General features: G+C 73.6%; 53 protein-coding genes and 1 pseudogene (2 of these 54 cut by a window edge). 25 read left to right on the top strand and 29 right to left on the bottom strand.

Translation table 11 applies throughout. The features are described 5' to 3' along the window. A protein-coding gene (locus tag CEB94_RS02415; protein WP_175430570.1) for an aldo/keto reductase crosses the window boundary here: on the bottom strand, nt 1-451 show its 5' portion. It extends 380 nt beyond the left edge of the window; 451 of the gene's 831 nt are visible here — the first part of the coding sequence; its start codon is at nt 449-451; its stop codon lies beyond the left edge, outside the window. 97 nt (nt 452-548) lie between these two features. On the opposite strand from CEB94_RS02415, the gene CEB94_RS02410 reads away from it, so the two are divergent. Then, nucleotides 549-1,613, top strand: coding sequence for a LacI family DNA-binding transcriptional regulator (locus CEB94_RS02410; RefSeq protein WP_175430569.1), 1,065 nt, complete (start codon nt 549-551; stop codon nt 1,611-1,613). On the opposite strand, the gene CEB94_RS02405 is transcribed toward CEB94_RS02410, so the two are convergent. The 4 genes from CEB94_RS02405 to CEB94_RS02390 are packed head-to-tail and all read right to left on the bottom strand — an operon-like array spanning nt 1,576 to nt 6,183. Further along, entirely contained in the window at nt 1,576-2,952 is a 1,377-nt protein-coding gene (locus CEB94_RS02405; RefSeq protein ID WP_175430568.1) for a glycoside hydrolase family 32 protein, read from the bottom strand. The two genes, CEB94_RS02410 and CEB94_RS02405, sit on opposite strands and share 38 nt — an antisense overlap. Further along, the gene (locus tag CEB94_RS02400) at nt 2,949-3,803 is read right to left on the bottom strand and encodes a carbohydrate ABC transporter permease (protein ID WP_175430567.1); all 855 of its coding nucleotides are present in this window, start codon (nt 3,801-3,803) and stop codon (nt 2,949-2,951) included. The genes CEB94_RS02405 and CEB94_RS02400 overlap by 4 nt, the downstream gene beginning before the upstream one ends. A gap of 17 nt (nt 3,804-3,820) precedes the next feature. Further along, nucleotides 3,821-4,777, bottom strand: a complete 957-nt coding sequence (locus CEB94_RS02395) for a carbohydrate ABC transporter permease (protein ID WP_175430566.1) — start codon at nt 4,775-4,777, stop codon at nt 3,821-3,823. Continuing rightward, nucleotides 4,774-6,183: an extracellular solute-binding protein gene (locus tag CEB94_RS02390; protein WP_175430565.1), complete on the bottom strand. Its 1,410-nt coding sequence runs from the start codon at nt 6,181-6,183 to the stop codon at nt 4,774-4,776. Before CEB94_RS02390 ends, CEB94_RS02395 begins: the two co-directional genes overlap by 4 nt. A gap of 327 nt (nt 6,184-6,510) precedes the next feature. Here CEB94_RS02390 and CEB94_RS02385 point away from each other — a divergent pair, with 327 nt between their 5' ends. Beyond that, nucleotides 6,511-7,485 (top strand): TauD/TfdA dioxygenase family protein, encoded by a 975-nt coding sequence (locus CEB94_RS02385; protein ID WP_175430564.1) that lies wholly within the window; start codon nt 6,511-6,513, stop codon nt 7,483-7,485. A 275-nt stretch (nt 7,486-7,760) separates the two neighbouring features. On the opposite strand, the gene CEB94_RS02380 is transcribed toward CEB94_RS02385, so the two are convergent. The 4 genes from CEB94_RS02380 to CEB94_RS02365 form a co-directional block, all read right to left on the bottom strand. Further along, entirely contained in the window at nt 7,761-9,266 is a 1,506-nt protein-coding gene (locus tag CEB94_RS02380; RefSeq protein ID WP_175430563.1) for a metallophosphoesterase family protein, read from the bottom strand. A gap of 48 nt (nt 9,267-9,314) precedes the next feature. After that, complete coding sequence (locus CEB94_RS02375) at nt 9,315-10,145, bottom strand: MHYT domain-containing protein (RefSeq protein ID WP_175430562.1); 831 nt, start codon at nt 10,143-10,145, stop codon at nt 9,315-9,317. Nucleotides 10,146-10,265: 120 nt separating this feature from the next. Next, nucleotides 10,266-11,021: a dienelactone hydrolase family protein gene (locus tag CEB94_RS02370; RefSeq protein ID WP_175430561.1), complete on the bottom strand. Its 756-nt coding sequence runs from the start codon at nt 11,019-11,021 to the stop codon at nt 10,266-10,268. Nucleotides 11,022-11,174: 153 nt separating this feature from the next. Beyond that, complete coding sequence (locus tag CEB94_RS02365; protein ID WP_175430560.1) at nt 11,175-11,795, bottom strand: L-threonylcarbamoyladenylate synthase; 621 nt, start codon at nt 11,793-11,795, stop codon at nt 11,175-11,177. 169 nt (nt 11,796-11,964) lie between these two features. Here CEB94_RS02365 and CEB94_RS02360 point away from each other — a divergent pair, with 169 nt between their 5' ends. Continuing rightward, nucleotides 11,965-13,458, top strand: a complete 1,494-nt coding sequence (locus CEB94_RS02360) for a helix-turn-helix domain-containing protein (RefSeq protein WP_175430559.1) — start codon at nt 11,965-11,967, stop codon at nt 13,456-13,458. Between the two features lie 231 nt (nt 13,459-13,689). On the opposite strand, the gene CEB94_RS02355 is transcribed toward CEB94_RS02360, so the two are convergent. The 6 genes from CEB94_RS02355 to CEB94_RS02330 are packed head-to-tail and all read right to left on the bottom strand — an operon-like array spanning nt 13,690 to nt 19,182. Beyond that, the gene (locus CEB94_RS02355; RefSeq protein ID WP_175430558.1) at nt 13,690-14,916 is read right to left on the bottom strand and encodes a cytochrome P450 family protein; all 1,227 of its coding nucleotides are present in this window, start codon (nt 14,914-14,916) and stop codon (nt 13,690-13,692) included. Continuing rightward, nucleotides 14,913-16,151, bottom strand: a complete 1,239-nt coding sequence (locus CEB94_RS02350; RefSeq protein ID WP_175430557.1) for a cytochrome P450 — start codon at nt 16,149-16,151, stop codon at nt 14,913-14,915. Before CEB94_RS02350 ends, CEB94_RS02355 begins: the two co-directional genes overlap by 4 nt. Further along, nucleotides 16,148-16,774, bottom strand: a complete 627-nt coding sequence (locus CEB94_RS02345) for a GTP-binding protein (protein WP_175430556.1) — start codon at nt 16,772-16,774, stop codon at nt 16,148-16,150. The genes CEB94_RS02350 and CEB94_RS02345 overlap by 4 nt, the downstream gene beginning before the upstream one ends. After that, nucleotides 16,746-17,108: a DUF742 domain-containing protein gene (locus tag CEB94_RS02340; protein ID WP_175430555.1), complete on the bottom strand. Its 363-nt coding sequence runs from the start codon at nt 17,106-17,108 to the stop codon at nt 16,746-16,748. Before CEB94_RS02340 ends, CEB94_RS02345 begins: the two co-directional genes overlap by 29 nt. Further along, nucleotides 17,105-17,527: a roadblock/LC7 domain-containing protein gene (locus tag CEB94_RS02335; protein ID WP_142166142.1), complete on the bottom strand. Its 423-nt coding sequence runs from the start codon at nt 17,525-17,527 to the stop codon at nt 17,105-17,107. The genes CEB94_RS02340 and CEB94_RS02335 overlap by 4 nt, the downstream gene beginning before the upstream one ends. After that, entirely contained in the window at nt 17,524-19,182 is a 1,659-nt protein-coding gene (locus CEB94_RS02330; protein WP_175430554.1) for a sensor histidine kinase, read from the bottom strand. The genes CEB94_RS02335 and CEB94_RS02330 overlap by 4 nt, the downstream gene beginning before the upstream one ends. A 331-nt stretch (nt 19,183-19,513) precedes the next feature. Between CEB94_RS02330 and CEB94_RS02325 the strand changes: the two genes are divergently transcribed. Further along, nucleotides 19,514-19,750, top strand: a complete 237-nt coding sequence (locus CEB94_RS02325; RefSeq protein WP_175430553.1) for a hypothetical protein — start codon at nt 19,514-19,516, stop codon at nt 19,748-19,750. Between the two features lie 56 nt (nt 19,751-19,806). Here the strand turns inward: CEB94_RS02325 and CEB94_RS02320 are convergent, their stop codons facing one another. Continuing rightward, entirely contained in the window at nt 19,807-20,421 is a 615-nt protein-coding gene (locus CEB94_RS02320) for a hypothetical protein (RefSeq protein WP_175430552.1), read from the bottom strand. 599 nt (nt 20,422-21,020) lie between these two features. Here CEB94_RS02320 and CEB94_RS02315 point away from each other — a divergent pair. Beyond that, nucleotides 21,021-22,679 (top strand): catalase, encoded by a 1,659-nt coding sequence (locus CEB94_RS02315; RefSeq protein WP_175430551.1) that lies wholly within the window; start codon nt 21,021-21,023, stop codon nt 22,677-22,679. A 4-nt stretch (nt 22,680-22,683) separates the two neighbouring features. On the opposite strand, the gene CEB94_RS02310 is transcribed toward CEB94_RS02315, so the two are convergent. Next, complete coding sequence (locus CEB94_RS02310; RefSeq protein WP_175430550.1) at nt 22,684-23,538, bottom strand: fructosamine kinase family protein; 855 nt, start codon at nt 23,536-23,538, stop codon at nt 22,684-22,686. A gap of 204 nt (nt 23,539-23,742) precedes the next feature. On the opposite strand from CEB94_RS02310, the gene CEB94_RS02305 reads away from it, so the two are divergent. After that, nucleotides 23,743-24,066, top strand: a complete 324-nt coding sequence (locus tag CEB94_RS02305) for a hypothetical protein (protein ID WP_175430549.1) — start codon at nt 23,743-23,745, stop codon at nt 24,064-24,066. A 15-nt stretch (nt 24,067-24,081) separates the two neighbouring features. Here the strand turns inward: CEB94_RS02305 and CEB94_RS02300 are convergent, their stop codons facing one another. After that, nucleotides 24,082-24,615, bottom strand: coding sequence for a hypothetical protein (locus CEB94_RS02300; protein ID WP_175430548.1), 534 nt, complete (start codon nt 24,613-24,615; stop codon nt 24,082-24,084). After that, nucleotides 24,612-25,304, bottom strand: a complete 693-nt coding sequence (locus CEB94_RS02295; protein ID WP_425472416.1) for a hypothetical protein — start codon at nt 25,302-25,304, stop codon at nt 24,612-24,614. Before CEB94_RS02295 ends, CEB94_RS02300 begins: the two co-directional genes overlap by 4 nt. 203 nt (nt 25,305-25,507) lie before the next feature. Between CEB94_RS02295 and CEB94_RS02290 the strand changes: the two genes are divergently transcribed. From CEB94_RS02290 to rfaE2, 10 genes are all read left to right on the top strand, one after another. Next, entirely contained in the window at nt 25,508-26,035 is a 528-nt protein-coding gene (locus tag CEB94_RS02290) for a hypothetical protein (RefSeq protein ID WP_175430547.1), read from the top strand. Between the two features lie 210 nt (nt 26,036-26,245). Then, nucleotides 26,246-27,220: an NAD-dependent epimerase/dehydratase family protein gene (locus CEB94_RS02285; protein WP_175430546.1), complete on the top strand. Its 975-nt coding sequence runs from the start codon at nt 26,246-26,248 to the stop codon at nt 27,218-27,220. A 64-nt stretch (nt 27,221-27,284) separates the two neighbouring features. Beyond that, the gene (locus tag CEB94_RS02280) at nt 27,285-28,961 is read left to right on the top strand and encodes a carbamoyltransferase family protein (protein WP_175430545.1); all 1,677 of its coding nucleotides are present in this window, start codon (nt 27,285-27,287) and stop codon (nt 28,959-28,961) included. Continuing rightward, a complete protein-coding gene (locus CEB94_RS02275) occupies nt 28,958-30,031 on the top strand; it encodes a glycosyltransferase family 2 protein (RefSeq protein ID WP_175430544.1) in 1,074 nt (357 codons plus the stop codon). The genes CEB94_RS02280 and CEB94_RS02275 overlap by 4 nt, the downstream gene beginning before the upstream one ends. Then, nucleotides 30,028-30,636: a D-glycero-alpha-D-manno-heptose-1,7-bisphosphate 7-phosphatase gene (locus CEB94_RS02270; RefSeq protein ID WP_175430543.1), complete on the top strand. Its 609-nt coding sequence runs from the start codon at nt 30,028-30,030 to the stop codon at nt 30,634-30,636. The genes CEB94_RS02275 and CEB94_RS02270 overlap by 4 nt, the downstream gene beginning before the upstream one ends. Continuing rightward, entirely contained in the window at nt 30,633-31,694 is a 1,062-nt protein-coding gene (locus tag CEB94_RS02265) for a glycosyltransferase family 9 protein (protein WP_175430542.1), read from the top strand. Before CEB94_RS02270 ends, CEB94_RS02265 begins: the two co-directional genes overlap by 4 nt. Then, nucleotides 31,691-32,656, top strand: a complete 966-nt coding sequence (locus CEB94_RS02260; protein ID WP_175430541.1) for a glycosyltransferase — start codon at nt 31,691-31,693, stop codon at nt 32,654-32,656. The genes CEB94_RS02265 and CEB94_RS02260 overlap by 4 nt, the downstream gene beginning before the upstream one ends. Continuing rightward, a complete protein-coding gene (locus CEB94_RS02255) occupies nt 32,653-33,930 on the top strand; it encodes a glycosyltransferase (RefSeq protein ID WP_175430540.1) in 1,278 nt (425 codons plus the stop codon). Before CEB94_RS02260 ends, CEB94_RS02255 begins: the two co-directional genes overlap by 4 nt. A gap of 93 nt (nt 33,931-34,023) precedes the next feature. Continuing rightward, nucleotides 34,024-34,659 (top strand): D-sedoheptulose-7-phosphate isomerase, encoded by a 636-nt coding sequence (locus tag CEB94_RS02250; RefSeq protein WP_175430539.1) that lies wholly within the window; start codon nt 34,024-34,026, stop codon nt 34,657-34,659. After that, complete coding sequence (gene rfaE2 / locus CEB94_RS02245; RefSeq protein WP_175430538.1) at nt 34,656-36,053, top strand: D-glycero-beta-D-manno-heptose 1-phosphate adenylyltransferase; 1,398 nt, start codon at nt 34,656-34,658, stop codon at nt 36,051-36,053. Before CEB94_RS02250 ends, rfaE2 begins: the two co-directional genes overlap by 4 nt. Nucleotides 36,054-36,117: 64 nt before the next feature. Here rfaE2 and CEB94_RS02240 read toward each other — a convergent pair whose 3' ends face one another. From CEB94_RS02240 to CEB94_RS02225, 4 genes are all read right to left on the bottom strand, one after another. Then, complete coding sequence (locus CEB94_RS02240; RefSeq protein WP_175430537.1) at nt 36,118-37,368, bottom strand: MFS transporter; 1,251 nt, start codon at nt 37,366-37,368, stop codon at nt 36,118-36,120. A 358-nt stretch (nt 37,369-37,726) separates the two neighbouring features. Beyond that, nucleotides 37,727-38,290 carry a hemerythrin domain-containing protein gene (locus tag CEB94_RS02235; protein ID WP_175430536.1) on the bottom strand — a complete coding sequence of 188 codons (564 nt, stop codon included), beginning with the start codon at nt 38,288-38,290 and terminating at the stop codon, nt 37,727-37,729. Nucleotides 38,291-38,365: 75 nt separating this feature from the next. Beyond that, complete coding sequence (locus tag CEB94_RS02230; protein ID WP_175430535.1) at nt 38,366-38,899, bottom strand: DoxX family protein; 534 nt, start codon at nt 38,897-38,899, stop codon at nt 38,366-38,368. Between the two features lie 64 nt (nt 38,900-38,963). Continuing rightward, the gene (locus tag CEB94_RS02225; RefSeq protein ID WP_246111687.1) at nt 38,964-40,142 is read right to left on the bottom strand and encodes an amidohydrolase; all 1,179 of its coding nucleotides are present in this window, start codon (nt 40,140-40,142) and stop codon (nt 38,964-38,966) included. Between the two features lie 483 nt (nt 40,143-40,625). Here CEB94_RS02225 and CEB94_RS02220 point away from each other — a divergent pair, with 483 nt between their 5' ends. From CEB94_RS02220 to CEB94_RS02195, 6 genes and pseudogenes are all read left to right on the top strand, one after another. Beyond that, complete coding sequence (locus CEB94_RS02220; RefSeq protein ID WP_175430533.1) at nt 40,626-42,089, top strand: aminotransferase class I/II-fold pyridoxal phosphate-dependent enzyme; 1,464 nt, start codon at nt 40,626-40,628, stop codon at nt 42,087-42,089. A 160-nt stretch (nt 42,090-42,249) separates the two neighbouring features. After that, on the top strand, nt 42,250-42,438 hold the full coding sequence (locus CEB94_RS02215) for a hypothetical protein (RefSeq protein ID WP_175430532.1): 189 nt from the start codon (nt 42,250-42,252) through the stop codon (nt 42,436-42,438). A 21-nt stretch (nt 42,439-42,459) separates the two neighbouring features. Then, on the top strand, nt 42,460-43,155 hold the full coding sequence (locus CEB94_RS02210) for a hypothetical protein (RefSeq protein ID WP_175430531.1): 696 nt from the start codon (nt 42,460-42,462) through the stop codon (nt 43,153-43,155). Beyond that, entirely contained in the window at nt 43,152-44,114 is a 963-nt protein-coding gene (locus CEB94_RS02205; protein WP_175430530.1) for a DUF6895 family protein, read from the top strand. Before CEB94_RS02210 ends, CEB94_RS02205 begins: the two co-directional genes overlap by 4 nt. Next, a pseudogene (locus CEB94_RS02200) lies at nt 44,111-45,027 on the top strand (DUF6895 family protein). The gene CEB94_RS02205 and the pseudogene CEB94_RS02200 overlap by 4 nt, the downstream one beginning before the upstream one ends. Then, nucleotides 45,024-46,295, top strand: a complete 1,272-nt coding sequence (locus CEB94_RS02195) for a serine hydrolase domain-containing protein (protein WP_246111686.1) — start codon at nt 45,024-45,026, stop codon at nt 46,293-46,295. Before CEB94_RS02200 ends, CEB94_RS02195 begins: the two are co-directional and overlap by 4 nt. Nucleotides 46,296-46,356: 61 nt before the next feature. On the opposite strand, the gene CEB94_RS02190 is transcribed toward CEB94_RS02195, so the two are convergent. From CEB94_RS02190 to CEB94_RS02165, 6 genes are all read right to left on the bottom strand, one after another. Further along, nucleotides 46,357-47,724, bottom strand: a complete 1,368-nt coding sequence (locus tag CEB94_RS02190; RefSeq protein WP_175430529.1) for a carbohydrate-binding protein — start codon at nt 47,722-47,724, stop codon at nt 46,357-46,359. Nucleotides 47,725-47,870: 146 nt separating this feature from the next. Continuing rightward, nucleotides 47,871-49,535, bottom strand: coding sequence for an alkaline phosphatase D family protein (locus CEB94_RS02185; protein ID WP_175430528.1), 1,665 nt, complete (start codon nt 49,533-49,535; stop codon nt 47,871-47,873). 226 nt (nt 49,536-49,761) lie between these two features. Further along, the gene (locus tag CEB94_RS02180; protein ID WP_175430527.1) at nt 49,762-50,526 is read right to left on the bottom strand and encodes a metallophosphoesterase family protein; all 765 of its coding nucleotides are present in this window, start codon (nt 50,524-50,526) and stop codon (nt 49,762-49,764) included. After that, nucleotides 50,523-50,810: a BON domain-containing protein gene (locus tag CEB94_RS02175; RefSeq protein WP_175430526.1), complete on the bottom strand. Its 288-nt coding sequence runs from the start codon at nt 50,808-50,810 to the stop codon at nt 50,523-50,525. Before CEB94_RS02175 ends, CEB94_RS02180 begins: the two co-directional genes overlap by 4 nt. A 10-nt stretch (nt 50,811-50,820) precedes the next feature. Then, on the bottom strand, nt 50,821-51,498 hold the full coding sequence (locus CEB94_RS02170; RefSeq protein ID WP_175430525.1) for a nucleotidyltransferase family protein: 678 nt from the start codon (nt 51,496-51,498) through the stop codon (nt 50,821-50,823). Nucleotides 51,499-51,739: 241 nt separating this feature from the next. Beyond that, complete coding sequence (locus tag CEB94_RS02165; protein WP_175430524.1) at nt 51,740-51,895, bottom strand: hypothetical protein; 156 nt, start codon at nt 51,893-51,895, stop codon at nt 51,740-51,742. A gap of 54 nt (nt 51,896-51,949) precedes the next feature. On the opposite strand from CEB94_RS02165, the gene CEB94_RS02160 reads away from it, so the two are divergent. The 3 genes from CEB94_RS02160 to CEB94_RS02150 form a co-directional block, all read left to right on the top strand. Next, nucleotides 51,950-52,159 carry a hypothetical protein gene (locus CEB94_RS02160; protein ID WP_175430523.1) on the top strand — a complete coding sequence of 70 codons (210 nt, stop codon included), beginning with the start codon at nt 51,950-51,952 and terminating at the stop codon, nt 52,157-52,159. Between the two features lie 86 nt (nt 52,160-52,245). After that, on the top strand, nt 52,246-52,848 hold the full coding sequence (locus CEB94_RS02155; RefSeq protein ID WP_246111685.1) for a hypothetical protein: 603 nt from the start codon (nt 52,246-52,248) through the stop codon (nt 52,846-52,848). Nucleotides 52,849-52,864: 16 nt separating this feature from the next. Continuing rightward, a protein-coding gene (locus CEB94_RS02150; RefSeq protein WP_175430522.1) for a cation-translocating P-type ATPase crosses the window boundary here: on the top strand, nt 52,865-55,695 show its 5' portion. 1,498 nt of this gene lie beyond the right edge of the window; only the first 2,831 of its 4,329 coding nucleotides appear in the window; its start codon is at nt 52,865-52,867; the stop codon falls past the right edge of the window.

The raw sequence follows: 55,695 nt of genomic DNA, 5'->3' as shown, positions 1-55,695 counted from the left end.
CCAGCCGCTCGATGTGCCCGGCCGTGAAGTTCGAGACGCCGATCGACCGGACGAGCCCCTCCTCCCGCAGCTTGATCATGGCCTTCCACGCGTCGACGTACCGGTCCACTCGCGGCAGCGGCCAGTGGATCAGGTACAGGTCGACGTACTCCAGACCGAGGCGGGCCCGGGACTCCTCGAAGGAGGCGAGGGTCTCCTCGTAGCCGTGGTGCCGGCCCGGGAGCTTCGTCGTCACGACGATCTCCTCGCGCTGCACCACGCCGGAGGCCACACCGCGGCCGACCCCCGTCTCGTTGCGGTAGTTCGTCGCCGTGTCGATCAGGCGGTAGCCCGCCTCCAGGGCCGAGAGCACCGCCTGCTGCGCCTCGTCGTCGCCGAGCGGCCAGGTGCCCAGGCCCAGGGCGGGGAGCGTCGTACCGTCGTTGAGTGTGTGCGTCGGGATGCTGATCACCGTCGGACCTTCCCGTTGACTGTGTCGTCCCTCCAGCGTCACGGATAGGGTGAGCAATGATCAACCGGACGGGTGGGGAATGAGGACGGCGGACGGCATGGGCAGCCCCGAGGAACGGCCGGTGACGGGATCGGGACGCCCCACCTCGCGGGACGTCGCCCGGCTCGCCGGCGTGTCGCACACCGCGGTGTCCTTCGTGTTCAACGGCCGTGCCGACGGCAACCTCTCGCCCGCCACGCAGGAACGCATCCGGCAGGCCGCCGCCCAGCTCGGCTACCGGCCCGACCCCGTCGCCCGCGGCCTGCGCAGCCGCCGTACGGCCGTGATCGGCCTGGTCACCGACGAGATCGCCTCCTCGCCCTTCGCGGGACGGCTGCTGCGCGGCGCCATGGACACCGCCTGGGCGGGCGAGCACCTGATCCTCACCGTCGACTCCGGGGGCGACCCGGCCAAGGAGGACGCGGCGGTCGCAGAGCTCCTGGACCGGCGCGTCGACGGCATCATCTACGCGGCCATGTCCCTGCGCAGCGTCCGCGTTCCCGAGGGACTGCACCGCACCCACTCCGTCCTGGCCAACTGCCTGCCGGCGGACGACTCGCTGCCCGCCGTCATCCCCGCCGAGCGCGCCGGCGGCCGTACGGCGGCCCGGCTGCTGCTGGAGCAGGGGCACCGGCGGGTCGCGCTCGTCGGGGGGCAGGACGACATCGCCTCGGTGGAGCGGCTGCGCGGCTTCCGTGACGCGCTGCGCGCCGAGGGCATCACCGTGCCGAGGGACTGGGTCGTACGGACCGGAGGGGAGATCTCCGGCGGCTACGAGGGCGCCACGCGCCTGCTCGAGGGCACGCCGCCCGAGGTCCGGCCCACCGGGCTCTTCGCCTACAACGACCGGGTCGCGGCGGGCATCCTGCACGCCGCGACCCGGCTCGGCATCGCCGTACCCGGCGACCTGTCGGTGGTGGGCTACGACGATCAGGAGCACATGGCCGCCCACCTCGCGCCGCCCCTCACCACCGTCGCCCTGCCCCACCGGGCAATGGGCGAGGCCGCCGCGCGGCTCCTCCTCGACTCCATCGCCACCGGCCGGACACCGCCCGCCACGGTGCGGCGCCTGGCCTGCCCGGTGATCAGCCGCGCGTCGGTGGGACCAGCGCCCATCCGGTGACGGACGCGCCGGACGTCACGCTCAACTCCCGCGTGTCGTCCTTGCGTTGGTAGACGCGCTCGGTGACCGTGGCCCGGTCGTTGACGAACAGTTCGTACAGCGAGCCATCGACGAGGATCCGCAGCGTGAGCTCCTCCTGCGGCGGCACAGGGACGACGACGGGCTCCGCCGCTTCCTTGCGGGGCCAGCCGCCCCGGTCCAGGGTCACGGTGCCTTCGCCCGGATCCAGACGGACCGTCAGCTCGGCGCCGGAAGCCGACCTCAGCAGGCTCACCGTGGTGTGGGCGCGGGCGCTGACCGTCAGGTCGTAGGCCGCCGGCAGCGTGACCCGGCCCGGGGCGGTCACGAACGGCTCGGCGGCCCGCAGCCGGTGCAGCTCGGGCGCCGGGGACACGCGCAGCGCCCCGTCCGGATGGACGTCGACGACACGGGGAGCGGTGAGGACACCGGCCCAGCCGGCTTCGCCCTGCTCACGGGCCTCCCACGACCAGCCCCACATCAGGGCGCGGTCCGGCTCCTGGAGCACGGCGGGGGCATAGAAATCGCGGCCGTGGTCCAGCAGACCGCCCGTGCGGACGGTGAAACGCAGGTCCGCGTCCAGACGGCCGGTGAGGTAGCCCGTGGTCCACGGGTGCCCGTCCCACAGCGACACCACCAGCACCCACTCGCCGCCCTGCGCGGCGTACAGCTGCGGGCACTCCCAGCCGGTCGCCCGGCCACCGAACGCGGCTCGGGCGGCCGGGTCATGGCCGTCCAGGAGCACACCCGCGAACCGCCAGTCGGCCAGGTCGTCGCAGTCGTAGAGGAGGACCGACGGGGTGCCGTCGGCGTGGCCCGCGCCGACCAGCGCCCAGCGGCGCCCGTCGTGCCGGAAGACGAACGGGTCGCGGAACATCACCACGTCCAGGCCCTCGGGCGGGCCCGTGACCACCGGCGTGCGCCACGGGGTCCACTCGGTCAGCTCCGGGTCGTCCGGGTCCACCGCCCGCGCCAGGCAGATCGAGCCGAGGCCGGTGTGGTCGCGGTCGACCCCGGTGTAGACGGCCGTCGGCACGCCCCCGTCGTCGACCACGCACCCCGACCAGCAGCCCGCCTCGTCCGGGCCGCCCGGGGTCGGGGTGAGCGCGATCGGATGGTGCTCCCACCGGACGAGGTCGGCGCTGGAGGCGTGGCCCCAGTGGACGTTGGAGTGCACCGGGGCGTTGGGGTTGTGCTGGTAGAAGAGGTGATGGCGGCCCCGCCAGAGGAAGGGACCGTTGGGGTCGTTCATCCAGTTGGCGGGCGGGCGGACCCTGAAGCGCGGGGCGTGCGGGTCCTGCGGGGGAGCGGCGAGGCTCAACGGTTGACTCCTGCGGACGTGATGCCCTCACGCAGAGGGCGCTGGCCGACGACGAACACGGCGACGGCGGGAATCATGGAGAGGACGACACCGGCGAGGACCACGGAGATGGAACCGGTGCCGAGGTTGCCCTGGAGGGAGACCAGACCCAGCGGCAACGTGTAGTTCTGGCCCGACGTCTCGAGGATCAGCGGCCGGAAGAACTCGTTCCAGTGGTAGTTGAAGGCCAGGACTCCGACGATCGCGAGGCCGGGCGCGGCCAGCGGGGCGTACACGGACCGGAAGGTCCGCCAGGGCCCGGCCCCGTCCAGCATGGCCGCCTCGCCGAGGTCCTTGGGCATGCCGAGGAAGTACTGGCGCATCAGGAACGTGCCGAACGCGGTGGGGAACGCGGGGATGATCAGCCCGAGCAGGGTGTCGGTCAGGCTCATCGACTTCAGCACCAGGAACACCGGCACGATGGTGACCTGCAGCGGCACCATCATCGTCGCCAGGACCAGGCCGAACAGCGGCTTCTTGAAGCGGAACTCCAGTCGGGCGAAGGCGTATCCGGCCAGGCCCGCCGTGATCATCTGGCCGACCGCGATCAGGCCCGTGACCAGGGTGGAGTTCAACGCGAGCAGCCAGACGTCGATCTGGTCGAAGACCCCGCGGTAGGCCTCGGTGGAGGGGTTCGCCGGGATGAGCTGCGGAGGCAGGTTGAACGCCTCGGCGGGGGTGCGCAGCGAGGTGGAGACCGTCCACACCACCGGGCCGAGTGTGAGAAGGGCGCACACGGTCAGCCCGGCGATCCGCGCCCAGGGTGCGAGGCCGTGCCGCACACGGCCGGAGGTCAGGGTTGCTTGGCTCATGGGAGGACTCACCCGGCTCACTGGTAGTGGACGAAACGCCGGCTGAGCCGGAACTGGAGGGCTGTGACCGCCATGATCAGCACGAACAGCAGCACACCCACCGCGGACGCCTCACCGAAGCGCAACTGCTCGAACGCCGTCTCGTAGATGACCATCACGACCGTGCGGGTGGAGTCGCCGGGGCCGCCGTTGGTGAGGACGTACGGCTGCTCGAAGACCTGGAGGGCGTTGATGATGCCGACCACCGAGGCGACCAGCAGCGTCGGCGACAGCAGCGGCAGGGTGACGGTCAGGTGCTTGCGCAGCCCCGTCGCACCGTCCAGCGCGGCGGCCTCGTGGATCTCCTTCGGGATGTTGTTCAGACCGCCGACGAACAGCAGGAACGAGAACCCGAACTGCTGCCACACATAGACCAGGATCACCGTCGCCATGGCCGCGTTCTCCGACGTCAGCCACGGCACCGGCGCGATCCCGACGAAGCCGAGCAGCCAGTTGATCACCCCGAAGTCCTGGTTGAACAGGTACTTCATCACCACCGAGATGGACGCGGCGGACAGGACGAGGGGGAAGAAGAACGCCGAGCGGAACACCGACCGCAGCCACCCCGGCATCCGTCCGTTCAACGTCAGCGCGAGGGCCAGCGCCACGAGCAGTTGCAGCGCCACCGCGAGAATCATGAACACCAGCGTGTTGCGGAACGAGACCAGCACGGTCTCGTCGCCGAACACCTCTCCGTAGTTGGAGAGCCCGGCGTAGCTCGGCGACTCGATGACGTTCCAGTGGAAGAGGCTGAGGATCACCGAGCCGACGATGGGCACGACCGTGAAGACGACGATGCCGACGATCGTCGGGGCCAGGAACAACGTGGCCAGCAGCCGGGTGCCGCGGTCACGGGCCGAGGGGCCCTTCGGTGCCGGAGCCGGCGGTGCCGCGGGGCGTTCGGCACGCGCGGGCGGGATCTGGGTGTTCGTCATACGTCACGCTCCATGGCCTTCTCCAGATCGCCCTGCATCCGGCGCAGCGCGGGACGCACCGAGCGCGAGGACGCCAGGGCCGTGCCGGTGTGCTTCAGCAGCACCTGCTCGACCTCGGCGACCTGCGGCGGCGCCGGGATCGGCCCCGTGTCGGGGAACCGGTCGAGGGTGTCGTAGAACACCGGCCAGCGGGCGGGGCCGGTCTTCTCGTAGCGGTCGGCGGTCAGCAGCGAGCGGCGCGCCGGGGTCGTCTGGTTGGTGGCGAACAGCCGCTCCAGGGTGTCCTTGCGGGCGGCGTACTTGATGAACTCCCACGCCTCGTCCTGCATCTTCGAGGTGCGCAGCAGCGCGTAGCCCGCCGCCCCGTACTGCATGCGCTGGGTGCGCCAGCGCGGGAAGTACTGCACGTCGAACCCGTCCCGCTCCATGCCCGCCAGGTGCAGACCGCCCGCCCAGAAGCCGCCCGCCGGGGTGACACCGACCCGGCCGGTGGAGAACACCCCGATGAGGTTCTGGCCGTTGCCGCCCTCGGGGCGGGTGCACAGGCCGTCCTGGATGAGGGAGGCGAGATAGTCGTAGACCTCCTCCACCCGGTCGTGGGTGGCCTGCGGTGTCGTCCAGCGGAAGCCTCCGCCGCGGCCCTTGCGCTGCGCGGCCGGGTAGAAGCCGTCCCACAGCCAGTCGCCGCCGGGCGCCTTGGACTCGGCGAGCAGGTTGGTGTCGTTGGCGAACAGCCAGGGCACCACACCGCCCCAGAGCCGGTTGGTCCAGAAGTACGGCGTGAAGCGGGAGCCGCTCGACTGCTTCATGTCCCGCAGCAGCGCCGTGAAGTCGTCGCGGGTCCAGTCGGCCGACGGGAACTGGGCGCCCGCCCGCCTGAGCACCTGCTGGTTGAAGTACATGTCGGCCGCGTTGAACTCGACCGGCAGCTGGTAGAGGCTGCCCTCGTACATCATCGACTCCACCAGCGAGGGGTGGACGTCGGCGAAGTACTCCTTCAGCTCGGCCGCGTCCCGCTTGACCCACTGGTCCAGGGCCACCCCGAGGCGCTGCGCGAACAGCTGCACGCCCTCGGTGGCGACGTAGACGAGGTCGGGGGCGGTGCCCGCGGCGACCTGCGTGAGGATCTTCGCGAAGAAGTCCGACCAGTCGACGGCCTGGACCGCGTTGATCCGGAGCTTGATGTCGGGGTGCAGCTCGGCGAAGCCCTCGCGGAGCGTGCGGATGGCCTCCGGCCCGTAGGCGGGGCCCAGCGTGGCGACGACGAGGGAGCCGTCGTCCCGGCCGGGGATGTCGGCTCCGGTGAGCCGGTCCCAGCTCGCGGCGGTGCCGGCCAGGGCGGCGGCCCCCGCGCCATAGGCGCCGTACCGCAGCAGGGTGCGGCGGGTGAGGTGCGAGTCGGTCATCTTGTGTGGGGCCTAACTCGTGTTAGCCGTGGGTTGATGCCCCAGATGATGTGAGCGCGGAACGGGCCTGTCAAGGCGTGCGACCGCTCGACCTTTAACGAGTTAGGTCGGAAGGGACTCCTCCGTCGCGCCGCCCCAGGCGTCGGTCGCTTCGGGGGAGGTGCGCACGGCGTCGATCAGCTCCTCGAAGCGCCGCGGTCTGCCCTCGCCGAGGTTCGCCCTGAGCCGGTCGGGCCTCGCTGTTCCTCGTAGGGGTGGTCGCCCTCGGCGGAGATCACTGTCACGATCTTCGGGAAGGCAGGCAGGCCCACGACCCGCGGAGCGCTCATGACGACGGACGACCGGACGACGGACGAGGCGGCGCGGGAGGCCGGGGTGGAGGTGCGGCCGGCCGCCGGGCATATCGGGGCCGAGATCAGCGGGGTCGATCTGGCGGCGGACCTGGATGACGTCGTGGTCGCCGCGATCCGGGCGGCGGTGCTGCGGTGGAAGGTGGTGTTCTTCCGGGGGCAGCGGCTGGACCACGCCGGGCACGTGGCGCTCGCGCGCCGGTTCGGTGAGATCGTGGTGCTGCCCCGGCGGGGCAAGGCCTCGCCCCCGGACTTCCCCGAGGTCGAGACGACCGCCGACCGGCTGGAGCTGGGCGGGCGGTTCGGGATGGAGCACGACGAGTGGCTGCGGCGACGCCGCCACACGCTGCTGCGCGGCTGGCACTGCGACCACGGCGCCCGCGTCGACCCGCCCGCCGCCACGATCCTGCGCGCCGAGACCGTACCGCCCTACGGCGGCGACACCACCTGGTCGAACCTGGCGGCGGCGTACTCCGGACTCTCCGTGCCGCTGCGGCAGTTCGTCGACGGACTGCGGGCCGAGCACCGGCTCGGCGTCGGCTACCAGCCACGTCCCGGCGACGACGCGTACGTCCGGCACCTGCTGGACCGGCAGGTCGCCTCGCTGCACCCCCTGGTGCGCGTCCACCCCGAGACGGGGGAGCGGATCCTCTACGTCAACGGCTATTACGTTGAGCAGATCGCCGGCCTCTCCCGGCCCGAGAGCGGCGCGATCCTGGAGATGCTGCTGGAGCAGGCGGTCCGGCCCGAGTACACGGTCCGGTTCCGCTGGGAGCCGGGCAGCGTGGCGTTCTGGGACAACCGCGCCACCATGCACCTGGCCCCGGGCGACACCGCCCACCTCGACCGTCCGCGGATCATGCACCGGGTGATGCTCGCGGGGGACGTGCCCGTCGGGGTGGACGGCAGGCCGTCGGAGCCGATCACCGGGACCGCACCCGGCCGCTGGTGACCAGCGCCGGGCCGGAACCGGGCCACGGGTGTGCCATCGCCGGGCGCCGCGGGCCGGGCCGGAACCGGGCCGCGGGTGTGCCATCGCCGGGCGCTGCGGGCCGGGGGCGGGGGCGGGGGCGGCCCCGTGGTCGCATCCCGCGGGATCGGCTGTGAACGGCCTGCCAGGGGGGCGCCGCGGGGCGGGCAGCAGACGGGCCGCCCTCTGTCCCCGTCGGCCTGGCCGAGTATCGGGCCGCCGTGGGGTGCCGGGGTCCGTCGTTCCCGTCCCGCCCGTCAGCGCAGCGGGATCGTCACCTCGTCCTCGACCGGCGGGGCGACCTCCTGGGCGCGGTTGCCGGTGGCCGCGTAGCAGCGCAGGCGGACCGACTCCGGGGAGACGTCCAGGCGCAGGAAGCACTTGAAGAACGGCGGGCTGTACGTCGCCGAGCTCGGTGAGAACAGCGACGTGTAGATCTTCCGCACGGGCAGCCGGAACCGCTTGGCCTTGTCGGGGCGGCGGCCGGTGCCGAGCAGCCCGGCGACCAGGCGGACGCGCCGGGTGACACGGGTCGAGGCGCCCGGGGTGCGCGTGGGTTCGATGCCGAGCCGCTCGGCGATCACGGCCGTCGCCTCGGCCTCGGTGAGCGTGAAGAAGCGGCGCATCCGCAACCGGCGGCCGTAGAGCCTGCTGTAGAAGGCGAGGGAGTCGCCGCGCAGCGGATAGCAGCGGAAGTCCTGCTCGGTGACGCCCGCGACGTTGACGCGGGGGATCGTGTGGGTGGCGTGCATGAACGCGCCGCCCCCGCCCGCGACGACGTACTGGAGCGTGCGGCCGTCGTCCAGCCGGACGGGGTAGCGCTGGTAGTTGTGGATGTCGCCGCCGATCGCCGCCACGTAGTGGTGGGCCGGGTCGCGGACGATGTCGTCGACGGTGCCGCCCCCTTCGATGGCGCACGGCTCGCGTCGGCCGTCCACATACAGGGGTGAGCCGGTGACCAGGATTTTCGGGCGGGAGTCCCGGGAGACCTCGCGCAGCCAGGCGCCCTGCTCGGCGTCGAGGGTGCCGAGCAGGCCCGTGTCGATGCCGATGATCCGCACCGGGCCGGCGTCGATCGCCCAGTACGGGCCCGGCTGGACGGCCTGTTGGGCGGCGCTGGAGCGCAACGTGCGTACCTCGGTGAGGCGTTGCCCCTCGTCCGGACGCGGCCGGTGCCACAGCAGCGTCCGCAGCCAGGCCCGGGTGAGGGGGCGCGGACGGGGCTCGGGCGGCAGGGGTGGGGCGTCGTCGCAGAAGACGCGCATGAAGCCGCCGAGGTCCTCGTACCAGTCGTGGTTGCCGGGTATCGCGTAGATCGGCGCCCCGTAGTCCCGGTAGGGGCGGAAGAACTTGGTGTCGTAGTCGTCCGCGCTGCCCACCGGGTAGATCACGTCACTGGCCAGCACGGCGAAGCGGGTGTCCTGACCGGTCTTCAGGAGGCCCGGCACGACGGCGTACTGGGGGTCGTCGCCCTCGCCGGTGTCGCCGATGACGAGGAACGAGAACCGGTCCGGGTCGTCGCGCCGGATCACCTTGTCGGCCGGTGCGCCGAAGGCGGCCCGCTGCGCCACCCACCGGCTGCGCCTCCTGCCGGTCGGGTCCCCGAACCAGGAGGCCAGCACGCCGTTGCGGGCGACCCACAGCATCCTGGGGTTCAGCCAGGAGATCTTCTCGACCTTCGGCGGCATCAACTGCCGGTACGCGCCCCGTTCGGTGGTACCCCAGCCGGCGCCTTCGGCGGTATCGCGTGAGGAGTCAGACACCGGTGCACCGTAACAATCGAGCCAGGCCCCGTCCGCAGGCGGGTTTCCTCACCGCTCGCGCGTGGGTGCGGCCGGCTCGCGCCACGAAGGGCGGGGCGACGCAACGGAGTTGGCTGCCGGGCCCGGCTGAGGTGCGGGCGACCGCTCGCCCAGCACCAGCAGCGGATCGAACATCACCACGACCCCGGCCAGCAGCAGGAAGACCACCGGCCCCAGCAGCATCGGCAGCAGCAGGGACGTGGGCGAGTCGCCCGCCCATGTCCCGCCGGTCGTGTCGTGCACGTGGACGCTGACGGCGGCCATGCCCGTGTAGTGCATCCCGGACACCGCCACGCCCATCACCAGGCTCGCCCCGAGGCTCGTCAGGAAGCCCCGGATGGTGACGGCCGACCACAGCGCGGCGGTCGCGGCGCCGATGGCGATCAGCACGGACAGCGCGACACCGACCGGGTCGTAGCCGACCTCGCCGTTCAGCCGCATCGCCGCCATGCCGAGGTAGTGCATGCCCGCCACGCCCAGTCCGGTGACCGCGCCCGCCACCGCCAGCGTGGCGCCGCTCGTGCCGCGGTGGCCGACGATGAACACGCCGACGCCCACCACGACGACGGCCACGACGAGACTGAGCACCGTCGTGGCCGCGTCGTACCGGACCCGGGTCTCCTCCACGTGGAAGCCGATCATGGCGATGAAGTGCATCGTCCAGATGCCGCATCCGATGGAGGCGGCGCCTAACGCAAGCCAACCCGTCTTCCAGGACCGCGCGTCGAGCAGCGAGCGCACGATGCACCGCAGCCCCAGGGCCCCTCCCAGACAGGCCATCAGATACGCCGCCACCGGGGTCACCGCACCGTAGCGGAACCCGTCGACCGTGCCGTCCATGCGCCAACTCCCCCCGAGTCATGGCTGGTGTTCAGCAAGGTCTACGCGCAGGGATCGCGGGAGAGCAAGCCCTTACCGTCGGTAGGCCGGCAACTCGCGTTCGGCAGGAACCGATTGGGGTCAGAATGTGCGCTTCAGCAGGTCCAGCAGCGCCGACCAGTGCCGCTCGTCGCCCTCCTGGTGGTACGAGGCGGTGTCGGCCTGCGTGAAACCGTGGGGCGCGCCCGTGTACACCTCGCAGCGGTGGCGCACGCCCGCCGCCGTCAGTGCCCCCTCCAGGCGCTCGATCTGCTCCTCGGGCAGGGAGGGGTCCTGGTCGGCGTGGCCGAAGTACAGCTCGGCGGTGACCTTGCCGGCCACCAGGTGGGGGCTGTCCGGGGTGTCCGTGGCCAGCCGCCCGCCGTGGAATCCGGCGGCGGCCGCGACCCGCTCCGGGTAGGTGCCGGCGGTGAGCAGCGAGAGGCGGGCGCCCATGCAGTAACCGGTCAGCGCGACCGGACCGTCGGCCACGGCCGGGGACCCGTCCAGCCAGCTCAGAAACGCACCGGCGTCCCGCATCGCCCGCTCGTTCGTCAGGCCCTGCATGACCGGCACGATGCGCTCGAAGAGCTCCGGACGCGCCCCCGGATCGATGAACTCGGGCAGGTCGAACAGCGGGGCGCGACCGTGCCGGTAGAACACGTTCGGCACCAGCACCGTGTAGCCCTCGGCGGCCAGCCGGTCGGCCATGGAGCGCAGCTGCGGTCGCAGACCGAAGGCGTCCATGAAGACCAGGACCGCCGGGTGGGCGGCCCCGTCGGCGGGGTGGGCCAGATACGCGTCGGCGGTGCCGTCCTCGGTGGCGATGTCGACGTCGGTTCCCTGTACGGCGGTCATGGCTGGGCTGCCTCTCTGCGGGGGTGGGGGCCAGGAACCCGTCCGCGTGACCGGGCGGATCACGGGCATCGTGGCACGCCCGTTCCCGGGGCATTTCGCCCACCCCCGGCACGTGGTTGAACCGTGAACGGCCCTTGGTCCCCGCTTTACCGTCTACTCGAACCGTGAGGTGTCGCCCGCGCCGTGCCGCACGATCTCGGCCTCCCCGCCGGAGAAGTCGATGACCGTCGTCGGTTCGGTACCGCAGTCGCCGGAGTCGACCACCCCGTCCAGCACGTGGTCGAGCAGGTCCTTGATCTCCCAGCCCTGCGTCATCGGCTCCTCCTCGCCGGGCAGCAGCAGGGTGCTGGACAGCAGCGGCTCACCGAGTTCCGCGAGCAGGGCCTGCGTGACGACGTGGTCGGGGATGCGCACACCGACCGTCTTCTTCTTGGGGTGCTGCAGCATGCGCGGCACCTCCTTCGTCGCGGGCAGGATGAACGTGTAGCTGCCGGGCGTCGACGCCTTGATCGCGCGGAACACGTCGTTGTCGATCTGCACGAACCGGCCGAGCTGCGCGAAGTCCTGGCACACGAGGGTGAAGTGGTGCCGGTCGTCGAGCTTGCGGATCGTACGGATCCGGTCGATGCCGTCACGGCTGCCGAGCCGGCAGCCCAGTGCGTAGCAGGAGTCCGTGGGGTAGGCGACAAGAGCGTCGGCGCGGATGCTGTCGGCGATCTGGCCGATGGTGCGGGGCTGGGGGTTGTCGGGGTGCACGTCGTAGTACTTCGCCATCCGCCGAGCTTATGCCGCCGGCGCGGGTCGGCGACGCAGGGAGGGGTACCGGGCCGGGGGCGAGGCCCCCGCCGTGCGGCGTTCGGGCCGGGAGGAGAGCCCTCCGACGTGAGGTAACGTCCCCGACCGGTGTGCCGGAGGCGGCACGAGGAGCGAGGGGAAGACCGAGGTGGCTGGCCGAGAGGACGGGAACCGGCAGCGGGAGACGCGGGCCGGCACGGATCCGGCGTGGGCGGAGGAACTGCTCGAGCACCTGCGCCCGGCCGGGCGCGATGTCCGCAGAGTCGTCGCCTGGCTCTCGGGCACCGTGGGCGCGACCGTGGCCCTGCAGGACGCCGCCGGGAACCTCGTCGCCGGAGACCGGCTCCCCCTGGACGAGGACCTGGTCGCGGACATCACCGCCGGCCGGATCGCCTCCGCGGCCTGGGAGAGCCGGGAGCGCCACCTGCGTCTGGTCAGGGTGGAGCACCCGTCCCACGCGTGCGTGCTGGCCGTCTCCCGGCAGGCCCCCTTCGACCGGCGGGCCTCCGACGTCGTCACGCACACCGCCCAGGTGCTCGAGCTGCTGCTGACGGCGGGCGAATCGACCGCGGCCGGGCACCGGCTGCGCCGGGCCACCGCCGACCTGCGCCTGGCGATCCTGCAACTGCTCATGGTCGAGGACACCGTCGCCGCCCGCCGCGTCGCCGCCGGACTGTGGCCCGGCCTGCTCGACGCCGAGACGGCGTGCGTGTACGTCGTCGAGTCCGACCCCGCCGTCCGCGACCGCGTCGCCGAGGAGTGCCTGGACAGGACCCGGGAGGACGCCCTGGTGGTGCGCTGCCCGGCCATGGACGGGCACGTGATCGTCGTCAGCCCCCGCGACACCACGGGCGACGCCCTGCGGTCCCTGGTCGGACGGCACCCGGATCTCTTCCTCGGCGGCAGCGTCCGGCAGAGCCTCGCCCGGACCGCCACCGCCTACGGGCAGGCCGTCAGCGCCCTCGCCGTCGCGCACTTCCGCCCCGACAAGACGGCCGTCTACGCCGAGCGCACCCACCCCGAACGCCTCATGGACCCGGTGGCGCTGCGCGGCTGGACGTCCCGGGTGCTGCGCCCGCTCGACACCCTGGCGCACCACACCCGCGCCGAACTCCTCGCCACCAGCCGTCTGGGCCTGGAGTTCACCGCCGTCAACGCCGCCAAGGTCCTCGGCGTCAGCCGCAACACCGTCCGCGCCCGCATGGAACGCGTCGAGACCCTGCTCGGCACCGACTTCGCCGATCTCACCGTCCGGGCGGTCGTCCACCTGGCGCTCAACACCCAGATCGGCCTGTCCGACGCCCGCGTCGCCGACGGCACCGGCGACCCCGGGCTACGGCTCGCCGACCTGCTGTCCGGGCCCGCCGTACGCACCTGGGCGCAGGACCTGCTGGGGCGGCTGGACGCCGACGCGCGCAACCCGCGCCGGACGCTGCGCACCTGGATCGCCGCCGGCGGCAACGCCGAACGGGCCGCGCAGGCCCTGGGCGTGCACGCCCAGACCGTGCGCGAACACGTCCGCAGCGCCGAACCCGTCCTGGAACGTCAGCTCCTCGCAGCGGGCACCGACCTGTACGAGGTCGTGCTGGCGCACCTGGCCGTGGGCGACCTCGATCTGCCGGATCTCCAGCGCCCGGCGTGAGCCGGTTTGCCTCCGGGGCAACCGGTCGGCCTGGTCCGGGCGGGACGAAACCGGGCCATCCGGACACGGCTGTGCACGGGTGAGCCCTGCCGGGCGTGCAGCGGGCATCGACACGGTTCACAAGGCCTCGGCCATGGACGTAAGTTCAACTAACCGCGGGGGCACGACCGGAACGGGGGACCGGTCGCGCTCCCGCGCGCTGCCCCGCACGGCGGCGTGTCTTCGGTGGCGTCAGCCCCGCAGCCGCACCGGGATCTCCTGCCAGCCGAACGCGATGAACGACGGCACCTGCCGCAGACCCTCGTCGCCTTCGGCCAGACGCAGGCCGGGGAACCGGTCGAACAGCGCAGGCAGCGCGGTCAGGGCCTCCAGCCGGGCCAGCGGCGCCCCGATGCAACGGTGGACGCCGATCCCGAACGCCAGATGGTCCTCGGCGCCGCGCGCGGCATCGAACCGGTCGGCGTCCGGCCCGTAGTGCTCGGGATCGAGCCCCGCGGCGGCGTACGTCGTGATGATGGCGTCGCCGGCCGGGACGGTCACCTCGCCGACGGTGAGGTCGGTGACGGCGAACCGCAGCGGCAGCGACGCGATCGACGGGTGCGCGCGCAGCGTCTCGTCGACGACCGCGTCCCAGCCGATCTCCCCGGACCGCACGGCCGCCAGCTGCTCGGGGCGGCGCAGCAGGGCGACCACCGCGTTGCCTATCAGGTTCACGGTCGTCTCGAAACCGGCGCCGATGACCAGCAGCAGCGTGTACAGCAGCTCCTCGTCGCTCAGCCGGTCACCGTCCTCGTCGCGGACCCGGATCAGCTCGGTCGTCATGTCGTCCCCGGGGTGCGCGGCCCGGTACGCGATCAGCGCGGGCAGCACCGTCCCGATCTGCCGCTGCACGGACGCGGCGTGCTCCGGGCTCGGGTCGGAGGTGTCCATGATGGCCGCGATGAGCCGGCCGGTGTCCTGCGCCAACGCGTCCGGCACGCCCATCAGTTCGCAGATCATCCGCATCGGCAGCGGATGGGCGAGCCCCTCCTTGACGTCCACGACCTCGCCGTCGGCGGCCTCCAGCGCGGCCAGCAGCTCCGCCGTGATCGCCTCCACCCGGGGCCGCATCGCCTCGGTGCGCCGGTGCGTGAAGCTGGGCGCGACCAGCTTGCGCAGCCGGGTGTGGTCCGGGCCGTAGGTGGAGAGCATGTTGACCACGCCGACCCAGCCCAGGATCCAGCCCCAGGACGGGTGTTCGCCGATCTCGGGCCACAGCCGCCAGTGCAGCCGCGGGTCCTTGCTGACCCGGGGGTCGAGGATGAGCTCCTTCAGCGTGTCGTAGCGCGTGGGCGCCCAGGCGGGGAGGCCGCCGGGCAGCTCCACGGGCACGATCGGGCCGAGGGCGCGCAGCCGGGCGCTCTCGGCGGCGATGTCGGCGCCGAACGGGTCGAGAGCGATGCGGTCGGTCACGGTCACGGTCGTCCTCCTGGCTGGTCGGGGGAGCGGGGGCTGAATCGGACGGGCAACGCCGTCAGCGAGCGGTGGAACGGGCCGGGCCGCCAGGTGAGGCGCTCACGGGGCAGCACGGGTTCGAGGTCGGGCAGCCACTGGGTGAGCCGTTCGATCGCCTCCGTGGCGATGAGCAGGGTGTGCTGCTTGACCGGACAGGCGTGCGGGCCCGCCGACCAGGACAGGTGCGAGGCGTCGGACGGGTGGCGGTCCGCGCCGCGCTCCCGCTCGGCGGCCTGGGCGAGCGCCCCGTAGGAGATCACCACCGGCACCGCGGCCCTGATCCACACCCCGTGGAAGGTGACCGGCGTACGGGCGTAGTGGATGCCGTAGTTGGCGAGGGGCGTCTCGTGGTGCAGGACCTCCAGCACCGCGTCCGTCACGGGGCGGGCGCCGCTGGTCAGCGTCGAGTAGTAGGCCGGGTTGCCGAGGATCCGGGACAGCGCGTTGGACACCAGGTTGGCCGTCGGCTCGTGCCCCGCGCCGAGGGTGAGAAACACCTGCCAGGTGACCTCCTCGGGGGTCAGCCCCGCCGGGTGGTCCAGCAGCCAGCTCGGCAGGTCGTCGCCGCGCCGCTCGGTCTTGGCGGCGATCAGCTCCAGCACGTACCCGCCGAACTCGGCCTCGCCCTGCGCGGCCTGGGCGCCGCCTTCGATCAGTTTGCCCAGCGCGGCGTTCAGCCGGTCGCTCGCGCTGTCCGGCAGCCCGAACAGGCTGTTGAACACCAGCGCCATCAGCGGCCGGGTGAACTCGCCCACCAGGTCCGCCTCACCGCGTGGCCCGATCCGGCTCACCAGCAGATGCACCGCCCGGTGCACCCGGGCCCGCAGATCGTGCGGCTCCACCAGGTCGAAGGCGTCGATCAGCGCGGTGCGGTAGCGCAGGTGGGCGCCGCCGTCGGCGAACAGGGTGTTGGGCCGCCAGCGCATCATGCCCAGCACCGGCGAGTCGTCGGGGACGGTCGCCTCCCACGGCCGGGGATCGTGCGAGAACGTCTGCGTGTCGTGCAGCAGGTCCAGCGCCGCCCGCCGGCCGGTGACGACGTATGCCGGGACGCCCGGGGCGAGTTCGGCCCAGCCGACCGGGCCGTGGGCACGCAGGGCGGCGTAGTAGGAGTGGGGGTCGCGGGCGAAGCCGTCCTCCCACAGGCGGACGGGCACCGCGAGGGAGAAGGCCTGCTCGGCGGGGGACGGGTGGGTCACCGGGGCTCCGGGGGGTGGTGGTCGATCAGGTGCTGCACCAGCGCGAGCAGGGCGTCGACCGAGGAGTTCGCCTCCCGCGCGTCGCAGGTCACCATCGGGGTCGCGGGCTCCAGGTCCAGGGCCGCGCGCAACTGCTCGGGCGTGTGGTGGCGGGGCGTGTCGGGGAAGGTGTTGAAGGCGACCGCGTACGGCAGTCCCGCCTCCTCCACCAGCTCCAGCACGTCGAACGAGGCGTCGATCCGGCGGGCGTCGACCAGGACGAGCGCGCCGAGCGCCCCGTAGGCGATGTCGTCCCACAGTGCCCGGAACCGCTCCTGGCCGGGCGTGCCGAACAGATACAGCACGATGCCGCCCGGCAGGCTGATCCGGCCGAAGTCGATGGCGACCGTGGTGGTCGACTTGTCCCGGACGCCGGCGAGATCGTCGACCTGGGCGGACGCCTCGGAGAGCTGCTCCTCCGTGTGCAGCGGGCGGATCTCGGACACCGAGCGGATCAGGGTGGTCTTGCCCACCCCGAACGGCCCGGTGATCAGGATCTTCACCAAGTCCTGGGCGGTGTCGGGGAGATGGATGTCCCTATCCCCGGGATCGGCGTCAACGGTGCTTGAGGTCGCGGAGGCCATCGGCCACTCTCTTCAGCAGGTCGGGGTCGAAGCGCCGGGCGGGCGGGATCGGCGCACGGGCCAGTACCAGGTCGCGGTCGAGGAGGTCGGCGGCCAGCACGAGCACCGCGGAGACGGGCAGTCGCAGCAGGGCCGCCGCCTCCACCACCGTCAGCGACCCGTGCTCCAGCTCCTCCAGCAGTGCCGCCTGGGCGGCGGGCAGTTCCGCGGGGACCGGCTCACCGCTGCCGGTGAGGACCGACAGCCGCTCCAGATGCGCACGGCTGGGCCGCGCCACCCCGCCGGTCGACAGGTACGCGGGAACCAGGGGACGGCCGCCTCGGCGGCCGGTCATGCCGGCGTGTCGCCGTCGGCACCTCGGGGCCCGGCGGCCATCGCCTTCTCGCCCAGCCGCGCGACCTGCGAGTGCACCCGGTGGGCGAGCAGGTCCAGTCGCACCTCGGGATCGCCGTACGCGGCGACGCAGGTGCCGTGGTCCGTCGGCACGATGAGCACATAGCCGTGGTCCGACTCGATGACGACCTGCCGGATGTCGGCCCGGTCGGTGTCGGCGAACGCCGCCGCCGCGGTACGGCAGGCGCCCTGCACGGTGCTGGTGATGGCCGCGACCCGCTCGGCCGACGGCCGCGACAGCGCGTCGGTGTAGCCGGTGACGAGTCCGTCCCGGGTGAGCAGGACGGCGGCCACGACGTGCGGCACCTCCAGGACCGGTTCGAGCACCCATGCCGTGTCCCCCGCTGCGCGGCTGGTCATCGAGCCGTTCCCCCTTCGTGGTCGTTGCTGTCGGCGTCCTCGGACGCCGCGTCGGCCGTGGTCGCGGCCGGGGCACCCTCAGGTACGGCTGGGACGGCGCCGGCGTTCGATGCGGCGGCCCTGCGCGCTGCCGCGGTGCCGGACTGGAGGGCACCGAGGGCCGCCGCGGACTCCTCGGGGCGGCGCGGGCGGCGTTGTGGCGCGGGTTCGGCCGCGGCGGGGCCGGTCGAGGTCGTGGCGCGTCCGCGGCGACGCCGCTGCGGGAGGCCGCCGCTCTCCCGCGGGCCGTGGTGGCCGGGGGCCGGGGCGTCGGCGTCCTGCTCCTTGCCATAACCGTGATCGTGGCTCGCGGTTGCGGGAAGCGGCTCGGGCCTCCGGGGTCCGACAGCAGGCCCGGAGCCGTCGGACGCGCCGACAGGGGCGGACTCCGGTTCGTGCGGCGGGGCGGCCGGGGCGGATTCGGGTTCGTGCGGCGGGGCGGCCGGAACGGGCCGGGGCGCGGGGTGCGGGCCGGACGGGCCAGTGCCCGAACCCTGGGACGCGCCGGAACCGCTGACCGCGACCGCGTCCCGCACCGTCGCCCTGCGGGTCGATCGCGGGGCGCCGGCCGCCGGAGGCAGTTCCTCGGGGTCGATCCGCGTCAGCAGATGACTGCCGACCCGCAGCACCGCCCGCACCCCGCCGTACGGCGACGGCGAGGACAGGTCCACGCTCAGATCAAACTGCCTGGTCAGCTGGCCGACGGCCGCGAGCCCCATGCGCGGCGGGTCGCCCAGCTCGGTCAGCAGGATCGGATCCGAACCGGCGACCATCCGCTGGGCCCGGGCCCGCTCGTCCTGCGTCATGCCCAGACCGGCGTCGTCCACGGTGACGCAGACACCGTGGTGGACCGCCTCGAGGTTGACCACGACGTCCGTGTCGGGCGCGGAGTGCCGCAGCGCGTTGTCCAGGAGCTCGGCGACGATGATGGCGACCGGCTCGACGGCGTGGGACACCAGGGCCGTACCGGCCTCCAGGTGGTTGCTGACCCGGACGCGCCGGTAGCCCGCGAGCCGGGCCTGACCGCCCGTCACCGCGTCCACGAGGTGGGACTCCTCCCGGGCGAGCCCCACCCAGGCCCCGCACACCACCGCGGCGATCTGCGCGCGCCGCAGCGACTGCTCGTTCTCGTGGTCCAGCTCGAACAGGGTCTGCGCCAGCTCGGGGTCGTCGTAGCGCTGTTGCAGTGCGCGCAGGGCGTCCTGCAGCCGGTACAGCGCCGCCTGGATCTCCCGGGTGGCCCCGCGCATCCCGGCCTGCGCGGCCGCGTCGATCCGGGTGCGCTGTGCGGCCAGCTCGGCGTGCAGCCCCTTCAGTACCTGTTCCAGGGCGGCGCCCAGCGGCGAACCGGCCAGCTGCGGGTTGAGCGGGCCGGGCACGGTGACATGGGAATGTGCGGCCTGCCGGGCCGCGGCGGGCACCCGCCGCGCCGCCAGATGCTCGACCTCGGAAGTGAACGCCCGGGAGGTGCCGTCCAGTTGCGCCCGCAGTGCGGCCGTCTTCGCACGCTGCGCGGCCAGTTGCCGCCGCGAGCGCAGCAGCCCGCCGCCGAGGGCGAACGCGGACAGTGTGCCGAGGGCCAGGGCGCCTACGGCCAGGTCCGGTACTTCGATCATCGCGTCGATTCCAGGAGGGAGTCGGGCAGGGCTGGGTCCGAGGTGCTCTGGCGAGCCACCCGCAGCACAGTACACACCGTCATCGACCGGTCTCGCACGGTGGAGCGTCACTTCGTTCCGAAAGTGATCGGTGTCTGTGGGCTTCCGGGGTAACTGTCTGGATTGCCGTACAGGAGGCGGGAGTTGGTGGTGCGTACGGGTCTGACCGGCCGGTGTCCGCGACGGTGACACGGCAGTCACCCGACGTGACCGACACGGGCTGTGTGCCCGACCGGAGGGCGGGTACCCGTCCGGCGCCTGAAGAGGTCCGCTCCGCGAGAAGGAGGCCCGCATGAGCAGTGGATCGGAGACCGGCGGTACGACCGGTACGCAGGACAAGGACTACAACCTCATCTGGTATGTCGAGGCGTGCCTGAACAATGCCCTGCGTCTGGAGAGCTACATCCAGGACGCGGAGCGCGCCAAGGACACCGAGGTCGCGGATCTGTTCCGCAAGGCCCAGGCGGACAGCCGCAAGGGTGCCGAACTGGGCAAGGGGCTGCTGCGCGCACGCCTCGACGGAGGCTGAGGCCCACCGGCCCCTCGAAGGCCCGGACCCCGTCGGGGTCCGGGCCCTTTGCCGTGTCAGAGCCGGAAGACCTCGCCGATCCGCTCGGTGAGTTCGTCCTCCGTCATCGTGCCGTCCACGGTGACGGCGGGCAGCCCCAGGCGCGCGGTCTCCTCGTGCAGCCGGTCCGTGAACAGGGCGTCCCGTACGGCGATGTTGTGGTTCGCCCGCCTCGGATCACCGGTGCGCCGCGTGAAACTCCCCTGCGGTGCGGCACGGCTCCTGAACGCCACCCGGCGGAACTCCGGCGTGGGAAGCAACCAGACCGCGTGGCCGGGCTCGGTGAGCAGCGGCTTCACCAGGTGCGGCAGCAGCCGGAATCCCTCGACGACGACCGGCGTCTCCCGCGACATGCGCGCGAGATCCTCGACGATCAGGCCGAAGGCCTCGCCCCGGAACCAGTGGAACGTCTCGAGCATGGTCTCGGGGGACCGGTGCACCCACCGCTCGTCCATGTCCATGGCCATGAACTCGTGCAGGAAGGGCGCCTCCTCGGCGGTGGTCCGGCGCGCGTGCTCGGCCATCACGTCGTCGGTCGCGTACAGACGCCAGCCGTGCCGGCCGGCGAGCCGACGGGCGATCGTGGACTTGCCCGCGCCGCTCCCGCCGCCGATCCAGTAGACGTGCCGCATGCCTCTCCTGCCTGTGGCCACCGCTGATCGTCAGTGGCGGATGCCACGATGCGGCCAGCTCACCATGCCATCCCCACGCGAGGAGGACGTGATCGTGCGCAGGCCGGTCGAGGGAGAGGTCCATGTGCACTACGGGCAGATCTACGTCGAGAGCGATCCGGACGGCTTCGGGCCGGGTCTGGCCGAGGCGTTCGCCGGGCAGAGCGCGGGGCTGTGCGGGGCTGTGCGGGGCGGCGACACCGGGCGCCCTGTGGCTGAGCACCGGCCTGCACACCGGCGACGTCGGCTTCACGGTAGAGGTGCACGAGCCAGGCCCCGCCACTGGGCCCGGTATGGGAGGACGTGGTGGAGGTGTCCTTCCGCCCGGTCTCGGCGGACAGCGCGCTCGTGCAGTGGGCGGGGGAGGCGTCCTGTGTGACGGACGTAACGGCGGTGCCTCCCCGGCCCGGGGGACGGCACCGCCGTCCGATGAGCTCACGTGGCACGTGAGTGACCCCGCCCCTCCGGGTACCCGGCCCGTCCCGCCAGGACCGGCCGGGCGGCCGCTCGCGGTGCCGACCCGGCCGGCCGCCGGCCACGAGCCGAAGGAGCCCACGCACATGACGGACGTATCCGGTACCGGCCCCGCTCCGGGCGACGACCGCAAGGTACTCACCAACCGCCAGGGCCATCCGGTCTACGACAACCAGAACCAGCGCACGGTCGGTGCCCGCGGCCCCGCCACGCTGGAGAACTACCAGTTCCTGGAGAAGATCAGCCACTTCGACCGGGAACGCATCCCCGAGCGCGTCGTGCACGCCCGCGGCGTCACCGCCTACGGCCACTTCGAGGCCTACGGCACCTGGGGTGACGAGCCGATCAGCCGCTACACGAGGGCCAAACTGTTCCAGGAGCGCGGCAAGCGCACGGACGTGGCCCTGCGCTTCTCCACGGTGATCGGCGGCCGCGACTCCTCCGAGGCCGCCCGCGACCCGCGTGGTTTCGCCGTGAAGTTCTACACCGAGGACGGCAACTGGGACCTGGTCGGCAACAACCTGGGCGTCTTCTTCATCCGTGACGCCATCAAGTTCCCGGACGTCATCCACGCCCTCAAGCCGGACCCGGTGACCTTCGAGCAGCAGCCGGGCCGCATCTTCGACTTCATGTCGCAGACGCCCGAGGCCATGCACATGCTGGTCAACCTGTTCAGCCCGCGCGGCATCCCCGCCGACTACCGCCATATGCAGGGCTTCGGCGTCAACACCTACAAGTGGGTGAACGCCGACGGCGAGACCAAGCTGGTCAAGTACCACTGGATGCCCAAGCAGGGCGTGCGCAGCATGACCGAGGAGGACGCGGCCAACGTCCAGGCCGACACCCTCGGCCACGCCACCAAGGACCTGTACGAGGCCGTCGCCCGCGGCGACCACCCGGAATGGGAGCTGCTCGTCCAGATGATGGACGACCACGACCACCCGGAGCTCGACTTCGACCCGCTCGACGACACCAAGACCTGGCCCGAGCAGGACTTCCCGCCGAAGCCGGTGGGCCGGATGGTGCTCGACCGGATGCCGAAGGACTTCTTCGCCGAGAACGAGCAGATCTCCTTCGGCACCGGCGTCCTCGTCGACGGCCTGGACTTCTCCGACGACAAGATGCTCGTCGGCAGGACCTTTTCCTACAGCGACACCCAGCGCCACCGGGTCGGGCCCAACTACCTGCAGCTCCCCGTCAACCAGGCCAAGAACGCGGACGTGCACACCAACCAGCGCGACGGCCAGATGGCCTACCACGTGGACGGCGGCGGCGAGAACCCGCAGGTCAACTACGAGCCGTCCATCACGGGCGGCCTGCGCGAGGCCCAGTACCCGACCCACGACGAGCAGGGCCCCGAAATCCACGGCCGGGTGACCCGCAAGCGCATCCCGCGCACCAACGACTACCTCCAGGCCGGTCAGCGCTACCTGCTGCTGGAGGGCTGGGAACGCGACGACCTGGTGAAGAACTTCATCGGTCAACTGGCCCAGTGCGACCGGGCGATCCAGGAGCGCATGGTCTGGCACTCCCTGCTGGTCGAGAACGACCTCGGCCTGCGGGTCGGCGAGGGCCTGGGCATCGGCCCGGAGGACGTGGCCGCTCTGGAGCCGCTGGCGAGCCAGGACCTCACGGACGACGACCGCGAACGCCTGGCCAACCTCGGCAAGAACAAGCCGCGTGACGTCGAGGGCCTCACGATGACCCACTGCGTCCCCGACGAACGGCATGTCGTGACCCGCTGACGGGTCACCCCGCCAGGGCCGAACGGGCCACCGCGAGGGCCTGTTCCGCGTAGCCCCGGCCGAACAGCACGGCGTGCACCAGCAGCGGAAACAGCTGGTGCACGCCGACGCGTCCCGCCCAGCCGACCGCGAGCGGCGCCACCTCCTGGTAGCCGTCCAGCACCCGCTCCAGCTGGGGACAGCCGAACAGGCGCAGCATCGCCAGGTCCGTCTCCCGGTGCGCGCCGTGCGCGGCCGGGTCGATCAGCCGCACATGCCCGTCGGCCCCCCACAGCACGTTGCCGCTCCACAGATCGCCGTGCAGCCGCGCGGGCGGCTCGGCCGGCCCCGCCAGTCCCGGCAGCCGCGCGCACAGACGCTCCACGACGGCCGCCTCACCGGCCCGGACGGTGCCCTGGTCGACCGCCCGCCGCAGATAGGGCAGCACGCGCTGCTCGGCGTACCAACGCGGCCAGTCGGTGCCCTGCTCGTTGCGCATCGGCGCCTGCCCGATGTACGCGTCCACGGGCCCGTCCGGCGGCGGCGCCCCGAACGCGGGTGCCCCGGCGGTGTGCAGCGCGGCAAGGTCCCGGCCGAACCGCACGGCCGCCTCCCGGCCCGGCCGTCCCTGCGGAACCCGGTCGATGACCAGCCAGCCCTCCTCGTGCCCGTGCACCACCGGCACCCGCACGCTCCCGGCAGCGGCCAGCCATCGCAACCCCGCCGCCTCGGCCCGCGCCGCTCCCGGCTCCGTGGACCGCTTGACGACGACGATCCGCCCGTCGTCGAGAGTGACTTCGGCGAGGGCCCTCGACAGCGGCCTCTCACCGCTGACCGCCCGCCCGGTGAGCCGGGCCACGACATCCGAACGGACGGTCATGGGACTCCCTCTCGACGCCGCTCTCGATCGCCCCTCAGCGTACTGACGGGCGACGCACCGGGCCCGGACTCTCGTCCGTCCGACGTCGTGCCCGGCTCCGGCGGCCGCCCCGGTTGCGGACCTGCGCCGCGCGCCGTCACGCGGGACGGTGAAATCGGGGCGTCGGCCGACAGAACCGGCCACCGCCGGGGGAGCAGTCGGGTCATGACGAGTTCACCGTTCCAGCGCACCATCGCCCTGCCCGCCCCCGTGTGCGAACAGGCCGCTCAGCACCTGGAGCAGGCCGCGCACCGGGCCATCGACGGAGTCGCGATCCCCCTGAAGGCGTTCCGCACGGCCGCCGACAACGACTTCATCCTGCCTGTCTCGGTCGTCGAGCAGGCGGCGGGCTGCCTGCTGGTCCTCGCCACCGAGATCGCCCAGACCGTCCGCCCGTCCGCCCTGCGGGCCACCATCAGTGTCGCGCTGCGGCTGCGCGACGCCGTGCAACTGGCCCATCAGCCCGCCCTCAGCAGCAGGTTCTGGTGAGCCGGGCCCGGTCTCTCAGGCTTGGCGGAAGGCGACCTCGACCTGCTTGTGGCGCAGCGCCTCCAACGTGGCGTGCTGCCGCCGGGCCCGTTCGATGAGCTCGTCGAGCTGCCGTCGGTCGAGACGTTCGTCGGCGGCGGCCAGATCGCGGAGCGTCTCCCACCCCGCCAGCTTGCCCTCCACCCCGAGCGCCAGCGCCTCCAGCTCCCACAGCGTGCTCAGCGGGGAGCGCCGTACGAGGCTGCCGTTGCTCTTCAGCCGCCCCACCTGCTCCGCCGCCCGGCCCGCGTAGACCTTGTAGCGGCGTACCGGGACGTCCAGGCGTCGCATGAAGTGGAGCAGGCTCGTCCGGTCGTCGGCGATCTCGGCGGCGACCGGGGCCAGCGCGTCGGCGAGCGGCGAGCCACCGCATGAGCGCAGCAGGTAGCGCACGCGCGCCGTCCCGGCGGTGGCACCGGCGAGATGGTCGTTGAGGTAGATGCCCAGCAGGGACATGTCGGTGGCCGGGGCACGCTGGGCGTCCGGCGAATCCGCTCGCTGTTCCGTCATGACGCAACTCCTGTCGTACTCCGGCCCTGCTCCACGGACACCGTCGTGGTGACCCGTACGAGGCAGGGATGGCGGGGTGTCGAGCCGGCACCGAAGCGCACCGGGGGCTCGACCGGGGCGAGAGCGCCGAGGTTCTCGCCCTTACGGGTGACGGTGGCCGAGGCGACCGGGTGCAGATCCCGGGCGCCGTACCACTGGTGCCGTCCGGTCCGGACGCTGCCGTGGGTACGTGCTCCCAGCAGCAGCCGGGCGGGCCGGTCCCACAGCGCGATCCAGCCCGGGCGGGTGGCGAGCCGGCCCGGAACCGCCCGCAGCGCGAGGCCCGGCAGGTTCCGGCGGCCGGTGCTGAAGCGCAGGTGGAGCGGCGGGGCCGTGACGAACCAGTGCCGGCGGTCGGTGATCCGTACCTCCACCGATACGACCCGTACCTCGTCGAAGACGTAGGTGCCGGCGACGAAGTCCGCCGTCTCGTCCGTGGGTGCCAGCAGCAGCCGGTGTCCGTCGGCCCCCTCGACCATCACGTCGCTGAACGGCCCCCACGGCGACCGCGGCCAGTGCCCGAGCACCACACGGACGCCGGAGGCGGTGCCGATCCCCGCGATCCAGCCGTCGAAGCGCAGCGAGCGGACCGGCGACCGGGCACCTGCACGCCGGGCCGGACCAGCGGATTCGGGTCCGTGGGGGAACACGCGGGCCGGGTGCCCGGCCCCTGTGCGGCGAAACGAGGCGTCGCCGCTCCCGGCGCCGCTCGACGGGGCGCACGGGCTTGGCGCCGGCGGCCGGTGTGGCAGAGGCCACGTCCTGGAGGAGGCCCCGATCACGTCCGGGTGCGGGAAGCGGCGGTTACCGTCTACGACCAGATCCCCGCTCCCTTCCCCCGGACGGCCCGGCAGTGCACGCAGATCTCTCCCCTGTCATCGCGGCGACCGCCCAGTGGCTGACCCGCGCCTTCCCCGCCTCCGGCGGCGCGCTGGCCTCCGCCCTGTGCGAGGTCCAGGCCCGCCAGGCCGTGACGGTCGCGGCCTGGCTGAGGTACCCGACGGCGATGGACGCGGCCCTGCTCGGCATGGCCGGACCCGGCGGCTCAGGGCGGCTGGACTGGGTCACCGGCGCCGACGCCGCCCTCGGCGACGACATGGACGCCCACGCCTGGCGCACCTGGGTTGACGAGGTCGTGGCGAGCTGGGCGGCCTGCCTTCTCACGGACCCGGAGCTGGCCGCCCGGGCGGTGACGGCGCTCGCCGACGGGAGCCACAGCACCGGGTCACAGGCGGAGTTCCGCCGGCTGACCGCCCCTGACGACGGCGACCGGAAGGCCGCCGCCCTGCTGCGCCACCCCGACCTGCTCGCCCCCGTCGCCGACCTGCACCAGGACCAGCTGCTCGACCGCCTGAACCCGGGCCGCACGCTGATCGCCTGACGCACCCGCGGTCGTCCCGCCGACTGCGCGGACAGCCCGTCAGCCGCTCTCCTCACCCTCCGTGACTCACCGGTTTGCCGTACGCGACCGTGCCGTGCCCGCACGGTCGGCGGAGGCTGAGCGTGGGCCCGACGGCCCTCCGGCCCGCGTTCGCCGGACCGAGGCGCAGCCGTCGTGCCGCGCACCGCCGCCGACGGAGGAGAGACCGACATGACCACCGCCCTCTCACGGAACTGGGAACACGCCGTCGTCACCGGCGGCGCCGGGTTCGTCGGCTCCCACCTGTGCGCCACCCTGCTGGACGCGGGCGCGGCCGTCACCTGCGTGGACGACTTCAGCACCGGCCGGGCCGAGAACATATCGCCGCTGCTCGAACAGCCCGGCTTCACGCTCGTCCAGGCCAACGTCACCGAGGGCCTGCGGATCAAGCGGCCGCCGGACCTCGTCCTGCACTTCGCCTCGCCGGCGTCCCCGGCGGACTACCTGCGCCTCCCGCTGCACACCATGGAGACCGGCAGCCTCGGCACCCGCAACGCCCTGGAACTCGCGCACTCCTCCGGCGCCCGCTTCGTCCTCGCCTCGACCTCCGAGGTCTACGGCGACCCGCTGCAGAACCCCCAGGACGAGCGCTACTGGGGCAACGTCAACCCCGTCGGCCCGCGCAGCGTCTACGACGAGGCCAAGCGCTTCGGCGAGGCACTGACCACCGCCCACGCCGACGCCCAGGGCACCGACACCTGCATCGTGCGGCTGTTCAACACCTATGGCCCCCGGATGCGCGGTCACGACGGACGCGCGGTGCCGACCTTCGTCCGGCAGGCCCTGGCCGGCGAGCCCCTCACCGTGACCGGCGACGGCCGCCAGACCCGGTCGCTGTGCTACGTCGACGACACCGTGCGGGGCATCCTCGCCGCCGCCGCCCACGGCATGCGCGGCCCCGTCAACATCGGCAACCCCACCGAGATCACCATGCTCGACCTGGCGCGCCTGGTCGTCGAGCTCGCCGAGTCCTCCTCGCAGATCCGCTACATCGAACGCCCGGTGGACGACCCGGCCGTGCGCTGCCCGGACATCACCCTGGCCCGCGACAAGCTCGGCTGGGACCCACAGGTGCGCGCCGAGGAGGGGCTGCGGCGCACGATCACCTGGTTCCGCGAGACCAGTGAGACCAGTACCGAGGAGTGACCCCGCCCGGGCACCCCGCACCGCCGCGTCCGGATCTCCCGACCGCCGAAAGGCCCGTCTCCCCATGCGCATCCTCGGAATCAACGCCCTCTTCCACGATCCCGCCGCCGCCCTGGTGATCGACGGACGGACCGTCGCCGCCGCGGAGGAGGAGCGGTTCTCCCGGCGCAAGCACGGCAAGAGGCCCCTGCCGTTCTCCGCCTGGGAACTGCCCGAGCAGGCCGCGTCCTGGTGCCTGAAGCGGGCCGGGCTGCGCCCGCAGGACCTCGACGCGGTCACCTACTCCTTCGACCCGGCGCTCGCCCGCCCGGCCGAGGACATGGGCCTGGACGACCCGTGGGACCACCTCCGGCTGACCTACGCCCGTGAGGCGCCCGGCTTCCTGAAGACCGCCCTGCCCGGCCTCGACCCCGGCCTCGTCCGCTTCGTCCCGCACCACATGGCGCACGCCGCTTCCAGCGCCTTCGCCGCTCCGGACGCCCAGAACTCCTCCGTCCTCGTCCTCGACGGCCGCGGCGAACGCGCCTCCCACCTGGCCGCACGCCGCGTGGGCGACCGCCTGGAGGCGCTGCACGCCCAGGACCTGCCGCACTCGCTCGGCCTGGTCTACGAGGAACTCACCGAACACCTCGGCTTCCTGCGCTCCTGCGACGAGTTCAAGGTCATGGCCCTCGCCTCCCACGGCAGGCCGCGCATGCGCGCCGAACTGCGCCGCCACGTGTACCCCACCGGCGACGGCGGCTTCCGCGCCACCGGCGTGCCCTGGCACGAGTTGTGCGCGCCCCGCGGGCCCGACGAACCGTGGACGCAGGACCATGCCGACGTCGCCGCCAGTGCCCAGGGCGTGCTGGAGGAGACCCTGCTCGACCTGGTGCGCTGGCTGCACGGCCGGACCCACGACCGCGTGCTCACTCTGGCCGGCGGCGTGGCCCTCAACTGTGTCGCCAACTCCCGTATCGCCCGCGAGGGCCCCTTCTCGCGGGTGTGGGTGCAGCCCGCGGCGGGAGACGCCGGGACCGCCCTGGGCGGCGCCCTGCTGCTGTCCGCCGTGGAGGGCGACCAGCCGGAGGCCATGGCCGGCGCCGACCTCGGCCGGGAGTGGTCCGACGCCGAGCTCGGCGCCTGGCTGAAGACCGCGGCCGTACCCTTCGAACGGCCCCCGGACATCGCCGCGACCGTCGCCCGCGCCCTGGCGGACAACGGGATCGTCGCCTGGTTCCAGGGCCGCTCCGAGTACGGCCCCCGGGCCCTGGGCCACCGCTCTCTGCTGGCCCACCCCGGGCACGCGGGCAACCTGGAACGGCTCAACGACGTCAAGGGCCGCGAACAGTTCCGGCCCGTCGCCCCCATGGTCCTCGCCGACCGCGCCGCCGGCCTCTTCGACGGCCCGCTGCCGAGCCCCTACATGCTGTTCGTGCACGACGTGGCGCCCGCCTGGCGGGACCGCATCCCCGCCGTCGTCCACGTCGACGGCACGGCCCGCATCCAGACCGTCGACCCGGACCGCGAGCCCCTGGTCGCCCGGATGCTCGGCGAGTTCGAGCGGCTCACCGGGCTGCCCGTGGTCGTCAACACCAGCCTCAACACCGCCGGCCGGCCCATGGTCGACGACCCACGCGACGCACTGGAGTGCTTCGGCTCCTCGCCCGTCGACCTGCTGGCCATCGGCCCGTACGCGATCCGGCGCGGCGACCTCTTCGGTACCGACTCCCGCAGCGACGACGCCGGAGGCCCCCGATGACCGCACCCGACGCCCTGGCACGCGACGCCGAGTACGCCGTCGTGATTCCGACCCTGGGCCGGCCCAGCCTGGGCGCCTGCCTGCACGCCCTCGCCGAGGCGACCGGGCCGGGCCCGGTCCGGGTGGTCCTCGTCGACGACCGGCCCGGCGCGCCCCGGACCGCCCTCACCGCCGACGTCCCGCCGTCCCTGCGCGCGCGCACCGTCGTCGTGCCCGGCGGGGCGCGCGGACCGGCCGCTGCCCGCAACCTCGGCTGGCGGGCCGCCGGTGACGTGCCCTGGATCGTCTTCCTCGACGACGACGTCGTCCCCGGGCCCACCTGGGGCGACGACCTGACCCTGGACCTGTCCGCGGCCACCGAGCGCACCGCCGGGATCACCGCCCGCATCGAGGTGCCCCTGCCCGCCGACCGGCGCCCCACGGACTGGGAACGCAACACGGCCGGACTCGCCGGCGCCCGCTGGATCACTGCCGACATGGCCTACCGCAGGGCCGCGCTGGTGGCCGTGGGCGGGTTCGACGAACGCTTCCCGCGAGCCTTCCGCGAGGACGCCGACCTCGCCCTGCGCGTGCTCGACGCCGGCTGGACGCTCACCGGCGGCCGGCGCATCACCACCCACCCCGTACGGCCCGCCGGACGCTGGATCTCCGTCCGGCTTCAGGCCGGCAACGCCGACGACGTGCTGATGACCCGGCTGCACGGCCGTCACTGGTGGCGCCGGGCGGAGGCACCCCGCGGGCGCCTGCCCCTGCATCTGGCCGTGACCGGAGCGGGGGTGACCGCGCTAGGCTGCGCCCTGCTCGGCCGGCAGCGGGCTGCCGCGGCCTTCGCCGCCACGTGGCTGGCCGGCACCACCGAGTTCGCCCTCGCCCGGATCCTGCCCGGGCCGGGCACCCGCGACGAGGTCCTCACCATGACGGTGACCAGCGCCCTCGTCCCGCCCGCCGCGACCTGGCACTGGCTGCGCGGACGGCTCGTGCACCGCAAGGCCCGGCCGCACACCGCGTTCGGCAGCGGCGAGCCGGCGACAGCGCCCCGCCCGGCGGTCCGGGAACGGCTGCGGTCATGACGGCGCCCCTCGGGCCCTGGCTGCTCCCCGGGGACGTGCGGCGACGCCCGCACGACCCGGGCGGTCCGCTGCCCGCGGCCGTCCTCTTCGACCGTGACGGCACGCTCGTCGCCGACGTGCCCTACAACGGCGACCCCTCGCGCGTCGCGCTCATGCCCGGCGCCCGGGAGGCCGTGGACGCCGTGCGCGCCGCCGGGGTGCCCGTCGGGGTCGTGACCAACCAGTCGGGCGTGGCCCGGGGCCTGCTGACCCGCCGCGAGGTGGAGGACGTACGGCTGCGGGTGGAGGAACTGCTCGGGCCGTTCGCCGTCTGGGCCGTGTGCCCGCACGGACCCGGGGAGGGCTGCGACTGCCGCAAACCGGCACCCGGACTGATCCTGGCCGCGTGCCGCCGGCTCGCCGTGCCGCCCGAACGCACCGTGGTGATCGGCGACATCGGAGCGGACATGGCGGCCGCGCGTGCGGCGGGGGCCCGCGGGGTGCTGGTTCCCACGGCCGTCACCCGGGCCGAGGAGGCCGGGGATGCCGAGGTCACGGCACCGGACCTGCCGACGGCCGTGCGTCTCGTCCTCGGCCCGGCTGTGCAGGCACGGGAGCCGCGATGACCCCCACCCGCCTTCCCCGCACCCTCGTGGTCCGCCTCGACAGCTCCGGAGACGTGCTCCTCGCAGGACCCGCCGTACGGGCCGTCGCCGCCGGATCCTCCTATACCGCGCTGCTCTGCGGACCCCAGGGCGCCCCGGCCGGGCGGATGCTGCCCGGCGTCGACGACGTGCTGACCTACGACGCCCCCTGGGTCGGTCTCGAGCCGCCGCCGGTCACCCGGGCGGCCACCCGGCAGCTGATGGAGACGCTCACGGCGGGCCGCTTCGACCGGGCGCTCGTGCTGGTGTCGTACCACCAGAGCCCGCTGCCGGTCGCCCTGCTGCTGAAGCTGGCCGGGATCGGACGGACCGCCGCCGACTGCGAGGACTACCCGGGCGCGCTCCTCGACCTGCGGCACCGCAGAGGGCCCCACCGTCACGAGGCCCTGGCCGCCCTCGACCTGGCCCACGCCGCGGGTTTCCCGCTCCCACCCGGCGACGACGGCCGGCTGCGCGTCCTTCCGCCGCCGCACACCACCCACCTCACGGGCCCCGAACCGTACGTCGTCCTCCACCCCGGCGCGGCCGTGCCCGCACGGGCCTGGACCGCGGGCCGGGCGGCACGGGCCGTCGCCGCGCTGTCCGCGGCGGGGCACCGTGTGGTCGTCACGGGCGGGCGCGCCGAGCGTGAGCTGACCGCACGGGTCGCCGGGCGGCACGCCCTGGACCTCGGCGGTGCCACCGATCTGCCGCAGCTGGCCGGAGTCCTGGCCGCGGCCCGGGCCGTGGTCGCCGGCAACACCGGCCCGGCGCATCTCGCCGCCGCCGTGGGCACACCCGTCGTCAGCCTCTTCGCGCCGGTCGTACCCGCCGACCGCTGGGCCCCCTACGGCATACCGCACGTCCTGCTCGGTGACCCGCAGGCCGCGTGCGCGGAGACCCGGGCCCGGCACTGCCCGGTGCCGGGGCACCCCTGCCTCGACGGCATCGGCGACGCCGAGGTGCTCGCCGCCGTGGCGGCCCTCACGGACCGCCCGGCGGACCGGGGAGAACAGACCGAACGAGGAGCGGCCGTATGAACATCCTGCTGTGGCACGTGCACGGCTCCTGGACCACCGCGTTCGTCCAGGGCCCGCACACCTACCTCGTCCCCGTCACCCCCGACCGCGGCCCGGACGGCCTCGGACGGGCCCGCACCTTCACCTGGCCCGCCTCCGTACGCGAAATCACCCCCGAGGAACTCGGCGACACGCCTGTCGACCTGGTCCTTCTCCAGCGGCCGCACGAGGCGGCGCTGGCCGAACGCTGGCTCGGCGGGCGCCGCCCCGGCCGGGACGTGCCCGCGGTGTACCTGGAGCACAACGCGCCCGACGGCGCCGTGCCCGACACCCGGCACCCGTGCGCCGACCGCGACGACCTGACGCTCGTGCACGTCACGCACTTCAACCGGCTGTTCTGGGACTGCGGCACCACCCGCACCGAGGTGATCGAGCACGGCATCGTCGACCCGGGCCACCGCTACAGCGGCCGGCTCGCCCGCGCCGCCGTCGTCGTCAACGAACCCGTCCGGCGCGCCCGGCACACCGGCACGGACCTGCTGCCCGCCCTCGCCGAGGCCGTGCCGCTCGACGTCTTCGGCATGGGAACCGAGGGCCTGGCCGGACACCTCGGCCTGCCGGCCGACCGCTGCCGCACCGCCGACCTTCCTCAGAGCGAGCTGCATACGGCCCTGGCCGAACGCCGCATGTACCTCCACCCGGTGCGCTGGACCTCCCTGGGCCTGTCCCTGCTGGAGGCCATGCACCTGGGCCTGCCCGTGCTGGCGCTCGCCACCACCGAGGCCGTCGAGGCGGTCCCGCCCGGCGCCGGCACCCTGACCACCCGCCCCGACGTCCTGGCCCGCGCCGCCCGCCGCTACCTGCACGAACCCGAGGCCGCGGCCGCGGACGGGGCCCGCGCCCGCCAGGCGGCCCTCGAACGCCACGGGCTCAAGCGCTTCCTGGCCGACTGGGAGCGCCTGATCACGGAGGTGTGCTCATGACCCCGACCGTCAGCCCCTTCCCCAGCGGGCCGCTCGGCGGCGACCCGCTCGACCCGGGCGTCCTCGCGATCGCGCTCGTCTCCGAGCACGCCAGCCCCCTCGCCGCACTCGGCGGAGTCGACGCCGGCGGGCAGAACGTCCACGTCGCCTGCCTCGCCGGCGCACTCGCCGACCGAGGCCACCGCGTCACCGTCCACACCCGGCGCGACTCGCCCGACCTGCCCTGCCGAGTGGAGCTGCGCGACGGCGTCGAGGTGCACCACGTACCCGCCGGGCCGGCCGAGCCTCTCCCCAAGGACGCGCTCCTGCCGCACATGGACGACTTCGGCCGCCACCTCGCCCGCGGCTGGCGCACCCGCGCCCCCGACGTCGTGCACTCCCACTACTGGATGTCGGGCCTGGCCGCACTGCGCGCGGCCCGCGAGCACGGCCTGCCCCTGCTGCACACGTACCACGCCCTCGGCACGGTGAAGCGGCGGCACCAGCGGCTCGCCGACACCAGCCCGCCGGAGCGGATCCCCGGCGAGATCGAGATCGGTCTCGGCTGCGACCGCGTCATCGCCACCTGCCGGGACGAGGCCCACGAACTGGCCCGCATGGGCATCCCCCCGCACCAGGTCGGCATCGTGCCGTGCGGCGTCGACACCGACCGGTTCACCCCGAAGGGCCCGGCCGCGCCGCGCGGACCGTACCGGCACCGGCTGCTCCAGCTGGGCCGGCTCGTGCCGCGCAAGGGCGCCGCGGTGGCCATCGCCGCGCTGGCCCGGCTGCCCGAGACCGAGCTGGTCGTGATCGGCGGGCCGCCCGCGGACCGGCTCGACGACGACCCGGAGGTGCGGCGGCTGCGCGGCATCGCCCGGGACGCCGGCGTCGCCGACCGGGTCCGCTTCGTGGGCGCCGTGCCCAGCGAGAAGGTGCCGGCGCTGTTGCGCTCCGCCGACGTGGTGGTGTGCCCCGCCGACTACGAGCCGTTCGGCATCGTTCCGCTGGAGGCCATGGCCTGCGGCGTGCCCGTGGTGGCCAGCGCCGTCGGCGGGCAGCTGGACACCGTCGCCGACCCGGGCACCGGACGGCTGGTGCCGCCCCGCGACCCCGAGGCCCTCGCCCGCGCCGTCGCCGGACTGCTCGCCGACCCGGCGGCCCGTGCCGCCTGCGGTGCGGCAGGCCGCCGGCGCGTCCTGAGCCGGTACGGCTGGGGCCAGGTCGCCGCGGCCACCGAGGCCGCCTATTGCGAGGTCCTTGACAGCGAGACCGCCGCGACCGGCGCCGGCTGACCCCGCCCGCAGGTCGCCGACGTCCGCAGCCGCCCGAACTCCCGAAGGAGGTGTGGGTCCGCCGCCGTCCCCACGGCGGCTCGCCCGATCCGTATGAGCGAACCCGCTGCACACCCCGCCCTTGATGCCGCGCGACTGCACTGCCGGTCACTGGAGGAAGCCCTCGGACGGTTCCGCGAGCACGGTCTTCACCGGGTCGCGGACTGGGGCGGCCGCCTCGCCGACGTCCTCACCGGCGGCGGCCGGCTGCTCGCCGCGGGCAACGGCGGCAGCGCCGCCCAGGCCCAGCACCTCACCGCCGAGCTGGTCGGCCGCTACCGCCAGGAACGCCGCGCGTACTCCGCGCTCGCCCTGCACGCCGAGACGTCCAGCATGACCGCCATCGGCAACGACTACGGCTTCGACCACGTCTACGCCCGTCAGGTCACCGCCCACGGCCGCCCCGGCGACATCCTGATCCTGCTCTCCACCTCGGGCCGCAGCCCCAACCTCATCGCCGCCGCCGTGACCGCGCGCCAGGCCGGACTGCGCGTGTGGGCCCTGACCGGCCGCGGACCCAACCCTCTCGCGGAAGCCGCCCACGAAGCCCTGTGCATCGACGCCGGCAGCACCGCGAACGTCCAGGAGACCCATCTCGTCGCCGTCCACCTGCTCTGCGAGTGCTTCGACACGGCCGTGTCCACGCCGCTGACGCAGCGCGCGATTCTCACCCACGGGAGCACGTCATGACCGGCCCCCACCCTCTCGTCGTCGTGGGGGACGTCCTCCTCGACGAGGACATCGAAGGCGTGTCCACCCGGCTTTCCCCGGACGCCCCCGCCCCGGTCGTCGACGTCACCGGCGACCGCCGCCACCCCGGCGGAGCCGGTCTGGCCGCCGCCCTCGCCGCCCGCGGCGGCCGGGACGTGGTCCTGGTGACCGCGCTCGGCGACGACGACGCAAGCGAAGCGGTACGACGCGGCCTGCGCGGCCGGGTCCGGCTGCTGGAGATCCCGCTGGACGGCACCCTGCCGGTCAAGACCCGCGTCCTCGCGGGCGGTCGGCCGGTCGTCCGCATCGACCGGGGCGGCGGCACCCCCGGCGAACCCGGTGACGCGGTCCGTGACGCCCTGGCCGACGCGCACGCCGTCCTGGTCGCCGACTACGGCCGGCACACCGCGGGCGCCCTGCGGCCGCTCCTGGAGGACGCCGCCCGCCGCACGCCCCTGGTGTGGGATCCGCACCCCCAGGGCGACCCGCCCGTGCCCGGAGCCCGGCTGGTCACTCCCAACGCGGCCGAGGCCCGGGCCCTTCACCCCGGCTCCGCAGGGACCACGCTGGGCGCGTACGCCGAGAGGGGCGCCCGTCTCGCCGAGCGCTGGCGTGCTGCCGGTGTCGCCGTCACCCTCGGCGAGCGCGGGGTGCTGCTGGTCCGGCCGGGTTCCGGCACCCCGATGCTGGTCCCGGTGCCCTACCGGGCCGCCGGGGACCCATGCGGCGCGGGCGACTGCTTCGCCGCCACGACGGCGGCGGGTCTCGCCGACGGCCTGTTGCCCGAGGAGGCGCTGCAGCGGGCCGTCGCCGAAGCGGCCGCGTTCGTCGCGGCGGGCGGCGCGGGCGACCCCGACCTGTGGCGGACCGAGCCCGGGCCCGGCCCGGCGGACGAGCCCGCGACCGACGCGTTCGGCCTCGCGGAGAGGGTCCGGGCCCGAGGCGGCACCGTCGTCGCCACCGGAGGCTGCTTCGACCTGGTGCACGCCGGTCACGTCGGTCTGCTGGAGAGCGCCCGGCGCATCGGCGACTGCCTCATCGTGTGCCTGAACTCCGACGCGTCCGTCGCCCGCCGCAAGGGCCCCGGCCGCCCGCTCAACCCGGTGGCGGACCGGGCCCGCGTCCTGGCCGCGCTCGGCAGCGTCGACGCCGTCGCGGTCTTCGAGGAGGACACCCCGGAGGCGGTACTGGCCCGGCTGCGGCCGGACGTGTGGGTCAAGGGTGGCGACTACTCCGTCCAGGACCTGCCCGAAGCGCAGGTGCTGCGCGGCTGGGGCGGCCAGGCGGTGGTCCTGCCCTACCTCGACGGCCGCTCCACGACCCTGCTGGCCCGCCGGGCGGCGATGGCGGCGCAGGGGGCGCTGCGGCGGTAGGGGGCCACACGGGGCCGGAGCGGTGCGGCCCGCGTGTCGAGGGCCGCCCTCGGGCGGAGTCCGCTCAGGCCGCCGGGCTCAGCACCGGCTGACCCGGCACGTCGTGCTCCTCCGTGCGGAGCACCACCGGCGACACGGCCCGGCGCTGCCGCAGCAGGGAGCCCGCCCCGATCGCGCCGGCGATGAGCAGCCCGCCGGTGACGAGGGCGCCGCGGGGCCCGGCCAGCTCCATGAGGAGGCCCAGCGCGGGCGGCCCGCCCAGGCCCCACACGGTGCCGATGCTGCCCCACACGCCCAGCACCCGTCCCCGCAGATGCGCAGGCGGGTCGGTCTGCAGGACGGCCGTACCGGCGGTGTCGGAGATCGACTCCACCACGGCCATCGGCAGCACCAGCGCGATCAGCACGGCCAGCGACGGCGACACCCCCGCCATCGCCTGCAGGAGGCCGCCAGCGGCCGCCAGCGCGCCGACGAGCCGCACCGACGGACGGCGCAGCCGGGCGCCGAGCACCGCGCCGAGGATGCCGCCGACGGCGAGCACGGTCGACACCGTGCCGAAGGAACCGGCGCCTCCCGCGAGCGGCCCGGTGACGAGCACGGCCAGCGTGAGCCCGTAGTTACGGCCGAACACGGAGCTGATGCCGGTCACACCCGCCAGCGCGACGAGGCGCGGCCGCCGTACGAAGTAGGCCAGCCCCTCCCGCACGGTCAGGTCGGGACCGGTGTTCTTCGAGGCCCGGTGGTTCCGTTCCTGCGCCCGCGCCGCACCGGCGGCCGGGCGCAGGAAGGGGATGACCGAGGCCACGAACAGGAACGACAGCCCGTTGCCGAAGTACGCGACGGACGTGCCGAGAAACCCGACCGCCACACCGGCCAGGGCCGCTCCCACCAGCCTGCCCGCCTGGTGCACCAGCGCCCCGACCCCGATGGCCGAGGGCACGTCCTCCGCCGGCACGAGGTCGTTGCCCAGCAGCGCGCACGCCGGGTTGTCCACGGTCGCGACGACACCCGTGACGGCGGCCAGCACCATCAGTGAGGTCATGTCGATCCGGTCCAGCGCCACGAGGACGGCCGTGGTGAACGCGATCGCGCCGAGCACCGCCTGGCTCACGGCTGCCGTGAGCTTGCGGGGCCAGCGGTCGACGGCGGCCCCGCCCAGCACGCTGATCAGCAGCGCCGGGGCGGCCTGCACGGACATGGACAGCCCCGTCGCGGCGGCGGACCCGGTGATCTCCAGGACCAGCAGGTTCTGCACGGTGAGCTGCATCCACGTACCGGCGTTCGACACGAAGTTCGCGACGGACCACCAGCGCATGCTGCGGTACCGCAACGACCGCCAGGGCGAGCGGGAGGCAGGCAGGGCAGGGGCGGGTGAAGGGAAGGAAGACACAGTGCGGTACTCGAAGACGAGTCGGGGGACTCAGCAGAAGGGGGACGAGGGGGCGGGGCACACCGGCCGCGCTGCGCGGTGGCTCCCCTCGACGGGTACGGCGCCGACCATCGTGGCAGAGGGGACCGGAGAAGCGGTTCCACCGCACCTTGATCCGCCGTCCCCCGCCTCCCAAACGCCCTGACGCGCAAGGGCCTTGAGACCACAGTGGGGTTGATCACACGCACACGGAAGCGGGGCCCGTCGCCCTCGGCGACGGACCCCGCTTCCGTGCGGTGGCCGCCTACTCGAACTTGCCCCGGCCGCTCAGCGCGTCACGCAGCCGGTCCACCATCCCGGTGCCCGGAGCCAGGAGCTTGTTGGCCGGAGGCTTGTCGGGGGCCGCCGGGTGGGGCCGGGTCGGTGCGGTCTTCTTCGCCTTGCGCACCTTGTCGCCCAGCTCGTTGAGCGCGTCCATCGGACAGGCCTGCCGCAGCCGCGGGAACAGGTTGCCCTCCTCGTCGGCGATGTGCGAGCGGATCTCGCTCATCAGCATGCCCATCAGCCGGTCGAAGTCGGCGTCGCCCGCGTCACAGCCCTCCAGATCCTTCATGATCTGCTCGGCCGTGGCGTGATCCTGGAGCTCCTGATCGGCGAGGGCGTCCCCGCCCGCCACATGCTCGCGTACGGCCGGGTAGAGGTAGGCCTCCTCGGCCACCGAGTGCCGTACGAGCTCCATCGTGACCTGGTCGGCGTACACCTTGCGGTCCTGGTGGCCGGACGGCAGTGCCTCGATCCTGCCGAACATCTCCTCGACCTCGCGGTGATCGGTCACCAGCTCGTCGATGACGTTTCCTCCGTGTCCCATGTCCTTCACCTCCAGCGCTCGGGTCCCCCCGGCCTCAGGGGGCTAACGTGCGGCCGCCGGTGCCGTGCCGGCGGCTCAGGCGGGGAGCTTGGCCCGGACGCGCCCGGCCGCGGCGGCCGGCCGTGCGGTGGCGCGGACGGAGCGGCGCACCAGACCCGCGTCGCGCCGCAGCCCGCGGGCGGCGTGGGTGCCGCGCCACACCACCGAGGGGCGGGCGCCGGTGTCGTCGGCGGCGATCAGCAGCCCGCCGAGCATGGACAGGTTCTTGAAGAAGTGGATGCGCTGCTGTGCCCGCTCCTCGGGATCCTCCGCCTCCCAGAAGCGGTGCCCCGCCAGCGTGGTGGGCACCAGCGTGGCCGCGATGGCCAGCGCGGCCGGACGCGGCACGCGCCCGGTGGCCAGCATCAGCCCCGCGACGACCTGCACGGCGCCGCTGAGCCGTACGACCTGCTCGGTGTGGTCCGGCAGCGCCGAGATGCGCTCGGTGACCGGTTGGACGACAGGCTCGGCGGCGTCGGCGACCTGTTTCGGATCGCGGACGGAGTTCATGCCGCCCGTGAGGAACATCGAGGCCAGCATGGGGCGGCCGAGCACTCGCAACAGACTCATGGGCCCTCTCCAGAGAGTCGGTGGGTACAGCGCTCGCCGGGTTCCCCAGGCGGAGCCGAACCACTCACACCGCCCGGTGCCGCGCCCACGCCTTCTCGCGCAGCTCCCCGGACAGCAGGACGTCGGCGGCGGTACAGGCGAGGGCCTGAGTCGCGGCGAGGAGCACCTCGCGGGCCCGGGGCGAGGCGGCCGCCTCGGCGAACTCCGGGGTGTGGTCGGAGCCGTCCTCGCCCGTGATCGCGACGAACGGGTGGATGGCGGGCACCCGCGTGCTGACGTTGCCGATGTCGGACGAGCCCAGGTACACGCCGGGCGTGGGCGGTGACAGCGGGATCCCGGCCCGGGCCAGGTGCGCGGCGAACCTGTCGGACAGCACTTCGCTGTCCCGGAAGTGCTCGTAGCGCACGGTGGCCCGTTCCACCTCGGCGGTGGTGCCGGTGGCCCGGGCCACCCCCTCGGCGCACACGCGCAGCCGCTCCGTCAGGTCCTCCAGCGCCGTCGTCGTGGCCGCGCGCACACCGAACAGGCCCTCGGCGTACTCCGGGACGATGTTCGTGGCCGTGCCGCCGTGCGTGACGATGCCCTGTACGTGCGAGCCCTCCGGCAGCCGGCGCCCCAGCACGGCCAGCACGTTGAACAGCTCCACGAGCGCCGCCAGCGCGTCGACGCCCTCGGTGGGATTGCCCGTGGGGTGGGCGGCCCGGCCGTGGAAGGCCACCCGGTACTGCACCTGCGCGGTCAGCGGCGCCCGCGCCCAGCTGTACACCCCCGGGTGGAACATCAGCGCCGCGTCGACGTCGTCGAACACCCCGGCCTCCACCTCGACGGCCTTGCCGCCGCCACCCTCCTCGGCGGGCGTGCCGACCGCCAGCACCGTCCCGTCGGACGGCTGCGGCATGGCGGCGGCCACGGCCAGCGCGGCGCCCAGCCCGGCCGCCGCGATGAGGTTGTGGCCGCACGCGTGTCCGAGACCGGGCAGGGCGTCGTACTCCATCAGCAGCGCCACCGCCGGCCGGCCCCGGCCCCAGCGGGCGGTGAACGCCGTCGGCATCCCCGCCACGCCCCGCTCCACGGCGAAACCGGCGTGTTCCAGCTCGCCCGACAGCAGCGCGGCCGCCCGGTGCTCGGCGAAGGCGTGCTCGGGTTCGGCGTGCAGGCGCCGGGCGACGCCCCACAGCGCGTCGGCCCGGGCCGCCACCTCCTCACGGATGGCCTGGTGTACGAGGTCAGGCGTGCGGGTCACGGGGTCTCCTCGACGTCGGGGGCGGTGCGCGGACCTGGGGCTGGTGCGCGGCCCCGGGCGGGTCATTACCGGAGCCGGTCTGCCTCGCCGGTGCGAGTCGCCCGACCCATGTTTGTCTGCCTGGCCGGAGTCGGTCTCCCGGCCGGTGGGACTGCTCGGCCGGAGTGGGCCTCCCGTCCGGGCCGGTTCGTTGTACGGGAGTGGGTCTCCCGACCGGTGTGGGACTGCTCGGCCGGAGTGGGCCTCCCGTCCGGGCCGGTTCGTTGTACGGGAGTGGGCCTCCCGCCCGGGCCGGTCCGTTTCGCCCGCGCGGGCCTTCCCGCCGGTGCCGCTGTGTTCCCGTGCCGGGTTTCACCGTCCGCCGCCGCGACACCCGTCGCGTTTCGATCGGGGCCCGGGGCCAACACGGTCGGAGTACCCGCCGGGACACGACAGCGTGGACGCCGCGGCGGCGGCTCGGGCGGGCCGGACTCGGGAGGACCCATGGACCACTCGCGTGTGCCCGTCCTGGAGGCGCTGGAGGACTTCCGGCGCCGCGGCGACATCGCCTACGGCCCACCCGGTCACAAGCAGGGCAGGGGAGTGGACCCGCGGGTGGCGGAGATCGTCGGCCTCGACGTGTTCCGCTCGGACGTGCTCTCGCTCAACGGGCTCGACGACCGCCGTCAGTCGCGGGGCGTGCTGAGCCGGGCCCAGGAGCTGATGGCCGACGCGGTCGGCGCCGAGCACGCCTTCTTCTCCACCTGCGGCAGTTCCCTGTCCGTGAAGACCGCCATGCTCGCCGCGCCCGGACCGGGCGAGAAGCTGCTGCCGTCGCGCAACGCCCACAAGTCCGTCGTCGCGGCCGTCGTCGTCAACGGCGTCGAACCGATCTGGGTTCACCCGAAGTTCGACACCGAACGGCACCTGGCCCACCCGCCCGAGCCCGACGACGTCCGCCGGCGCCTCCAGGAGCACCCGGACGCCAAGGGCATGCTGCTCATCACGCCCACCGACTGGGGTTCCTGCGCCGACATCGCGGGAGTGGCCCGGGTGTGCCACGAGTTCGACGTGCCCGTCATCGTCGACGAGGCCTGGGGCGCCCACCTGCCGTTCCACCCCGGTCTGCCGGCCTGGGGCATGGACGCCGATGCCGACCTGGTGGTGACCAGCGTGCACAAGATGGGCGGGGCCATCGAGCAGAGCTCCGTCTTCCACCTCCAGTACGACCGGGTGTCACCCGAGGCCCTGAAGCAGCGGGAAGACCTTCTCGGCACCACCAGCGCCTCCTCCCTCGTGTTCGCCACGCTAGACGGCTGGCGCCGCCAGATGGTCGAACAGGGGCACGACTTGCTGGAGACGGCGCTGCGCCGCGTCGGGCGCATCCGGGCGGCGGTCGCGGAGCTGTCCGGGCTGCGGCCGATGGGCCGGGAGATCGTGGAGGAGGGGCTCGCCGCCGACCTCGATCCGCTCAAGCTCGTGATCGACGTACGCAAGCTCGGCGTGAGCGGGATGCAGGCCGCGGAGTGGCTGCGCACGCACCGCCATGTGGACGTCGGCGGCTCGGACACCTGCCGGATCAGCGCCTCGATCACCTACGCCGACGACGACGAGACCGAGGAGGTCCTGCTGGACGCCCTGCGCGCGCTCGTCATGCACGCGGACTCGATCGAACGGCGCCCGCCGGTCCGGCTCCCGGAGCCCTCGGCGCTGGAGCTGGAGCAGGCGATGCTGCCCCGAGAGGCGTTCTTCGCCCCGGTCGAGCACGTGCCCGCCGAACGGGCCGCGGGACGGATCTCCGCGGAGATGATCAGCCCCTACCCGCCGGGCGTCCCCGCGGTGGCACCCGGTGAGGTGATCACCGACGAGATCCTGGACTACCTCCGCAGCGGCGTGGAGCACGGTGTCCTGATCCCGGACGCGGCCGATTCCTCCGTGCGCACCGTGCGGGTCGTGGCGCGAGGCTGAGCACATGTGCCGTTTCGGCGGCAACTACCACAAGCGTGATAACTCATGCGCTAGATGTTGAACAAGTGACGCAAATAAACTCCTGGGTAAGTTGGCATGATTTGTCCCCATCAGGTGCACTAGAGGGGAAAGCATCCGCTTCAGTCAAGGAGATGGTGCAATGACTGCCACCGAAAAGGTCACCAAGGAACTGACGGGCATCCAGAGTGCCGACATCGAGGCTGCACTCGACCCGGCAGAAGCCGACGGCATCTACCGCGACAGCCGCGAGTGCGCCGCACTTGCGCTGTTCAAGGGTGGTTACGGTCTGCTTCTGTCGCCGCCCACCCCGCGCCCCAAGAAGGGCTAGTGAACCGACAGGAGTAACCAGATGGAGCAGTCAGGCACTTCGTCCCTCTTGCAGGGCGCGGTGCAGGACCTCGCTTCCGGTGTGGTCTCCGCTCTTCGGAGCGGAGACCACGCTCGTGCGGCCGCCCTGGAGCGGGCCGACGTGGAAGCGGAGGGCCTCGCGCCGGCGGCCGTACGTGTGCTGGGAGCCGACGCGTTGCTGCCGAGCACCCTTTGCCACACCCCGCCCCTGCCCGACGACCTCGCCGTGTTCCGGAAGGCCGTGGAGGCCTACCCGCCCGGAGACGACGCCGCCCCCACCGTCCTGTGGAGCCACTGGGCCATGCGGCACACGCTGCGGCGGCTCGACCCGGGCTACGTGGGCGGTCCGCAGCAGGAACCCGACGCCGCCTGGCTGGAGGGCGCGACCTGGCAAGTCCTGACACACCAGCTCGCGGTGCTGGCCGCCCTCGCCGTCCCGGGCGAGGACTGCGCGGTGGCCCGCGCGGCCGGGCACCGTCCGGTCGACGTCGCCCGGGGCTTCGTGCGCGCCGTCCGCCGCAGGGACTGGCGACAGGCGGCCGGCGCCGGACGCTGGCTGACCCTGCTGGAGGGCGTACCGCAGACGCTGGGACTCGAGAACGGCCTGGACTTCGTGGAGCTGATGGGTGGTCAGGACCCGCTCGTGGCTCTGCAGGTGAGCGCGGCACGGCTGACGCGGGCGGGAGCGTTCGTGTGAGGGACACACGGGGGACACGGCAGGTGGCCGAGGACGCGCTGGCGTGGGTGTCGGCACATCGCGCGCAGTTCGCGCTGGGCGAGGACGCGCTGGCCGCCGACGGACAGGTGAACCGCAGCTGGAAGCCGCTCGGGGAACTGGCCCAGGTGTGCGCGACCGTGACCCGGCATACCGCGCCCCCGGATCCGCTCCACGCATGCGCGGCCGACCTGATGACCTTCGCGTGGCAGGAGACCGGCAGGGGCGAGCTGTTCATGCGCCTGCAGCGGCTGGAGCCCTTCGCGACATACCCCTTGGAGGTGTACGCCGCCATGGCCGCGGCGGGCCTGCGGCACCCGGGGTACGAGGCGGCCACCGCCATGGTGGCCCGCACTCGCGGCTGGCAACTCACCGAGCAGGAGCCCACCCGGCGGCTCGGTGTCCTGAACGCCGAGGTACGCAGCGGCATCCGGGAACATGACGCGATGCCGAAGGCGCTGCAGCGCACCTGGCTGGCCGGGTTGCCCGAGCCCTGGACCTTCGAGCAGTCCTCCGGCTACTCCCTCACCCACGTGGTCTTCCACCTCACCGACTGGGGACGCGCCGGGACCGGGAACGTGCCACCGGACCTGGCCGAGTACCTGGCCGACTGGCTGCCGCCCTGGCTCGACACCTGTCTGGACGCCGGGATGTGGGACCTCGGCTGCGAGCTGCTCGCCGTGGCGGCGAGTCTGCCCCTGCTGCCCGAACGCGCCGTCCTCCAGGAGGCCTGGACGCGCGTCGCGGAGGTACAGCACCCCTCCGGCGCGATCCCGGAGTCGGGGACCGGAGCCCATCACGACAGTGGACCGGACTTCCTCTCCCACTACCACCCCACCCTCATGGCCGCCTTCGCGGCGACCCTGACCACCGGGCGTCTCGACGACGAGGCCCGGGCAGCCACACACCACCGGCCCGGCGGACAAGGAGTGCTGGGATGACCGACACCCGCCTGATCCACAACGTCGGAGCCGACGCCCTGGAATGGCTGTGGGCCCACCGTGACGGATTCCAGCTGGAACCCGATGTCGACCCGGAGATCGGCTTCCTGGAGCGCTTCAAACCCATCGGCGAACTGGCCATGATCTGCAAGGTGCTGTTCCGTGAGGGTGTCGCGGGGTCGCGCCAGGCGCAGCTGGCCAGACAACTCCTCGACCACGCCTGGCGCGAGACGCTGGACGGCGGCCGCATGCTGGTCCGGGGGCAGCTCACGGAACCGATCTCCCCCATCCCCTTCGAGGTGTACCTGCCCTTCAAGGAACTCGGTTACAGCCAGCCGGAGGTGGAGCGGGCAGCCGTCCTGAACCACCGGCTGGACAGCTGGGCGGCGTTCGAGGCGACCCCCACCCGGCGGCTCGGCCTGTCCGCGTTCCAGCGCCGATTCGGTCTCCCGCCCCGGCCGGCGGAGTCCGAACTGAGGGGCACGACCTGGCTGGCGCGCACCCCGAGCCCTGGACGGTGGAAGGGCATATCGCCTACGACGTCACGCACAACGTGTTCCACCTGACCGACTGGGGGGAGAGGCCGGACGCTCTGCCGCCCGCCACCGCCGACTACCTCGCGACCTGGCTGCCGGTCTGGATCGACGACTGGCTGGACCTGGAACGCTGGGACCTGCTCGGCGAACTACTGGTGGTCGACGCCTGCCTGCCCCAACCCACCCTGGACGAACGGGCCTGGGAGGGCTTCGCCGCAGCACAGCAGCCCGACGGCGCGATGCCCGCCCTGCGGACCATGCCCGAGGGGGCCCCCGACGAGGTGTTCGACATCGTCTACCACCCCACTCTGGTCGCCGCCTACGCCTCCGTGCTGGCCACATCCCGGTCCTTGTCCCTGCTGGCCGAGGCCTCATGACGCCCCGGCGGCACACGCCCTGGCCGGGTGAACCGCTCGACGACGCCGAGGCTCCGGCCCTGCGCGCCACGCCGGCGGAGGAGTCCTCGGCCGTACGCCACGCGCCGAGGGACGAGGGCCCGGCGGCCTCGCGCGACACACCGGTGGGCCGGACACCTGCCCCGCATGACGTGCCGCCGGATGAATCCCGGCACCTCCGCGCCCCGCTCGCGGCGGCGGGGCCTGTCCCGCGCGTCCCGTCGCCGGAGGTTTCCCCGGACGACGACCCGCTCGTCGAGCGGCTCGCTGACGCCGTCACCGCATCCGACGCCCCGGACGTGGTGTTCGCCCTCTCCCGGCACGGCCGCCGCAGCATCATGAGCGGCGGCACCGCCCTGCCCCCGCCGCTTCCCCGCCAGAACCTGCGTTACGAGATCGGCTCGGCGTCGAAGACGTTCACCGGTCTGCTGCTGGCCCGGCTGATCAGCAGCGGCCGGCTGTCCGGCGGTGAACCGGCCGCCGCCTTCCTGGGCGGGGGGCGGCCGTCAGGTGCGAACCCGGTGACGCTCGCCCACCTGATCACCCACACCTCCGGACTGCCCGCCCTGCCGACCGGGTTCTTCCTCCGGGGCCTGCCCGCCTGGACAACCAACCCGTACGCCCGCTTCCCGGACGCCCGGGTCGTCGACGCCTTCCTGCGGCACCGGCCGCGCCACCGCCCCGGTACCCGGTGGCGCTACTCCAACTACGGCGTCGCCGTACTCGGACACGCACTCTCCGCCGCGACCGGCACACCCTGGGAGGACCTGCTCACCGACCAGGTGCTGCACCCCCTCGGCCTGGACGGCACGACCCTGCGCGCGGACGACTCCGGTCTGGACGCCCTCGGGCACGGACGGGACGGCGTGTCACCCGTGCCCGCCTTCGACGCCGGAGGCTTCCAGGCGGCGGGTGCCGTACGGGCCACGCCGCACGACCTGCTCACCTTCCTCGAGGCCCATCTGGACCCGACCGGCGTGGCACCGCGCCTCGCCCCCGCCTTGCGGGCTGTGCGCCGGCCCGTGCTCCGCAGGGGCATCGGGCACCGGCACGTCCACACCATTGCCTGGTTCCGTCACCCCACGGACGGCGGGCCGATGTACTTCCACAGCGGCGCGACCCTCGGCCAGCAGGCGTTCCTGGGCTTTCGCGCCGACACCGGCACGGCCCTGGCCGCGGTGTGCACCCGCCGCTTCCGGGCCCACGAACCCTTCCTGGCCGCCGCGTACGCGCTGCTGGCACAGGAGTAGCGGGCACCGCCCGGCGCCGACGGCATCTGCCGCGCCGGCGCCGGACAACCCTGACCCTTCGTCATGCCCGCCGCCACAGGGCCGGAGTGCGGGTGGGCGCCCACGCGCTCTGGGCCTGGTGGGTCTGCAGGCACCGGTAGCGCACACCCGCGTGGGTCACGGTGGCGCCGGCCTCGTAGACACGGCCCGCGGCCCACGCCCGCGCGGCATTGCCCTGCGGTGCCGGGGTTTCGGCGGCAACGGTCTTCAGGGTGAGGCCGAAGTCGTTGAGCAGCGCATTGATCGGCTGGTAGAAGGTGGTGCCGCCACTCGTGCAGTCGCCCGTACCGCCGGAGGTCACGCCCTGCGCCTGGACGCCCGCGACATAGGGCCCGCCGGAGTCGCCGGGCTCGGCGCACACCGTCGTCCGGGTCAGCCCGTCGACCCTGCCCTCGGCGTAGCTGACGCTGGTCTCATGCTGCTCGATCTTGCCGCAGTGCCACCCGGTGGTGGAGCCGGAGCGGCAGACGGCGGCCCCGACGAGCGCCTGGACCGAGCCGGTGATCTGCACCTTCTGGTCACCCTCGACCTTCACGTTCGCGGTCGTGGTCCACTGGTCGTTGACGGCGACCCACGACATGTCCTTGCCCGGGAACGTGGAAGCCTGGAACGTGCCCTGCTCCGCCTTGTCGAAGCCGGTCGTCCGGTCGCCCTTCTTGCCGCAGTGGCCCGCCGAGGCGAAGCCCTGCTGGTCGCCCTTGGTTACGGAGAAGCCGATGGAACAGCGGGCGGCGTTGTTGATGTGGTAGGCGTCGCCGCCCGTGATGTCCGCCATGAGGCGTGGCCGGTTCGCCGTCACCTTGACGCCCACGCTTCTGCCGTCGAGGCCCGCGGCCTTGACGAACGCGGCGGCCGCGGCCTTGGTCCTGGCCTCCACGGCGACCCGGTTCGCCGGGACGTCGACGTACCACAGGGGTGTGTCGCGGGTGCTGACGCGGGCCGCCGCCCGGTCCAGCTTCTTCTTCGCGACCATCAGTTCGCGCAGCGTCTTCTTCACGACAGCCGCCTTGGCGCCCTGGGCCTTGATGGCGGGCACGTCCGCGGCGTCGGTGGTCGCCACCACGAGTTCCTGCGATGTCGTGCCGCGCAGCCAGGCCCCCGCGAAGCGGTTGCCCAGCGCGTTGTGCAGCAGCCCCGCCCGGGTGCCCGCCTCCGCCTCGTTGACCAGCCGCCGGGAGGCCTGAGCCGGGGTCAGCCCGAGGTCGCGCTCCAGGGCGCGCAGCAGCGCAGGCGACGGCCGGTGGGCTCCGAGGGTCTGGGCGGCCGAGGGCAGAGGCCCTGCGGGCGGTGCCGGCTCGGCCGCCACGGCGGACGGGATCCCTGTGGCGACGAGCGCGCCGATTGCGGTCAGCGCCGCCCGGCGGCCGGCCACGGCATGTCTGTGGGCCATGTCGATGTGTCTCCTTCGGTCGCGGTGAAACTGTCGGCCAGGCCATAGGCCTTGCCGGAGCGGGCCCGGAGTGATGTCCCGGGCCGCCCCGTTCGTGCTGTGGCGCGGGGAGGGGCGCCATGTGCAGTACTGCGGATACCGGCGCGTCACGCTGACTTCAGGCCGGGCGATCCCACCTCCGTGACGAAGGACGCGGACGTCGAGATGGTGCCCTCGGGCGTGTTGATGGCCGAGACGGTCCGGAAGTCGGCCTGGGCGTTCTCGCGGCCCAGCTCGACCCGGACATAGCCGCGCCGGCCGTCGTAGTACTTCATGTGGGGGTTGGCCTTCATGTACGTGTCCCAGTTGTCCGGCTTCTTGCTTCCGTTCCCGCCGCTGGCGACGGAGGTGCAGGTGAGCTCCGTGCCCAGCGTCTTGGACTGCGGGTCGTCGAAGTCGTCCTTGAGGTCGAAGGCGTAGCCGACGTGGACGTCGCCGGTGAGGACCATCCAGTTGTCGATGCCGGCAGCCTTCGCGCCCGCCATGACCCGGTCACGGGAGGCCCGGTAGCCGTCCCAGGCGTCCATGGAGACCCGGGCCGGCGCCGTCAGGTCGAACTTGCGCTGGGAGAAGCACACCTGCTGGGGCATCACGTGCCACAGCGCGTCGGAGTCCCGCCAGCCGTCCAGTAGCCAGCGCTCCTGAGCGGCACCGGTGAGGGTACGGGCCAAATCGTCCGACTCGGGTCCCGGCGCGTGCGGCCGGTCGTCGTAGGCCTGGTCGGAGCGGTACTGGCGGGTGTCGAGGATGTCGAACTGGGCGAGCGATCCCCAGGTCAGCCGACGGTACAACCGGGCGTCGGGCCCGTTCGGCAGCTGCTCGGCGCGCAGCGGCTGGTTCTCCCAGTACGCCCGGTAGGCGGCGGCCCGTCGTACCAGGAACTCCTCCGGAGCACTGCCCTTCTCGTCGTGGGGACCCGCGTAGTTGTTCTCCGTCTCGTGGTCGTCCCAGGTGACGACGAACGGATGCCGGGCGTGCGCGGCCTGCAGGTCCGGGTCACTCTTGTAGAGCGAGTAGCGCAGCCGGTAGTCCGCGAGCGTGGTCGTCTCGCGGTTGAACACGTCGGGCAGCTTGCGGTCGGTGTAGCGGCGGGCCCCGCCGGCGGAGTCCACGGCGTACTCGTACAGGTAGTCGCCGAGGAAGAAGACCACGTCGACGTCCTCCTGCGCCAGATGCCGGTGGGCGGTGTAGTAGCCGTCCTGGTAGGCCTGGCAGGCGACGGCGGCCAGCCGCAGGCGGGAGGTGTCACTGCCCGGGGCGGGGGAGGTGCGGGTGCGGCCCACGGGGCTGATCCAGGAGCCCACCCGGAACCGGTAGTAGTACTCACTGTCCGACCTCAGGCCCTTGACGTCGACGTGCACGCTGTGGGCGTACTCGGGGTGGGCTGTGGCGGTACCCTCCTGCTCGACGATGACGAACCACTCGTCCGCGGCCACTTCCCAGGCGACGGCGACCCGCTCCTGGCCGAGGCCGCCGTCCTCCGCGAACGGCTGGGGCGCGAGCCGTGTCCAGAGCAGCACCGAGTCCGGCAGCGGGTCCCCGGAGGCCACGCCGAGGGTGAACGGGTTGTCGGTGATCCGGGCCGCGTCGAGTTCGCGAACGGCGGTGGCGCCGCGCGCCGGCCGGTTGGTGCTGAAGGCGAGCATCGCGGCGGCCGCCGTGACGGTCAGGAAGCGACGGCGGGCGACGTGCGGCACCGCGCTGCGCAGCACGGCGTCATGCGGGGAGAAGGCGTGCTCGCAGGGTGGCTTTTGACGGCCCGTCAGCGCCATCTGATGTCCTCTCGTACGGGGCACGTGCGCCCCGGGCGGACGCCTGGGGACATCGCCGACGTGCGGAGCGCGGAGTTCGCATGCTAAGCAGACAAAATGCCTGAAACGGGCACGACGTGCGGAGGGTTCACACCACAGGCGGTACACGGGCGGTTCGGTGCGCCAGGCGGCGCGCAACGAAAACGCCGCCGGCGAGACGCCGGCGGCGGAGAGGGAAAACCCTGACTCAGGGGAGCTGTTGTGTGGCGGCACCGGTTGCGGCGGGCTCCCGGACCGGCAGGTGGTAGACGTGGAAGGCCCGTCCGATGACCGGCTGGGCGACGTTGCGCACCCGCACACCGCCGCTGGTCATGCCGTGTTCGGTGCCGGCATGCGCGTGCCCGTGCACCGCGAGGTCGGCACCGGCGGTGTCGATCGCCTCGGCCAGCAGATAGCTGCCCAGGAACGGGTAGATCTCCAGCGGCTCGCCCGCCAGCGTGTCCGCGACGGGGGAGTAGTGGGTCAGGGCGATCCGCGCGTCACAGTCCTCCTCACCCAGTTGCTCCAGGGCGGTCCGCAGCCCGTCGGCGCACCGGCGTGAGTGCCGGACGAACTCCTTCATGACCGGCTCGCCGAACTCCCCCGCGCAGCGGCCCACGAAGCCACCGCCGAACCCCTTGGTCCCGGCGACGCCGATCCGTGCCCCGCCGCTCTCCACGACCGTGGCCTGCCCTTCCAGGACGTGGGCGCCCGCGTCCCGGAGGATGGCCGCGACCTCGTCCGGGCGGTCGTCGTGGTGGTCGTGGTTGCCCAGGACGGCGACGACCGGAACGGCGAGGTGCTGGATCTCGCAGGCGACCACCCGCATCTCCTCGGGCGTGCCGTGCCGGGTGAGGTCCCCGGCCAGCAGCAGGAGGTCGGCGCACTCGGGCAGGGTCTCGAAAGCGGGGCGGAGCACGCCCTGGCTGTCGGGCCCCATGTGGATGTCCCCGACGGCTGCGACGCGGATCATGAGAGTTCCTCCGCGTGGTCGGGGGAGGACGCCTCGGTGACCACGAGGTCGCTGTGCACGGGGAATCCGGCGAGCTCCTCGTGGACGGTGCGCACGATCTCGTCGCGGCAGGGCGCCGACGGCACGGTGCCGGTGACCAGTACCGTCCGGCCGCGGGCCTCGACCCGTACGCCCAGTTCACCGAGCTCGCCGGAGGCGAGGCGGTCCTGGAGGTGGGCGATGCGGTAGTCCAGATTCTCGGCCGGCGGCCCGCCGCCCGCGTCCAGTGAACCGGGGGTGCTCATGGGTGCTCCTTCAGATGACGTTCAGGCGCTCCAGGAGGAAGAAGAAGGCCGCGGGCATCGGCGCGTCCCCGCACTCGCGCCGCACCTTCTCCCAGTCGACCTTCTCCCGCAGGGCGCGCGCGATGGGCAGGGCCGCCCCGAAGTCGCAGTGGTGCTCGGAGAACGCGGCGGTCAGGCTCCACAACAGATCCGTCGGGGCCAGCACGGGCATGCGCACGGAGTCGACCGACAGTTCCTCCGCCCGCTCCAGCATGTCCGCGCCGACCGGCCGGTGCGCCAGTTCGAAGATGATGTCGACCGGCTGGCCAAAACACGTGGCCTTGATCAGCCAGTCCTCCGGCGGGGTGTAGACCGTCAGCCCGGCCTCGTGGAGCGTGGCCGCCACCGCTTCCGCGTCCTCGGGGCGGATCGCGAAGTCGACGTCGTGCTGCAGGTTCTTCTCACCGCCGTGGGCGTACGCGGCCACACTGCCGGCCAGTGCGAACAGGTGCCCCTCGCGCTTCAGCAGGGCGCCGACCTGCTTGGCCGCCTCCAGAAGCGCCTGGTTGCGGTCCTGGGGGAGTTCCTGCAGCGGCTGGTCCGCCTGCGGGTCCTGTGGTGGCGCGGGCTCGTCCCCGTCCGGTGCCGTCCGGAGGTCGGGGATCCCCGGTCGCCGGACGAGCGTCGCGTCATCACCGTTCTGCGTCATGACCACTCCTTCGCCGAACCGGACACGCCGTTCCCGTGCGGTGTCCGGACCCGTGACGGCCTGTTTGCCTGCACTGAGTACCCGGCGCTCCCGTCCCGACACGGACGGCTTCCGAAGGGCGGCGGCCCCGTCTCTCACCGGCCGGGCCGGTGCGCCACCACGGCGTTCCCCCCCGGCCGCTGACGGTCGCGTCCCGCCCGGGCAGCCCCGCGGCGCCCGCCGCCCGCAGGGGCAGCCACCGTCAGCCGCACCCGTCGGACGTGGCGCCCCGGCTGATCGCCGTGAGGGTGACGGTGACCTCGCCGTCCCGGCGCCGGGGGTCACGCACGATGTCGCGCCCCTCCCCAGCCGGTTCGGCACCGGCCCGCGCGGCGCCCGGGTGGCGGCGCCCGCGCACCCTCGCGAGCCTGATACGGCGGCCGCCCGGCCGCCGCCCGGAGGAGGAGCCCCCATGCGCAAGCTGCCGTACGCCGTGCTCACCGCCCTGGTCGTGTCCGTGCTCGCCGGGCCCGCCCACGCCGCCGCCCTGCCGACGGACGTCACCGCGAGCCAGTGCATCGCCGGCGGCGGGTCGGTCGTCATCTCCGCCGTGGGTGACGGCTCGCAGGCGTTCACCAAGCGCTGCATGGGCGGAGTCCACGACGGTGCGACCGTCCTCTGACACCCCGGCCCCACCGGACCCGGCCGAACAAGACAAGCGCATAACTCACCAAAGGCGGAATATGGGGCAAAAGCCTGGGAAACCGGATGAAGCCGCTGGACAACGCGCTTGTGGAGGTCGACATGAACCAGGAGACACCACGTTCGCCCGATCTTCCGCAGCCGTTGCGGGCCGTGGCCTCGGGCCTCAGGCACCTGCCGGGTGCGGAGCAGATCGGCAAGGTGGCCACCGACGCGCTGGACAGGATCGGAGCGGTCTCGCCGCGCGGCCGCCGGATGGCCGTCTACGCCGGTGCCGGCGTGCTCGGCGTGGCCGGAGTCGTGGAGTGGCCGGTGGCCGTGACCGGCGCGGCCGTCGCCTGGCTGACCCAGCCGCGCCCCGGCGAGCGACCCGACGGCGCGTCACCGAACGGCGCACCACAGTCCGGCAGGACCGGTGAACACCGCTCCCCGCAGGACGGGCCGGACGACCAGGACACCTCCTCGTACGGCCCCGGCGGCAGACTCGCCGCGTCCCACTACCGGCACGAGCGGCCGGACCAGCACGTCCACGAACAGCCCGCCAAGGTCGGCGACACCGCCACCGCCTCCGCCCTGAAGCAGGTCGCCGAGGCCACCGCCCACCACCCGCACGGCGAGGAGCCGGACCAGGCCCCCCGGCCCGGACACGACAGCCGCCCCACCGGCTGAGTCGGGACAGCAGCACATGTTCACACGCTTCGACGTCGCCCCGCTCGTCGGGGCCGTGGCCGGGGCCGCCGCAGGCGCCGCCCGCAGCACCGCCCAGTCGGTGACGTCCGTCTACGACACCACGCGCCGCGTCCGCAACGTCGCGCGCAACGCCCTGACCGGCGAACAGCACTGGAAGGCCGGGCAGCGCCTCCACCTCGCGCTGCGGCACTCCGACGGCGACGCCGGAGCGATCGCCCACAAGGTCGCCGAGGAACTGGTCGAGCACCCGGACGTCCTCATGGCGTACTGGGACGGGGGACTGGCCCGCCTGGTGGTCACCGTTGCCGAGGACGCCGCCACCGACCGCGTCACCGAGCGGGCCACCGTGCTCGCCGCCCGCCTCGGCCTGGACGAGGGCGCCGACCCGAACCTCCGGGACACCAGCCACCCCGGCGACCCCGCCGAGGTGCGCGTCACCGCGGCGGCGATCCTGCTGGACGCCGCCGGCGCGGCCGGCGCCCTGGCCGGTCGGTCCCTGCGACTGCCGCCCACCTCACGCGTCATCACCGCCACCGTCACGCTGCTGCGCGAGAACCCCCGCTTCCGGGCCCTGCTCCGCGAGCGGTTCGGCACGTCCGGCATGGAACTCGTCCTCGCCGCCGCCAACGCCGCCGCCCACGGCATCGGCCAGACCCCGCTGGCGCTCGTGCTCGACGGCATCCTGCGCGGCAACCAGCTGACCGAGGCGGTGGCCAGGGCCGCGGCCTTCGAGGCGCTGCACGACGACGTCTGCCACCACAGGCGCACCAGCCTGCCCTGCCCCGCGGACACCCGGCCGCCGCTCAAGGTGACGCCCGCCGCGGAATACGCCTCCCATGCCAGCACCGGCAGCCTCGCCGGCGCCGCCGCCACCCTCCTCGTCACGCACAGCGCGACGGACGCGGCCGAAGCGGTTCTCGCCGGATCCCCGAAGGCGGCCCGGTACGGACCGGCCGCCTTCGGCGCGACCCTCGGCACCTTCCTCGCGCACGCCGGGATCCTCCTGCGCGACGGGGAGCGCCTGCGGCAGCTGGAGATCGCCGACGCCCTCGTCCTGCACGCCGACGCCCTGCGCAGCCTGCGCCAGGACGACACCGACGACGGCCTGCCCGACGACCCGGTCCACCCCTTCGCCGAGGCCGTCCTGGACGCCGCCCGCCGGGCAGGACTGCACGTCGTCATCGCGGGCGGCTCCGACCTGAAGGACATCACCCGGCTGGCCGACGAGGTCGCCCCGAGCGCCGAGCCGTTCGGAGACGTCGTACGGACCCTTCAGGACGAGGGGCACGTGGTCGTGACCGTCGCCCGCCTGGACGAGTCCGGCGACGGGCACGTCGCGGCCGGACTGCCCGCCGGTGACGTGGCCATCGCCCTCACCGACGGACGGGCCGCCGTCTCCTGGGGCGTCGACGCGCTGGCCCCCGGCGGCCTCGCCGACGTCTGGCGGCTGCTCACGGCCATCCCCGCGGCCCGGCGCGTCGGACGCCGCTCGCAGACCCTGGCCCGAGCCGGCGCGGCCCTCTCCGGGCTCCTCGTCGCCCGCGGCGGGCAACCCCCGGGCGGGCGCCTCCTGTGGCCCCTCACCCGGCACGCCCCCGTCAACATCGCCGCCGTCAACGCCCTGATCACCGGCTGGCTCGAAGCCGTCCGTGTCGCCCGGGCCACCCCGCCCCAGCCCCGCCTGCACATCCCCTGGCACGCCCTGGAACCCCACGAGGCCCGGGACCGGCTGGGACGCGCCGACCGCGACGGCGAGCCCCGCGGACTCGCCCTGCTCGCCGACCGCTCACGACAGCAGGCCGCACGCCTGACCCGGCACCCCGCCATCGCCCCCGCCCGCTGGACGTGGCAGGCGGCCGGCGCCGTACGCCGCGAACTCGACGACCCGCTCACACCCGTCCTCGCCACCGGCGCCGTCGCCTCGGCACTGCTCGGCTCGGTCGTCGACGCGCTGCTCGTCGTCGGCGCCATGGACCTCAACGCCGTGACCGGCGGGCTACAGCGGCTGCGCGCCGAACAGGCCCTGGCCCGGCTCGCCGCCCGGCAGCAGCCCAAAGCCCGCAAGCAGGACAGCCGCAAACGCACGGTCACCGTCGACGCCGCCCGGCTGCGGCCCGGCGACGAGATCAGTCTCGGCGCCGGCGACGTCGTCCCCGCCGACGCCCGGCTGCTGGACGTCGACGGCCTGGAGGTCGACGAGTCGGCGCTCACCGGCGAGTCCCTGCCCGTGGCCAAGGCCGTCGACGCCACCCCCGGCCTGCCGGTGGCGCAGCGCACCTGCATGGTCTTCGAGGGCACCACCGTGGTGGCCGGACGAGCCACCGCCCTCGTCGTGAACACCGGCGACCAGACCGAGGCGGGCCGGGCCGTCACGCTCGCCGCCCGCACCCCGCCGCCCGCCGGCGTCCAGGCCCGGCTCCAGGAACTGACCCGCAAGGCCCTGCCGGTCACCTTCACCGGCGGCGCGGCCGTGACCGGGCTGTCCCTGCTGCGCGGCAGCCCCGTCCGACGCGCCGTCAGCGGCGGCGTCGCGGTCGCCGTCGCCGCCGTACCCGAAGGCCTGCCGCTCGTCGCGACCGTCGCGCAGATGGCCGCGGCCCGCCGGCTGTCCCGGCGCGGCGTCCTGGTCCGCACCCCGCGCACCCTGGAGGCGCTCGGCCGGGTCGACACCGTCTGCTTCGACAAGACCGGCACCCTCACCGAGAACAAACTCCGCCTGGTCCGTGTCGCCGCCGCCGACGGCACCGTCGTCGCCACCGACACCGAACAGGCCGCACCGATCGTGCGCCTGGCCGCGCGCGCCTGCCCGCAGGAGGAGACCGGGCA

Origin of the sequence: Streptomyces hawaiiensis, from assembly GCF_004803895.1 — a bacterium.
Classification (GTDB): Bacteria; Actinomycetota; Actinomycetes; order Streptomycetales; family Streptomycetaceae; genus Streptomyces; species Streptomyces hawaiiensis.
The sequence above is the reverse complement of the archived record's forward strand: the minus strand, read 5'-3'. Positions and strand labels throughout refer to the sequence as shown.

Excerpts from the sequence above, each read along its gene's own strand:
- CEB94_RS02385 (WP_175430564.1), top strand. The coding sequence starts at position 6,511 with ATGACGACGGACGACCGGACGACGGACGAGGCGGCGCGGGAGGCCGGG.
- CEB94_RS02410 (WP_175430569.1), top strand. The coding sequence starts at position 549 with ATGGGCAGCCCCGAGGAACGGCCGGTGACGGGATCGGGACGCCCCACC.
- CEB94_RS02160 (WP_175430523.1), top strand. The coding sequence starts at position 51,950 with ATGCGCAAGCTGCCGTACGCCGTGCTCACCGCCCTGGTCGTGTCCGTG.
- CEB94_RS02310 (WP_175430550.1), bottom strand. The coding sequence starts at position 23,538 with ATGACCGTCCGTTCGGATGTCGTGGCCCGGCTCACCGGGCGGGCGGTC.
- CEB94_RS02285 (WP_175430546.1), top strand. The coding sequence starts at position 26,246 with ATGACCACCGCCCTCTCACGGAACTGGGAACACGCCGTCGTCACCGGC.
- CEB94_RS02215 (WP_175430532.1), top strand. The coding sequence starts at position 42,250 with ATGACTGCCACCGAAAAGGTCACCAAGGAACTGACGGGCATCCAGAGT.
- CEB94_RS02230 (WP_175430535.1), bottom strand. The coding sequence starts at position 38,899 with ATGAGTCTGTTGCGAGTGCTCGGCCGCCCCATGCTGGCCTCGATGTTC.
- CEB94_RS02325 (WP_175430553.1), top strand. The coding sequence starts at position 19,514 with ATGAGCAGTGGATCGGAGACCGGCGGTACGACCGGTACGCAGGACAAG.
- CEB94_RS02335 (WP_142166142.1), bottom strand. The coding sequence starts at position 17,527 with ATGACCAGCCGCGCAGCGGGGGACACGGCATGGGTGCTCGAACCGGTC.
- CEB94_RS02395 (WP_175430566.1), bottom strand. The coding sequence starts at position 4,777 with ATGACGAACACCCAGATCCCGCCCGCGCGTGCCGAACGCCCCGCGGCA.
- CEB94_RS02235 (WP_175430536.1), bottom strand. The coding sequence starts at position 38,290 with ATGGGACACGGAGGAAACGTCATCGACGAGCTGGTGACCGATCACCGC.
- CEB94_RS02390 (WP_175430565.1), bottom strand. The coding sequence starts at position 6,183 with ATGACCGACTCGCACCTCACCCGCCGCACCCTGCTGCGGTACGGCGCC.
- CEB94_RS02365 (WP_175430560.1), bottom strand. The coding sequence starts at position 11,795 with ATGGCGAAGTACTACGACGTGCACCCCGACAACCCCCAGCCCCGCACC.
- CEB94_RS02370 (WP_175430561.1), bottom strand. The coding sequence starts at position 11,021 with ATGACCGCCGTACAGGGAACCGACGTCGACATCGCCACCGAGGACGGC.
- CEB94_RS02240 (WP_175430537.1), bottom strand. The coding sequence starts at position 37,368 with ATGCGCTGGTGGTCCGTCGCGAACTTCGTGTCGAACGCCGGTACGTGG.
- CEB94_RS02320 (WP_175430552.1), bottom strand. The coding sequence starts at position 20,421 with ATGCGGCACGTCTACTGGATCGGCGGCGGGAGCGGCGCGGGCAAGTCC.
- CEB94_RS02270 (WP_175430543.1), top strand. The coding sequence starts at position 30,028 with ATGACGGCGCCCCTCGGGCCCTGGCTGCTCCCCGGGGACGTGCGGCGA.
- CEB94_RS02265 (WP_175430542.1), top strand. The coding sequence starts at position 30,633 with ATGACCCCCACCCGCCTTCCCCGCACCCTCGTGGTCCGCCTCGACAGC.
- CEB94_RS02340 (WP_175430555.1), bottom strand. The coding sequence starts at position 17,108 with ATGACCGGCCGCCGAGGCGGCCGTCCCCTGGTTCCCGCGTACCTGTCG.
- CEB94_RS02175 (WP_175430526.1), bottom strand. The coding sequence starts at position 50,810 with ATGAGCACCCCCGGTTCACTGGACGCGGGCGGCGGGCCGCCGGCCGAG.
- CEB94_RS02170 (WP_175430525.1), bottom strand. The coding sequence starts at position 51,498 with ATGACGCAGAACGGTGATGACGCGACGCTCGTCCGGCGACCGGGGATC.
- CEB94_RS02195 (WP_246111686.1), top strand. The coding sequence starts at position 45,024 with ATGACGCCCCGGCGGCACACGCCCTGGCCGGGTGAACCGCTCGACGAC.
- CEB94_RS02155 (WP_246111685.1), top strand. The coding sequence starts at position 52,246 with ATGAAGCCGCTGGACAACGCGCTTGTGGAGGTCGACATGAACCAGGAG.
- CEB94_RS02250 (WP_175430539.1), top strand. The coding sequence starts at position 34,024 with ATGAGCGAACCCGCTGCACACCCCGCCCTTGATGCCGCGCGACTGCAC.
- CEB94_RS02300 (WP_175430548.1), bottom strand. The coding sequence starts at position 24,615 with ATGACGGAACAGCGAGCGGATTCGCCGGACGCCCAGCGTGCCCCGGCC.
- CEB94_RS02190 (WP_175430529.1), bottom strand. The coding sequence starts at position 47,724 with ATGGCCCACAGACATGCCGTGGCCGGCCGCCGGGCGGCGCTGACCGCA.
- CEB94_RS02330 (WP_175430554.1), bottom strand. The coding sequence starts at position 19,182 with ATGATCGAAGTACCGGACCTGGCCGTAGGCGCCCTGGCCCTCGGCACA.
- rfaE2 (WP_175430538.1), top strand. The coding sequence starts at position 34,656 with ATGACCGGCCCCCACCCTCTCGTCGTCGTGGGGGACGTCCTCCTCGAC.
- CEB94_RS02275 (WP_175430544.1), top strand. The coding sequence starts at position 28,958 with ATGACCGCACCCGACGCCCTGGCACGCGACGCCGAGTACGCCGTCGTG.
- CEB94_RS02220 (WP_175430533.1), top strand. The coding sequence starts at position 40,626 with ATGGACCACTCGCGTGTGCCCGTCCTGGAGGCGCTGGAGGACTTCCGG.
- CEB94_RS02280 (WP_175430545.1), top strand. The coding sequence starts at position 27,285 with ATGCGCATCCTCGGAATCAACGCCCTCTTCCACGATCCCGCCGCCGCC.
- CEB94_RS02255 (WP_175430540.1), top strand. The coding sequence starts at position 32,653 with ATGACCCCGACCGTCAGCCCCTTCCCCAGCGGGCCGCTCGGCGGCGAC.
- CEB94_RS02305 (WP_175430549.1), top strand. The coding sequence starts at position 23,743 with ATGACGAGTTCACCGTTCCAGCGCACCATCGCCCTGCCCGCCCCCGTG.
- CEB94_RS02185 (WP_175430528.1), bottom strand. The coding sequence starts at position 49,535 with ATGGCGCTGACGGGCCGTCAAAAGCCACCCTGCGAGCACGCCTTCTCC.
- CEB94_RS02210 (WP_175430531.1), top strand. The coding sequence starts at position 42,460 with ATGGAGCAGTCAGGCACTTCGTCCCTCTTGCAGGGCGCGGTGCAGGAC.
- CEB94_RS02260 (WP_175430541.1), top strand. The coding sequence starts at position 31,691 with ATGAACATCCTGCTGTGGCACGTGCACGGCTCCTGGACCACCGCGTTC.
- CEB94_RS02315 (WP_175430551.1), top strand. The coding sequence starts at position 21,021 with ATGACGGACGTATCCGGTACCGGCCCCGCTCCGGGCGACGACCGCAAG.
- CEB94_RS02345 (WP_175430556.1), bottom strand. The coding sequence starts at position 16,774 with ATGGCCTCCGCGACCTCAAGCACCGTTGACGCCGATCCCGGGGATAGG.
- CEB94_RS02180 (WP_175430527.1), bottom strand. The coding sequence starts at position 50,526 with ATGATCCGCGTCGCAGCCGTCGGGGACATCCACATGGGGCCCGACAGC.
- CEB94_RS02400 (WP_175430567.1), bottom strand. The coding sequence starts at position 3,803 with ATGAGCCAAGCAACCCTGACCTCCGGCCGTGTGCGGCACGGCCTCGCA.
- CEB94_RS02375 (WP_175430562.1), bottom strand. The coding sequence starts at position 10,145 with ATGGACGGCACGGTCGACGGGTTCCGCTACGGTGCGGTGACCCCGGTG.